The sequence below is a fragment of the Actinopolyspora alba genome, from assembly GCF_900112765.1.
Lineage (GTDB): Bacteria > Actinomycetota > Actinomycetes > Mycobacteriales > Pseudonocardiaceae > Actinopolyspora > Actinopolyspora alba.
In genome coordinates, this window is the sequence record NZ_FOMZ01000009.1 from 239863 (window position 1) to 294080 (window position 54218).

The 54218-nt window shown below is 64.8% G+C and carries 34 protein-coding genes, 2 pseudogenes and 2 CRISPR repeat arrays; of the genes and pseudogenes, 13 read left to right on the forward strand and 23 right to left on the reverse strand.

Annotated elements, in window-relative coordinates; translation table 11 throughout:
• Position 1: 1 nt before the first annotated feature.
• Positions 2-824: a CRISPR direct-repeat array (repeat unit 28 nt; unit sequence GGCTCACCCCCGCTCGCGCGGGGAGATC).
• A gap of 473 nt (positions 825-1297) precedes the next feature.
• Entirely contained in the window at positions 1298-1789 is a 492-nt protein-coding gene (locus BM150_RS15595; RefSeq protein WP_092927995.1) for a GNAT family N-acetyltransferase, read from the reverse strand.
• A gap of 877 nt (positions 1790-2666) precedes the next feature.
• Positions 2667-3853: direct repeats of the CRISPR family, unit length 28 nt; unit sequence GGCTCACCCCCGCTTGCGCGGGGAATCC.
• Positions 3854-4838: 985 nt separating this feature from the next.
• On the opposite strand from BM150_RS15595, the gene BM150_RS24190 reads away from it, so the two are divergent.
• The 9 genes and pseudogenes from BM150_RS24190 to BM150_RS15635 all read left to right on the forward strand — a co-directional run bounded on the left by BM150_RS24190 (position 4839) and on the right by BM150_RS15635 (position 11728).
• Entirely contained in the window at positions 4839-5015 is a 177-nt protein-coding gene (locus BM150_RS24190; RefSeq protein WP_175496852.1) for a hypothetical protein, read from the forward strand.
• Between the two features lie 77 nt (positions 5016-5092).
• A complete protein-coding gene (locus BM150_RS15610; protein ID WP_342752587.1) occupies positions 5093-6064 on the forward strand; it encodes a tyrosine-type recombinase/integrase in 972 nt (323 codons plus the stop codon).
• Positions 6065-6464: 400 nt separating this feature from the next.
• Positions 6465-6665 carry a hypothetical protein gene (locus tag BM150_RS15615; protein WP_217641671.1) on the forward strand — a complete coding sequence of 67 codons (201 nt, stop codon included), beginning with the start codon at positions 6465-6467 and terminating at the stop codon, positions 6663-6665.
• Between the two features lie 6 nt (positions 6666-6671).
• Positions 6672-6860 (forward strand): hypothetical protein, encoded by a 189-nt coding sequence (locus BM150_RS23810; RefSeq protein ID WP_139219556.1) that lies wholly within the window; start codon positions 6672-6674, stop codon positions 6858-6860.
• Positions 6861-6875: 15 nt separating this feature from the next.
• Positions 6876-7982 (forward strand): C40 family peptidase, encoded by a 1107-nt coding sequence (locus BM150_RS15620; RefSeq protein ID WP_092928000.1) that lies wholly within the window; start codon positions 6876-6878, stop codon positions 7980-7982.
• A gap of 390 nt (positions 7983-8372) precedes the next feature.
• Positions 8373-8765 carry an NUDIX domain-containing protein gene (locus tag BM150_RS15625; RefSeq protein ID WP_281243712.1) on the forward strand — a complete coding sequence of 131 codons (393 nt, stop codon included), beginning with the start codon at positions 8373-8375 and terminating at the stop codon, positions 8763-8765.
• A gap of 336 nt (positions 8766-9101) precedes the next feature.
• Positions 9102-9230, forward strand: a pseudogene (locus BM150_RS25115) (creatininase family protein); the annotation flags it as partial.
• A 98-nt stretch (positions 9231-9328) separates the two neighbouring features.
• On the forward strand, positions 9329-9673 hold the full coding sequence (locus BM150_RS25120; RefSeq protein ID WP_342752585.1) for a creatininase family protein: 345 nt from the start codon (positions 9329-9331) through the stop codon (positions 9671-9673).
• A gap of 165 nt (positions 9674-9838) precedes the next feature.
• A complete protein-coding gene (locus BM150_RS15635) occupies positions 9839-11728 on the forward strand; it encodes an N-6 DNA methylase (protein WP_092928002.1) in 1890 nt (629 codons plus the stop codon).
• Between the two features lie 44 nt (positions 11729-11772).
• Here BM150_RS15635 and BM150_RS15640 read toward each other — a convergent pair whose 3' ends face one another.
• The 12 genes from BM150_RS15640 to BM150_RS15690 form a co-directional block, all read right to left on the reverse strand.
• Positions 11773-13893: a UvrD-helicase domain-containing protein gene (locus tag BM150_RS15640; protein ID WP_092928003.1), complete on the reverse strand. Its 2121-nt coding sequence runs from the start codon at positions 13891-13893 to the stop codon at positions 11773-11775.
• Positions 13894-13901: 8 nt separating this feature from the next.
• Positions 13902-15098 (reverse strand): McrC family protein, encoded by a 1197-nt coding sequence (locus tag BM150_RS15645; RefSeq protein WP_092928004.1) that lies wholly within the window; start codon positions 15096-15098, stop codon positions 13902-13904.
• Complete coding sequence (locus BM150_RS15650) at positions 15095-16444, reverse strand: AAA family ATPase (RefSeq protein WP_217641672.1); 1350 nt, start codon at positions 16442-16444, stop codon at positions 15095-15097. The genes BM150_RS15645 and BM150_RS15650 overlap by 4 nt, the downstream gene beginning before the upstream one ends.
• Positions 16441-16911: a DUF4357 domain-containing protein gene (locus BM150_RS24530; RefSeq protein WP_217641673.1), complete on the reverse strand. Its 471-nt coding sequence runs from the start codon at positions 16909-16911 to the stop codon at positions 16441-16443. Before BM150_RS24530 ends, BM150_RS15650 begins: the two co-directional genes overlap by 4 nt.
• Positions 16912-17053: 142 nt before the next feature.
• On the reverse strand, positions 17054-18592 hold the full coding sequence (locus BM150_RS15655; RefSeq protein ID WP_092928005.1) for a DUF6119 family protein: 1539 nt from the start codon (positions 18590-18592) through the stop codon (positions 17054-17056).
• Positions 18593-18693: 101 nt separating this feature from the next.
• On the reverse strand, positions 18694-22842 hold the full coding sequence (locus tag BM150_RS15660) for an Eco57I restriction-modification methylase domain-containing protein (RefSeq protein WP_092928006.1): 4149 nt from the start codon (positions 22840-22842) through the stop codon (positions 18694-18696).
• Positions 22842-25739, reverse strand: a complete 2898-nt coding sequence (locus BM150_RS15665) for a DEAD/DEAH box helicase (RefSeq protein WP_092928007.1) — start codon at positions 25737-25739, stop codon at positions 22842-22844. The genes BM150_RS15660 and BM150_RS15665 overlap by 1 nt, the downstream gene beginning before the upstream one ends.
• Before the next feature lie 32 nt (positions 25740-25771).
• Positions 25772-31915, reverse strand: a complete 6144-nt coding sequence (locus BM150_RS15670) for a protein kinase domain-containing protein (RefSeq protein ID WP_217641674.1) — start codon at positions 31913-31915, stop codon at positions 25772-25774.
• Between the two features lie 864 nt (positions 31916-32779).
• Positions 32780-34774, reverse strand: a complete 1995-nt coding sequence (locus tag BM150_RS15675; protein WP_092928009.1) for a hypothetical protein — start codon at positions 34772-34774, stop codon at positions 32780-32782.
• Entirely contained in the window at positions 34771-35919 is a 1149-nt protein-coding gene (locus BM150_RS15680; protein WP_092928010.1) for a 5'-methylthioadenosine/S-adenosylhomocysteine nucleosidase family protein, read from the reverse strand. The genes BM150_RS15675 and BM150_RS15680 overlap by 4 nt, the downstream gene beginning before the upstream one ends.
• On the reverse strand, positions 35916-36644 hold the full coding sequence (locus tag BM150_RS15685) for an NUDIX hydrolase (protein ID WP_092928011.1): 729 nt from the start codon (positions 36642-36644) through the stop codon (positions 35916-35918). The genes BM150_RS15680 and BM150_RS15685 overlap by 4 nt, the downstream gene beginning before the upstream one ends.
• Positions 36645-37075: 431 nt before the next feature.
• The gene (locus BM150_RS15690; protein ID WP_092928012.1) at positions 37076-37390 is read right to left on the reverse strand and encodes a hypothetical protein; all 315 of its coding nucleotides are present in this window, start codon (positions 37388-37390) and stop codon (positions 37076-37078) included.
• A gap of 561 nt (positions 37391-37951) precedes the next feature.
• Here BM150_RS15690 and BM150_RS15695 point away from each other — a divergent pair.
• The 3 genes and pseudogenes from BM150_RS15695 to BM150_RS15705 form a co-directional block, all read left to right on the forward strand.
• Positions 37952-38413, forward strand: coding sequence for a glycoside hydrolase family 16 protein (locus BM150_RS15695; protein WP_092928013.1), 462 nt, complete (start codon positions 37952-37954; stop codon positions 38411-38413).
• Positions 38414-38559: 146 nt separating this feature from the next.
• The gene (locus BM150_RS15700) at positions 38560-40359 is read left to right on the forward strand and encodes a coagulation factor 5/8 type domain-containing protein (RefSeq protein ID WP_092928014.1); all 1800 of its coding nucleotides are present in this window, start codon (positions 38560-38562) and stop codon (positions 40357-40359) included.
• A gap of 530 nt (positions 40360-40889) precedes the next feature.
• Positions 40890-41551 (forward strand): annotated as a pseudogene (locus BM150_RS15705) (transposase family protein); the annotation flags it as partial.
• On the opposite strand, the gene BM150_RS25275 reads toward BM150_RS15705, so the two are convergent.
• The 10 genes from BM150_RS25275 to BM150_RS15755 form a co-directional block, all read right to left on the reverse strand.
• Entirely contained in the window at positions 41548-42240 is a 693-nt protein-coding gene (locus BM150_RS25275; protein WP_092928015.1) for a nitroreductase family protein, read from the reverse strand. The pseudogene BM150_RS15705 and the gene BM150_RS25275 sit on opposite strands and share 4 nt — an antisense overlap.
• 71 nt (positions 42241-42311) lie before the next feature.
• Positions 42312-44033, reverse strand: a complete 1722-nt coding sequence (locus BM150_RS15715; RefSeq protein WP_092928016.1) for a DUF885 domain-containing protein — start codon at positions 44031-44033, stop codon at positions 42312-42314.
• Positions 44030-45274 carry an ATP-grasp domain-containing protein gene (locus tag BM150_RS15720; protein ID WP_092928017.1) on the reverse strand — a complete coding sequence of 415 codons (1245 nt, stop codon included), beginning with the start codon at positions 45272-45274 and terminating at the stop codon, positions 44030-44032. Before BM150_RS15720 ends, BM150_RS15715 begins: the two co-directional genes overlap by 4 nt.
• Positions 45271-46599 carry an ATP-grasp domain-containing protein gene (locus tag BM150_RS15725; RefSeq protein ID WP_092928062.1) on the reverse strand — a complete coding sequence of 443 codons (1329 nt, stop codon included), beginning with the start codon at positions 46597-46599 and terminating at the stop codon, positions 45271-45273. The genes BM150_RS15720 and BM150_RS15725 overlap by 4 nt, the downstream gene beginning before the upstream one ends.
• Complete coding sequence (locus BM150_RS15730; RefSeq protein ID WP_092928018.1) at positions 46599-48011, reverse strand: ATP-grasp domain-containing protein; 1413 nt, start codon at positions 48009-48011, stop codon at positions 46599-46601. The genes BM150_RS15725 and BM150_RS15730 overlap by 1 nt, the downstream gene beginning before the upstream one ends.
• A 69-nt stretch (positions 48012-48080) precedes the next feature.
• A complete protein-coding gene (locus BM150_RS15735; RefSeq protein WP_092928063.1) occupies positions 48081-48842 on the reverse strand; it encodes a hypothetical protein in 762 nt (253 codons plus the stop codon).
• A 47-nt stretch (positions 48843-48889) separates the two neighbouring features.
• Positions 48890-49189 (reverse strand): 2Fe-2S iron-sulfur cluster-binding protein, encoded by a 300-nt coding sequence (locus tag BM150_RS15740; RefSeq protein WP_092928019.1) that lies wholly within the window; start codon positions 49187-49189, stop codon positions 48890-48892.
• Positions 49186-50169, reverse strand: coding sequence for an NAD(P)/FAD-dependent oxidoreductase (locus BM150_RS15745; protein ID WP_092928064.1), 984 nt, complete (start codon positions 50167-50169; stop codon positions 49186-49188). Before BM150_RS15745 ends, BM150_RS15740 begins: the two co-directional genes overlap by 4 nt.
• 168 nt (positions 50170-50337) lie before the next feature.
• Complete coding sequence (locus tag BM150_RS15750) at positions 50338-51627, reverse strand: aminotransferase class V-fold PLP-dependent enzyme (protein WP_092928020.1); 1290 nt, start codon at positions 51625-51627, stop codon at positions 50338-50340.
• 525 nt (positions 51628-52152) lie between these two features.
• Complete coding sequence (locus BM150_RS15755) at positions 52153-53193, reverse strand: ParB/RepB/Spo0J family partition protein (protein ID WP_092928021.1); 1041 nt, start codon at positions 53191-53193, stop codon at positions 52153-52155.
• A gap of 547 nt (positions 53194-53740) precedes the next feature.
• Between BM150_RS15755 and BM150_RS15760 the strand changes: the two genes are divergently transcribed.
• The coding region (locus BM150_RS15760) for a winged helix-turn-helix transcriptional regulator (RefSeq protein ID WP_092928065.1) at positions 53741-54218 on the forward strand (478 nt) is incomplete at its 3' end.

The window sequence follows — 54218 nt, forward strand, 5'->3', positions numbered from 1 at the left end:
GGGCTCACCCCCGCTCGCGCGGGGAGATCGGCGCTGTCGAGTGCGCGGATCACTGACCCCAGGGCTCACCCCCGCTCGCGCGGGGAGATCGAAGTCGTCGGAATTGACGGCCTCGACGGCGGAGGCTCACCCCCGCTCGCGCGGGGAGATCGCCCGGTATGGACATGGAGGTCGTCGGCAAGGACGGCTCACCCCCGCTCGCGCGGGGAGATCGTCCTCCTCCTGGGAGGCGTCGGGGTCGAGGGCGGCTCACCCCCGCTCGCGCGGGGAGATCTACGGGACGGACGTATCACATCACCAAGGAGCGGGCTCACCCCCGCTCGCGCGGGGAGATCGCCAACGCCCGGTCAGACGGCGGGGAATCGTCGGGCTCACCCCCGCTCGCGCGGGGAGATCTCCTCTTCGCCGAGCGCGGCGGTCTCCCGGCTCGGCTCACCCCCGCTCGCGCGGGGAGATCGCGCTGGTCGCCACGGTTGCGCTGGCATTGAACGGCTCACCCCCGCTCGCGCGGGGAGATCCATGTGCGTAGCCGTGTCCAGACTGCGAGTGAGGGCTCACCCCCGCTCGCGCGGGGAGATCGTAACCCTGTCTCGCGAACTCTCAGCTATCCTAGGCTCACCCCCGCTCGCGCGGGGAGATCCCAGGAGGGCGAGCACGCCGAGGGGCCGGCGGAGGCTCACCCCCGCTCGCGCGGGGAGATCCTCACCGAACCGGCGCAGTGCCTTCGCAGTGCTCGGCTCACCCCCGCTCGCGCGGGGAGATCCGACGGGGAACAGGCCGTAGTCGGCGGCGTCGGGGCTCACCCCCGCTCGCGCGGGGAGATCCCTTTTTGTGCTGGGAAATTCAGAGTGGGTTATCGTTTTGTGATCTTGTGGGGTGTTCACTTGCCGGGGTGTCGGAAGGTGTGGGGAGGGGCATTGATGATCAGTCTGCCATCGATAGCGTGGTTGGTGTAGCAGTATGGTGGTGCTGGTTTCGTAGCAGCGTGTGGACACTGGTTGCTACGCGGTCTCGTGGTCGGATGACTCGGTGAGATTGCACCTCCATCGCGCCGTGGTCGTCAGGTACGACAGACTCGCCGTCTGCCACGAAGGCACCGCGACCATCGTTGCCATCAACGACTGGTTCCACCTTCGTAAACAGACCCAGTGGTCGGCAGAGATCAACCAGAGCTCTGAGAAGCAACCAGCCAGGCATGCCGATTCCTTTGGCATTTTTCAGTATCGGCTATGCGTTTCGCTTCACTTCTGGTCAGGTGGCCCCGTTGGGATTGGGCTGACGTTCCAATGCTCATTGGTCAATTCACAGCGGTGCTGTGTAGCCGCAGTTCGTATACGGCTCGGTGCTTGCCTGCTCCCTTGTAGTCGGAGATGATTTCGACACCGTTGACGGTGTGGTCGCCGGGAACGTTGACGAAGCCCATGTGAATCCATGTGTCGTGTGCGGCGGTGTTGTCGGGCTCCGATGTCAGGTAGAGACGTTGGCACCCGAATCGGCGGCCGGTGTCTCGCACTGCTTGGAGCAGCGCTGTGGAGATGCCCTGTCGGCGGTGATCTGGGGCGGTGATCACGTCTTGGATGTACAGGTTCTCCGGGTGGTCCTGGCTACGGAAAGCGATGACCGCGCCGAGGAGTTGGCCGTTGTCGTCGGCCACGGGGCAGGTTGTGGAAAAGAGATTGGCGTAAAGCCAGTAGTCGGACGAGGTGCGAGCCCGCACGTAGGGCGCCCCGAGTTCCATGAGCTCGAGGATCGCCGGGATGTCGTCTTGGTGGATGGGCCGTATCTTCATGAGTGCCTTTCGGTGGAGTGGGCGAGTTCGAGGATGCGCGCGGCTGCGCCGGCCGGGACAGTAACGTCGGCGATACTCCGCCCGGCGGTGAGGATGTCCCAGTCGGGGCTGGTGAACGCGCTGTCGTCTGTTGCGCTGAAACCGCCGCTGACGGCCACGGGAAGCTGGGTCCACGATCGTACGTGCGTGCGGCGTCGAGTGCGGTGGTATTGCCGATCCCGAGGTCGATGTTGGTGGTGATGGTGAAGCCGTCTACGCCGACACGTTCCATGTCGGTGACCCACCGTTGGCTGGTGGTCACAGGCGTGTCGAGGAGGATGGGCACGCTGGACATGGCGTTGGAGTGTCTGGCCGAATCCGCCATCGATGCCTTGCGCCTCGAAAACTGGTGGGGGAACGCGCCATGACGAACTCGAGGGGTACAGGTCTTCGGATCGGATACAGCTTCTGGGGCTTCCTCGATTCCGGGGTCACCGACACTCCGAACGGTGACCGCAGCCATGGGCACACTCGTCGACACGTTTATCGCGGCTGGACACAGGGTTGTTTCCTGCTGGTCAACCGACATCTTGCCGCACCAGCCGCCGCGTAGCGCGCCGCTATGTCGAGACCATGTCGGTCCACCCGGAAACGTCATGACCGTGCCCAACTTCTTTATGGACGAGGAGCAGCGACCTGTTCTCTACGATGCTGCTCGTCGGCTGACGAGCACACCACCGCGCTCGACGTCACCAAAGTCAGTGGAGCATCGGACTGTTGGGCTCATCCCCACGTGAACGGGGAACCGCGATGATCCGATGATCGTCGGTGCTGACACTGGGTTCAACTAGCTTTTGGTGAAAGGTCCGCTAAAGCTTCAATATGGATTGAAAAACATAGCGCACCCCCGCTTGTGCGGGGAATCCGCCCAGGAGGACGAACGCGCCGCGATCGAGGCGGGCTCACCCCCGCTTGCGCGGGGAATCCTACGGGGCCGACCCCGCCCTCGGTCTGGTCCTGGGCTCACCCCCGCTTGCGCGGGGAATCCTGCACGCGGCATCCCGGACACTGCTCACGCTCGGGCTCACCCCCGCTTGCGCGGGGAATCCGAGCAGAATCTGACCTCATCACTCGGAGTGGTGGGCTCACCCCCGCTTGCGCGGGGAATCCTCCCGCTGCGCCCCGAAAACGTGGGATTCCTATGGCTCACCCCCGCTTGCGCGGGGAATCCACCTGCGCGAGGTTCTCCGTGCGCAGCTCGCGAGGCTCACCCCCGCTTGCGCGGGGAATCCTGAGACCGAACATGGTGTTCCCCTTTCGGGTGTGGCTCACCCCCGCTTGCGCGGGGAATCCGGTGGGGCGGCCGTTGTCATCCGTTCCCGAAACGGCTCACCCCCGCTTGCGCGGGGAATCCGGTGGGGCGGCCGTTGTCATCCGTTCCCGAAACGGCTCACCCCCGCTTGCGCGGGGAATCCTCGAATTCGAGGGATTGACCGCCAATCCCTATGGGCTCACCCCCGCTTGCGCGGGGAATCCTTTGTTCTTGTGTTCGCGGGAGATGCGGGCGAAGGCTCACCCCCGCTTGCGCGGGGAATCCAACAGCTCCAGCGACGCGGTGTGCGGGTGCAGAGGCTCACCCCCGCTTGCGCGGGGAATCCGTTCAGGTTGCCCCCACCCGTTTGGGTGGGGGTGGCTCACCCCCGCTTGCGCGGGGAATCCGTTCATCGGGCTGGACCAGTCCAGCGGCACGACGGCTCACCCCCGCTTGCGCGGGGAATCCTCACGCTGCTGACTCTGCTCGCGACGCTAGCGAGGCTCACCCCCGCTTGCGCGGGGAATCCGCCAGTACCACTCAGGCAGGTACAGCAGCGGAGGGCTCACCCCCGCTTGCGCGGGGAATCCCGCGTCCCCCGCTGGGACAGCCCGGCCGACATTGGCTCACCCCCGCTTGCGCGGGGAATCCCGAGCAGTATCGCCAGGAGCGCGACGCGGCGCAGGCTCACCCCCGCTTGCGCGGGGAATCCATCGGGGCCGATCGCTGCCCACTGGGTGCCGACGGCTCACCCCCGCTTGCGCGGGGAATCCACTTTTTGTGCTGGGAAAATCAGATTGGGTTATTGTTTTGTGATCTTGTGGAGTGCTTACTTGTCGCGACGTCGGAAGATACGGGGAGGGGCATCGACGATCAGTCTGTCATCGAAGGCGTAGTTCGTGTAGCCGCATGGTCGTGTTGGCCTCGAGCAGCGTGTGAACTCTGGTTGCTACGAGGTCTGGTGGCAGGGCTGGAAGCGTCGTCAATAAGCATCCTTGTCAAGGAAACACTGACGTCGTTGCAGATCAGGTGATACTTCGATCCGGCTGCGCCTCGCTTGACCGCGAAGGGAACGGTTATCGAGCTGCCCTTTCTGTGCGGAGGTGGGAAAGTCCGCGATGTCGAGAACAGCCGCCCCGCTCGGCAGGTTCAGCTCGGCCCGAACCACAGCTTCTGCACAGCTCATCTCTCTGGACGCCGGTGGATCACACGAACGGTCTCCTCGCACTCTCGAGCGAGCAACAACGGCTTCGGGTCTGTCTGCTGGCAGCGCACACCGGCAGCAGAGGCTCAAGCCGATGCTAGTGATCATCGGAGACGATCTGCGGAATTGACCGGACTCCGAAGCAAAATCGGACGTGAGCGTAGGGAGTGTGGCACGCTCGCTCGGCGCGTGATTGGTCCCGTTGCGGATGTGGTGAACCCTAGGGTGCGCGATAGCGAGTGTGCTGCGGAAGGGGGGAGGTCGTGTCGTCGAAGTCCCGAGTGGAGCGTGTTGTCGAGGGCCTCGTTCCGGTGAGAAGACCGACTGGTGGTCGGGTTCCGCGGCTTCCGGTGGCGGCGTTGTCGTCGACCGGTACGAGCTCGATGACCTATGGGATTGCGGCTGTTGATGCGAGTGGCCGGGTGAGTGAGCGTGGTGTGCTGCGGGCTTTGGGCTGGCGAACCGGTGACCGTGTTCGGGCGTGGTGCTCTGGGAACGCGGTGATCGTGCGGAGCTGTGTGGACGGTGAACTCGCGGTTGCCGAACGAGGGAGAGTGCCGATTCCGAGTTTGCTGCGTGAGCGGTGCGCGATTCGTCCCGGAGATCGTGTGATGTTGGCGGGCTCCGCCGAGTACGGAGTGCTCATCGTGCACACGATGTCGACGGTGGAGGCGATGCTCGCACAGCATCACGCAGCTCATGACGACCAGGAGCCGGGGGAGGCGTTGTGAGTTCCTACGACGCACTCAGACTAGACACCGGTCATCATCCGGCTGAGGTGGAGGCAGCGCGGCTGGTGTTGACCCGGATGGGTATTTCTCCCGAGGAACTTGTCAACACACCAGGTCATCGGAAGACGGTGCCTGTGTTCGCCGAGTACGTTCCCCGGGTGGCCGAGGCGGTTTCGGTGGGGACTTCTCGGGCGTATCGCTCGTACTGGAATCGGGTCGTACGTGAGTGGGGAGAGCGCCGGCTCGATGAGCCCACCCCCTCGGAGATTCGTCGGCTCGCCGAGCACATCCGTGGCCAGGTCGTGCACCGGCGCAACACACGTGGCGGTCGTTGCGCGGTGGAGCACCTGATCGCGGCGTTGCGGTGCATATACAGTCACGCGGTGGCCGACGGGCTGCTCGACGAGGCGGACAACCCCGCCCTGCGGGTGCGAAAGCCCCGGAGGTTGCCGAGTACGCGGCGGGGGCTATCGGACGAGAGCATGTCCGCGATCAACCGGGTGGCCGGTCAGACCGGCAATGATCCGATGCTGGACACGCTGTTGCTGCGGTTGCACACCGAGACCGCCTGCCGTAGGGGAGGGGCGTTGGCCTTAACCCTTGCCGATCTGGATGAGACGCAGTGTGTGGTTCTGCTGCGGGAGAAAAACGATACCGTGCGCTGGCAGCCGGTCTCCCCGACGCTCGCGCGCCATCTTCGTGACCACGCCGAGCAACGCGGTGCCGAGACTTCCGATGACGCCCTGCTGCGGTACCGCTCGGGAAAACCGTTGACTCGACGGCGCTACGACCATCTCTGGCACCGGCTGGGCCAGCATCTGCCGTGGGTGGCCACACAGCAGATCAGCACCCACTGGCTGCGGCACACCACGCTGACGTGGGTGGAGCGCCACTTCGGCTACGCCACCGCTCGTGCCTGGGCCGGGCACACCGACTCCAGTCATGCCAGTGCGACCACCACGTATATTCGTGCCGATCTTGCCGATATCGCCACCGCCTTGGCGGCACTCACCGGCGAGCAGCACCCTCTGGCCGAATCCCGGAAATGATCCGAGACCTTCGCAAGATTCCGCCATGGCAGCGGATACTCCATTGCCGACACCTCTACTGCTGAGCTGATGGTGTCGACGTACGAGTACACATCGTTCGCGACGTCGGAAAAGGTGCTCCTCGTGTGTGACAGGCCGATGGCCTGTTACGATCTCGGTATGATTTCCCCAAAGTGGGGAAATTTCCCTGGTCGGAGGACTCCAGTCCCCCCTCCGACACCGTGGTGTGGCAAATCTGCTACACGACCTATTAGTGCGTTTCACGTTTTCGGCGGCGGTGCACTGCAGTGCGACCGCCGCTTTGTGCTGTCCGAGCACCCCTGGAGGCGTCTGTTCGGGGTGGTGGCAGTGGCTGAGTGGTCGGTGCTGGCTGTGAGGCCCGGTGGTCGGGATGGTGCCGGTGTCGCGGTCGAGTGCGGCGCAGCTGATGCCGCTGGCCGGGGACGTCACCACCGGCTGGTGCATGGAATGCACCGGCCGCGTGCTGTGGAAGATCGAGAACAACCCCGGTTACAAGGTCCAGTCGGTGCTGTCCCGTACCGAAAAGCCCACCTTCGATACTAACGCCCAGCTCCGTCAGCGGGCTGATGCGGATCGGTAGGCGGCTATGTCTGATTCGAGCAAGAGCATTGTTCCCGCGATGGTCGCGGTCGCGCTCACCGCGTTCGTGATCATGCCCGCCGCGATGCTCGGCGTTGCGGTCCTGGCAGTCTCCTGCAGCCTCGGCCTCGCCTTCGGCGGTTACCACGCCGACAGCGGCTCCGGTGGCGGTGGCCAACAGGTCGGTGATCGCTAGTGGAGCGGTGAGCAGATGACCAACGCTCGCACCATCACCAATGTGGTCATGCGCCGCCGACTCCCACAGCGGGCAGCAATGATCGCGCTTTCGACGGCCATCGTGGAATCGCGGCTGCGCAACCTGCCCTACGGCGAGCGCGACAGCCTCGTCCTGTTCCAACAACGGCCCAGCCAGAGCTGGAACACACGCGAACAGATCCTCAACCACGTCTATGCCACCAACACCTTCCTTGACCACCTCGTGGACCTGCCCGGCTGTTATCGCATGCCGCCCGGCGTGGCCCAGCAGAAGATGCAGCGCTCGGCATTTCCTGAGCGCTACTCCCCATATGAGAAGCCGACCCGCCTGCTGATGGAGAAGCTCTGGCGTGGATCGGACGGCCCGGTACCACCCTCGACCGGGGGTCTCCCGGCCCAGCAGAGCTCCGCCGCACTGGGCTGCCCAGACCAGGGCGGGTTGGAACATGCCGCTGGACCCACAAAAGCTTTCCGGACGGTTTTACGCTGTCAGCCGACCCCCAGCCGCCGCTCGGCCGTGAAATATGCGCTGAGCAACCTCGACACGCCCTATGTGTGGGCCCCCAAAGGGCCGAACGCGTTTGACTGCTCCGGGTTGATGCAGGCCGCGTGGGCTCACGCCGGAATGGTGATCTCCGCGGGCACCAGCGGCCAGCAGCACGACGGCCACGCCGTCGGGTCCTTGGCTCAACTCCAGCCCGGCCACGGTGTCCCAGCGTTCGGCGAGTGCGGAGTCCTCGGGGCGTGGCCCCAGACCGGCGGTCCAGCTCGGCTGGTCGGCGACGACCTGGGCGCGCAGTTCCGCGTGGCGGCCGTCGATCGCGACCTCGAGCCGCTGGAGGTAGTCGCGCAGCTCCCCGCTGAGGCTGATCAGATCGGGGCGGTCCATCCATGGCAAGGCAGTCAAGTAGCCAGCACCGTTCGTGCGCTGCTCGGCCAGAGCGGCCGAGACCGCTTCGGTGGCGAAGCGGTGCGCGTCCATCGGGTCATGATCGGGCCGGTCCGCAAGCCGGTGAGCGGTTGCGGCCACTGCGGCGTCGACGTTCAGCCCCTCCGCGCGGGATCCGGTGGCCAGCGTCACCCTCCTCCACGAAGTTGTTGACCTGGCCGTGACCACTGGTGGCAGGGTGCCTGCCAACGCCTGCGACACGCACGGCAAGCTCTGCGGCGAGTCCAAGCGGAGGTGCACTTCGCCGAACTCGACGACCACTTCCACGATGTCCTGATCGGGCGCTGCCCCCGGCTCCTGTACTTACGGGCAAGACAGCGTTCGAGAACCGGGGCCTTGTCCGGCGAAAGCCATCGGAGGCCCCTTAGAGTCCCTAACACATTGGTGATCTCGGTTTGAGGTGATCGTGGCGTGCTGCTGGCCCGCACAGGCCCGGCCTTGGTTATCACCGGTTCGTACCCGCGTGGATCATCCTAGAGGGATCGACCGACACGAAGGGCACACACGAGCGCCACTACCCCCGAGGTTGTTGCCCGCACAGCTATTCGCCGTGATGGCCAGCTCCTCATGGCGCGTCAACGCACCAAGTCCTGGTCATTCCTGCCGAGTGGCCACGTCGAATCCGGTGAACGGGTCGAAGTTGTCTTGGTCCGTGAGCTGAGCGAAGAGCTCGGGATCAAAGCCAAGATCGCGGGCTTCCTCGGCGCGGTCGAGCACGGTTACATCGAAGACGGCGCCACCTATCACGAGGTCAACCTCGTGTTTGAGGTCTTCATCACCGACACGGAACCAGTCAGCCAGGAAGATCATTTCCAGTTTCACTGGCTCGGACTGGATGACCTTGCCAACGACGACGTGCGGCCTGGCGCACTCAAGCACGCCTTGGTGTCGGCCGGTGACGAACGCACGCCGTTTTGGCACGGATGGAACGGATGAGCCCTCATCCCGACACGGCCATTCTTCGGTACCTCACTTCGGCGCTTTGAGTCGCCCAGGGTTGGAGGCTTGTCGGTGTGTGAGCTCAGCAGTGGGCTGGGCGGTTTGGGGCTCGGCTGGTGGGATGTCACTGGCTTACTCGTCGAGGAAGCGCGGTAGCTGGAGCAGTCGGCTTGCGGCACGCGCTCTGTGCGTAAACCTGCGATGATCAACACCAAGGAGAACCCCGTGGAGGCTTACCACTGTGACCGCCGTCGATGAAGCCCGCCGCAATGCTCATGTGGCGTCCTCCCCGCCGAAAGCTTTGAGCAACATGGTGAGCACCTGCGGCTGGCCATCGACACTGTGATCGCTGCACGCATCGTGGAGGGCTACGACCTGTTCCTGCTTGCCCCCATCACGTTCTCGTGCTCGCACGAGCATGAAGGCATGCCCGGCTTTCCGGGCACGGTCAGCATCAGCGCCGGCACCCTGATCAGTGTCATCGACGACATCCGCGTCTCACTGGCACGTTCCGGTGTCACCAAGCTCTCGTCCTGGTCAACGGCCACGGGGACAATTACGTGCTGTCCAACATCACCCAGCACGCCAACGTGCAACAGCGCAGCGTTCTCCTGTGCCCCGGCCGCGACGATTGGAAAGCCGCCCGCGATCATGCCGGAGCCGCCACGACCGCCCACGAGGACATGCACAGCGGCGAGATGGAGACCTCGATCCTGCTGTACACCCGCCCCGAGCTTGTCGGCGGCACCTACGCCGACGCCGATCACGACGCTCTGGCCACCGGCCGCACTCGCTCGTCACTGGCATGCGGGCCTACACGGCCATGGCATCATCGGCCACCCCTCCGAAGCCACGTCAGCCAAGGGCAAGGCCGTGCTCGACAGCCTCACCACCTCGTTCGCTGACCACCTCAAGGCCCTCGCGGGATGACCAGCACGCCCGAGTCAAACGGTCCCTCCGAAAATGCCGCAGCCCTCCATCCTGGATTTAGCGTGGCATATCATGTTAGCGGGGTTAACACCTTGCACTGCCGAGTGCTAGGCTAACGCCTACTCCTGTGGGAGGTGGGCATGTCGGATGAAGCTCTGGTGACGGCAGCGGAGATCGCTCGGCTCGCGAATGTGGGGCGGGCGGCGGTCAGTAACTGGCGACGGCGGTACCCGGACTTTCCTGAGCCTGTGCTGGGTTCGGCGAACAACCCGACGTTTCCTCTTGAAGCAGTGCGTAGCTGGCTGCGGGACCAGGGCAAACTCTCGGAGTTGCCTCCGTATGACGCGTTGTGGCGCGCGCTCGATGCTGCTCGCGGCGATCGTGACGTGGTCGATCTGGTTGCACAGGTCGCTTCGCACCTGCGCGACCGGGATTCGGCGGACTTGCCGGAGACGATCAGAGCTGCGCTGGACGACGTCGGCAACGAGGATCCTAGGGAGCTGATCGAATCGCTGGCGGGAATGTTGTTCGATCGCCAGCAACGTCAGCATCTGGTGACACCACCGGAACTCGCCGAGCTGATGGTGCAACTGGCGGGGACGTCGGGAACGGTGTTCGATCCGGCATGTGGCTCTGGAAACGTGTTGCGTGCCGCCGCGGACGCCGGTGCCGCAGAGGTGGTCGGACAGGAAGTCGAGGAGCCGCTCGCAACTCTCGCTGAATCCCGGCTGGCTGACGTTACTGTCACTGTCGAAGCCGCGGACACACTGCGCTTGGACCTGTTTCCTGACCTGCGTGCTGACGCGGTTGTATGCGACCCACCGTTCGGCTACCGCGACTGGGGGCACGCTGAACTGAGCGTGGACCCACGCTGGAAGTTCGGGATTCCGCCCAAGAGCGAGCCCGAACTCGCTTGGATGCAGCACTGCCTGGCTCATGTGAAGCCCGGTGGCATGGTTGTCCTTGCCATGCCGGCAGGTGTGGCTGGTCGTCGGCCCGGGCGGTCTATCCGCCAGGAACTCGTGCGGCGTGGTGTCCTGATGGCAGTGTTCGCCCTACCTGCTGGCGTGCTGATGTCGAGCGGTATCGCGGTGCACCTCTGGGTGCTACGTGGGCCTGATACCGACGGAGCCGGGCCTGTGCTGTTGGTTGACACCGGACATCACCAACCTGCACGGCGTGGCCAGGTGGACTGGTCAGCGATCGGCTCCGAGATCCTCGACGCCTGGCGAGCGTTCCAGCAGGATGCTGATGTCGAGGACATCCCGGGGCGACGCCGCGTCATCGAGCCGATTGAATTACTTGGGGAGGACGTTGACTTCACACCGGCGCGCCATCTTCCGGTGCCACCGCGGCGGGTGGTTCTCGCCGAGGTCGAAAGCGACCAGGCGGAACTACGGCGACTGCTGAACGGGCTCACCGGTGAATGGTTCGAGCTGAGGGAAGCTGCGCCCACGCCGCGCGCGGTCACCACGATCGGTGAGCTGGCCAAGGTCGGTGCACTCGAACTCATCCGGCAGAGCAGCCCGGTCGACGCTGATGAGAACGGCACCGGGTCGTTGGTGCTGACAGGACGCGACGTCGCTGTCGGCGCGGATCCCACGCTGCGGTGTATCGGAGGCGCAGAGACGGTTCCGCTCCGTCCCGGAGACGTGGTAGTGCCGATGGTGGCTGCCGGTGAAGGGAACACAGCGCTGCGGGTGGTTGATACCGACGACTGGTCACTGGGCGCGAACCTATTCTTGATCCGAGTCGACGAGGAGCGTCTGGACCCGTGGTTTCTCGCCGGTCAGATCCGATCCGGTGATCCTGCGCCGAGCTCCACCACCGTGTCGGGCGTGCACCGCACCAATATCCGCCGCACCGAAATCCCGGTTACCGACATCGATGAGCAACGTCGACTGGGCGAGGCCTTCCGGCGCCTCGCGGAGTGGGAATCGGACCTCAACAAAGCCGTCAAGCTCGGCACGCGCCTCACCCGCGAGCTTACGAACGGTATCGCCGAGGCCACCCTGATTCCGGGGGAGTAGGACCATGTCTGAGGCATCTGCGCGGTCCCCCAGACGCGTGTCAGTCAAGCCGGCAGGAACGGGCTCGCGGTGCCGTTGCACGAGACGGACAGCTCCTCGCGCGCACGCGTGCAGGCGACGAACAGTAGGCAGCGTTGTTTGAACACATCGTTGCAGTGCTGCTGGGCGTCGATCTCGTACGGCGTGATGTCCCGGTCGAAGGGTAGGGCCTTCACTGTCGCCCCGATCACGGCGACACACCGGAATTCCAGTCCCTTCATCGCGTGCATCGTTGCCAGCCGCACCCCCTCGTCTTCGGCACTGGGTCGGTTCTTCACGCGCACGACGGGGATCCCCTCGGTCTGCAGGCGCTCCGCGGCCTTGTCCAGCAGCACGTTGAACCGCGTGCATACCGCGATCTCATTGGTCAGGACGCCCCGTTCGATCCACGAGCGAACCTGGTCAACAAGGGCGGCGACCTCTTCGCTCTGCGAAGAGTGGGTGGCCATAAGGGGAGGACGGCCGCTCAGCAGCGAGCGGTAGCCGGTCAGACTGTCCGAACCATCGCCTCCGAGGTCGTCGACCGGCTCGTTGTCGAGAACCTTCGCCGACCAGGTGAGGATCTCGGACGTGCTGCGGTAGTTCAGGCGCAGTCTGCTGCTGCGACTGGTGACGTTGATGCCCAGCGAGCGCAGTGATACCCGGTTGTCGTAGATCCGCTGGTGAGGGTCACCGGCGATGAACAGGTCGTCCGATCCGACCGGAACTGTGGCGCGCAGCACGCGCCACTGGGCCGGGTGCAGATCCTGCGCCTCGTCGACCACGACGTGGTCGAACTGCTGTTCCTTGCCGAGCACGGTTGCGGCGTGCGCGCAGACTTGTAGGTGGGTCTGGTTGCCCGCGGCTTCGAGCTCGGTGAGGAAGGCTTCGACCCCGCGCCAGACCTGCTTGCGCTGAGCAGCTCGCAGCTGGGACCCGCGGCCGCGGCGTTTGGCCGCCAGGTACTCCTCTTCGGCCCGGAGGTCCTGGGCGAGAACGACGTGGCGGTACTCCTGCGCCAGGAACTGTTCGGACCAGGCCAGGTCGAGCCTGCTCGCCACGCGTCGCCACAGTTGGCGTTCGTCGGCGTCACCGATCGGGGACGGGGCAGTGCCGGTGTGCTCCCGCACGACCCGATGGGCGAGCGAGTCGACCGTGGTGATCTCGACGCGTTCCAGCTGCGTGTCGTCCTCGAGCAGCCGCCGCAGGTTGTCGCGAAGGCTCGTGGCCAGCGCGTTGGTGAACGTCGTCAGGAGCACTCGCGCCTCGGGGTTGCGCGACAGCAGGTGTTTGGTCCGGTGCAGGGCGACGACGGTCTTACCTGTGCCGGGGCCGCCGGTGACCTGCGCGGAACCGTTGTAGGAGGCCCGGTAGGCGACGCGGCGCTGGGAGCGGTGCAGGAAGACCCGCCACGCGGCGAAGGGCTGGTTGAGGATCTCCTCCAGCTCGTCGGGGCCACTGACCAGCGTGATGCGGCCGCGCGTGTTGGTGATGGCCATCGCCAGGCTGTCGTCGGTGGATTCGGGTTCGGCCGGGCGACGTTCGGCGACGATGTCGCGGTACACCTCGTCGGCGTTGAACCCCTCGGCGAGGTATTCCAGCACCTCGAACTGGTCCTCCGGGAGCAGACCGCTGAAGGCCTCCAGCTGTTCCCGAGTTGTGATCACGCGGGCGGCGCGCAACACCTGGTCGTCGACGCCCAGGTGGCGCAGCACCGTGTCGGAGTGCTTGTCGAACAGGCGCTCCGAAGCCTCGGCGGCAGCGGGCTCCAACGACGGCGTGATCTCCTCGAGGGCGACGACGTTGCGGACCTCGAGTCCGCGCGTGGCGGTGTTGACGGTGAAGAGGCGCTTCACGGCCCAGGCGTAAGCCTCGTCGTGGGTGTCCACGGCCAGCAGCAGGAACATCTCGCTGCCGTCGTCCGGTGCGAGCACCACGCCGCGGTAGGACTGGGTGATGCGGATGGTTCGCACCCGCTTGTCGCGCGCGTTCTCGATCGCTTCCAGGTGCAGCCCCTTATCCGCGTAGAGCTCGGCGATGGGCAGCTGCTGAAACTTCGCCATCGCCTTGCGGACTCCGGCCTTGACCGGCTTCTCCAGCCGGTCGTAGGTCTCCCAGAAGCTGGAAGCGAAGGCGAGCTGGGCCATGGGTGGAATCAGCTCCTTTCGATGAGCCGTCGAGCGAGCACACCGATATCCTCCAGCAACTGAGGCGGCGGTTGGTCGAGTTCCAGAGCATGTTGGTGGATCGTGATGCCGGCTCCTCGGACGCGATGCGTGCCGTGTGTCGCGTTTCCCGCGGCATACACGAGATGCCCTGCAGGTAGGCCGAGTGCGACGCAGTAGGCCAGCATTTGGTAGACGTCCGCATTCGGGTAGCCGGACGGGCGCTCGGCCTTGTATTTGGCATCGGCGACCGTGCTGGGTTTGCCCTCCGGGTCGTAGTGCACGAAGTCCGGGGCCAGCGAGATCGTGTTGCCCTCGTCGAGGTGGCAGGGGTCCTGCAGAACGCTGTGACCGGGGTAGTCGGCAAGAGCGTCCCGCAGAGCGATGGTGACGAAGTCTTCGAAGAGCTTCGCGGTGTCGACGAGGAAGCCGTGGGCGGTGAGATCACCCGGTCGGTGCTCGATGGAGGCCCCGCGGAGGACGAGTTCGGCCAGCCGAAGTGCGTGGTGGTAGCGGGCGTTGAGTCGGGTGGGTTGCCAGGCGGGCAGCCGGCAGCCCCGGGGAAGCGGAGTGATCTCGGCGAAGCGCCGCTGCAGACGGCGGAGTCGGACGCGAACGTCCTCAGGGAGTTCGGCGGGGATTCGGAGTAGGGCGTGCGCTGCGCTCGCCAGCAGGCGGTTCTCGGTGATGTCGGGGGTGTACTCGTCGTGGGTGACTTCCAGCGGCAGCGGTCTGCCGTGGTGCAGGCGGAGTTGGTCGCTGTGCCGCAGACGGCCGCGCATGACGTGTGTGGCCTCGTCGGCCTCCCGATAACCGTGCATGAGGCCCTGCTGCACGGCGTGCTCGGCCTGCGCGGCATAGAGCCGGGCCACCGCGGGCACCAGTTCGCGTTCGTCGGTGACGGGCACGGGATCGTCGAGCAAGATTCTGGAGCTGCGCCGGTAACCGAGGAGGAACAGAACCCGGGCGATCGGGACTTTCGGAGTGATGCGCACGACGATCGCATCGTCACCGGTGCTGATGCGGGCGGCACCGATGGTGCCGTTGGCCCGCACTTGCCAGCAGCCGGCGCGGTCGGGATGCGGGGACGCGTCGACGACACCGCTGTGGGCCAGGGCGCGCCCGGCCACATCGGGCAGCGGCACGGTTCGCGCCGGGGCGTTTTCGGTCAGCGACAGGTTGATCATGATGTCGTGTCGCTGCCGAGCGCGGCGCGCAGGGGAGCAAGACCGTAACGGTGCTCGACGTCGATTCCCTCGCCGTAGTGGTGTTCCTCCAGCAGGGGGAGGATCTTGGTGCGCCACGTGCGTTCCAGCCCGCCTTGCCGGTAGACGCTCTTGTTCATGAGGTAGGACGGGCCGATGTGGAAGTCCGAGTCCGGGATCCGGCGGTTGAGTTCGTCGAGCAGGTCGGCCGGTTCGGGGGCGTGTCCCTGCTCGGCGAGCCACCGGCGCAGCAAACCGCGCGTGGGTTCGATGCCCGGGGAGAGCTCGACGAATGAGAACCGCCGCCGCATCGCCGCGTCGACCAGCGCGATCGAACGGTCGGCGGTGTTCATGGTGCCGATGAGGAACAGGTTCGGCGGCAGTGCGAAGTCATCCCCCGAGTAGGTCAACCGCACCGAGCGGTTGCGGTACTCGAGCAGGAAGTACAGCTCGCCGAACACCTTGGCCAGGTTCGCACGGTTAATCTCGTCGATCACCAGGAAGTGCGGCAGGTGCCGATTGCCCTCCAGCGAGGCGTGGTCGGCGAGCTCGCGCAGCGGACCGTCCTGGAGCCGGAATGCCACCTCCCGGCTTCCCGGGTCTTCCCGTGGCCGGAATCCCTCGAAGAAGTCCTCGTACGAGTACGACGGGTGGAACTGCACGAGCGAGACCTGTTCGGGACCACCGCCGAGGAATTCGGCGAGTTTGAGCGCGAGGTAGGTCTTGCCGGTGCCGGGCGGACCGTGGAAGACGAGCTGCTTGTCGTCCCACAGCAGTTCGCGGGCCTCCCGCAGCCATGCGATGTCGTGCACAAGGAGCTCGTTGGCAAGCTCGGCTGTCGGCTCGGGCAGTTCGAGTTCGCGTCGTACCATCAGGGCCGCGGTGCCCGCCTCGGAGTCGGCGCCGTTGCTGTCGGCGGCGAGCTCCTCATCGCTGCGACCGATCCCGTCGATGTAGGCCTTCACCGGGGTGAGGTCGACGACATCGAGCTGGATGGACAACTTCTGCTGCAACGCCTCCGGCAGTTCCTCGTAGGGAAAGCCGGAGTCGTTCCAGGTCACCGGGCGCCGCAGGTTCGACCGGTTGCCCTCGGAGTGCACCCGATCGGTGTCCCCGGTGATCTCACCGAGATACAGCTCCCCCTCGGAGACCGTGCACACCATGTCGCCCGGCTTCATCTTGGCCAGGAAGAAGTGCAGCTCCTCGATCATCCGTTGGCGCTGGTTGTATGTGAGAACACCCTCGTAGTCCTCGTCCACGATGGCGCGCAGCTCTTCCTTGCTGACGAGCTGGTCGACCTCACGCAGGTGGGTAGCTGCCAGGCTCACGACTCCCTCCCGCAGCCAGAGACGCTGAACCAGGTTCTGCCCGAAGACGTTCGAGCCGCGCACCAGCCACGCGCGCTGGGCCCCCAGGGCGGCACTGCGAGGAAGTCACCGAGCGGGCGTTCCTCGGCGGTCTGCCACGACGTGTAGCCGTTCACCGAGCTACCGAGGATGACGCCCGCAGCTGCGGAGGGGGAACCGAAAGTGTAATCCTGGCTGAACTCGAGGTGGTCGGGGTGCTTCGTTGAGGCGTTGATCATGCCGTCGGCGATCAGTTGCTCGCGTAGGCGGTGCGAGGCATGGAAGTGGGAGGCGAACGACGGCACGACCTCCGACCGCACCGGCGAACTCGCGAGCACAACGAACTGTTGACTCCCGTTGGTGCCCTTCTCCGGCAACAACCGTCCGGTGGCCAGCGGTCCATCGTAAGGTAACTTCAGGTGGAACTCGGGGTAGTCGTCCTGCGTCATGAGGGCAGGCTATCGTCGTAATCACGAGGCTGGGGAGATTTGGTGATATTCGCCGTTGGGCTCTTGCCGAGGTTGACTGAGCAGCATTGGGTAGAGCGGGAGCGGTGCGATCGGCTAACGCCGCCGATTCCAGCGGCCGTCATCACGAGTCATCCGACGATTCGGTGTTCTTTACTCTCGACTTCGGGCGTGGATCCTTCCTGCTCAGTTTGATGACGGGCGTGATACCGAGGTTTTTCGCTGCGCGAGCCCACGCCTCGATCTTTTGCTTGAGGATGATCGATCTGGACTGTTCGATGCTGGTGAGTCCGAGCTTCGACTCGTAACCGAGCCAGAGACAGTACCGGTCGAAGTCCGGGATCGTGTCGCGGTTCGCTCTGTTGCCCAGGAGGTTTACGATGTTCATCGCCTGGTCACAGACGTAGCTGAGCTTCTGTGCCGAGCCGAACTTCACTGCATAGACAGTGGAGTCTCGTTTGAGATCCCACGCTTCAACTGAGGTAGAGCTGCGCGTTCTGAAGATCTCGAAATCCTTGTCCGCGAGTTCGTACCCCCATTTGTTTGCGCACATCTTCGTGAACTCGTCTTCACGGCCTTTGACCTCGCTGAAATCCTCTTCTGTTGGCTCGACTTCAATGTTGGCGACAAAGCTGTCGAGAAAGTCCAGGTAATCTTGATTGAATCGAACCCACCGGCCGTTGTTGAGGGCCACCCGGTCGTCGTCATCTGCCACAAATTCGAGGTCGCGCTTCAGCTCGTTGGTGTAGGCAGGGTTTCCGTCGCGTTCATGTACGATCCTGATGGAGAAGATCTGATCTCGGTGGATCGAGTTTCTTCGGATGAAATCTTGCAAATTTTCTAGCGCAAGCTCTTGAACAGGCTGAGTCTTCGATTTGTGCTTGATCGTGTAGCTTCCGATGCCGGCGAATACGAAGTCGACGCCGTAGAGATCGTAGGAGTTTTCGGCGAATTCTGTGCCGGATGATTTTCCCTCGAGTGCATCCAGGAGTTTCTCTTCGAACTTCTCGATCTCGTCTGCCTCGGTGAGGCGTGTGGTACGTGGAAGCTTGAACTTTTCTGACTCAGTGAGGACATGCTCGATGTCGTTCAGGAGGGTTCCGATTTCGTCTGGGCCAATCTCCACCGTGAGTTGTGCAGAGGACCCGAACTGGCCCATTTTTCCGAAGCGGGTGATGTGCTCGTTGAGGATGCCTGCTCGAATGTAGTCGACCGACTCGCCGCTCTCCACGGAGAGTTGGGTTTCTTCGGAAAAACTCCTGATGGACTTCCTCTGGCGCCCGGTGAAGCGTTGCGAAGAGGTCTGTCTGATATCGTCCTCCCTGGCTATTCGTTTGGCGAGGTCGATCCCGAAGTCATAGTCGCATAGCGGGCGAATATAGAAATGAGACTTACCATAACTGATAGCGAAACACTTGTCCGCCTTGGTGAAGAGGAAAACAGCGAACGGGCTCTTGGATTCGGGTATGACGGTGCTCTCGAAATACTTTTCCAGGTGCTTGACCCATGGGACTTGGCGGCCGCTTTCTCCGGGTGAGTAGTAGAGTTGGTACTCCCAGCCATCCTGACTTCCGCTCGCAATGACGGACATCTCGACTGATTCCAGTTTGTCTCGTAGTCTAGCGATTTCTTCGGGTAGTACTGAGAAAATGTTGAGCTTCATGGTAGTATTCCACTCGATGGTGTTTTCGTACAGTGAGAAATGACCTCCAATGGCTGAGTTGAGCGCTAGGAAATGGGTGGTGTGAGATTCGGTAGAGATGCTTATGGCCTAGCTTCTCGTGCCGGGTGTCGGGGGCCTTGGCCCGGGGGTGGGTTGAGAGTGGAGGCGTAGTTGTCGCCGTCGACCAGTGGGGTGTCAAGGGAGACTCCCGCGGTGGCCATGCGGTCGTACTCGGCAAGGATGAGGTCTTTGGTGCGGTAGGTGCCGTACTTCTTGATGTCGCTGTTCTTGAGGCCACCCGTGTCGGACTGGAAGGTCTCCAGTATGTAGTCGACATCGGTCCGCTCGATGCCGTAGAGGTGGAAGAAGTACGCGTCCAGTTCGGCGCGAATGAATGAGCGGCGTTCTTCGTCCCACCGGAATGGTGCTCCGGAGTCGTCAAGGTCCTTGGCCAGCCCCGACATGTCGTGCGCGGTGTAGGTCAGTTCCAGAACACGCGGGATGACGAACGGGGTGTGCGGTTTCATCGTCTGTGGGGTTGGGACGGGGAGCTGCTTCCACGTCATAAGGGCCATGTGATTGCTGTTGACCTTCTGTCGACTAACGAAGTCGAAGACCAGCGAGCTCTGAGTCGTGATCAACGCGGCAACCAAGTCGGGCGAAACATGCGGAAACATTAGCGGAAAGGTATGCCCGACCGCGGTGCGTGGGATGAAGGTCGGTATAGCAGTGCGTTCATTGGTTGGCGAGGTGACGTCGCTCCAACCACAGAGCCAATCACGTTCCCACCCCACCTCTTCAAGTCGAATCTGGACTCCGGGAACTTTGACATCCTTGTTTTTGCGTCGTGTTTGGATAAGGCCGGATTCGGCGATCCAGTTGAGCGGCATAGCGAGACGGTTAGGATCCTGCAGCTCGCCGGTGGTGAGGTAACGTGGCTGATTTTGCCGATTTACGGCAGTTTTGCTCTTGACTACATCGGCTGCGCGGTGGTTGAAGAAATCGACCATTTTCGCCTCGTAAAGCGGTAACATCCGCTCCTCGCCGCGTACGAAGACGTTGCCGTCCAGTTCCCAACCTTCGCGTTCGAGTTGTTCGCGGGTGCGGAAAAGGTCGGAGTCATCGGTCATGTTGAACAGGTTCTTGAAGACGATTCCCCAGCGGTTTCCGGATTTGGTCGTCTCGTCCCACAGGACGGGTATCCGTCGGTAGATGGCTGCGGTGAGCTCTGCGTCGCGGCGGTCGCGGAAGATGGGCAGGTTCCCCGTGTTCGGGTTGATGAGTGCGATCTCTTCGGGCGCGAGAGTGAAGGTTCGGGTGGGGTCGTCGAGCTCGACGACATCGAGCAGAAAGAAGGCGAACTTGGACTCGGGCTCGTGTAGTCCGTGGCCTCCGAACGAGAACAGACAGAACTTGTAGCTGCGGTGAATGTCAAAGAGCTTGTTCCGGTTCTCGAAGTCGTACAGCATCCGGATCGAGCCGCGCCGGGTGAAGTCGGAGAACAAGTACTGCGCTCCTGCACCCGTGGCGATGGATGACTGGATGATGCATCCCGCTCGACCGGTGGCCGCGACGACCGTCGAGAAGAGCTCGGTGAAGAGCTGATCCGTCAGCAGGGAATTGACTCCCTTGATACTGAGCCCATGAGCACACAGCGGGAAGAGTCCGGAGCTCCCCGCAAAATGGAAAGTCGACTTCTGTTTGCGGCGTGCGAGGTAGTAGCGCCGCCCCTCCTCGGGGTGCTCGGCGGCCCACTCTGCGATGTGGTCACGGCGCGTCACGCCCGAGATCTCGGCGATGCTCGACTCGACGGCGCTGAAGTACTTCTTGTCCTCGAAATCGACCTTGTCCCACGGTGGATTTCCGAGTAGGCAGTCGAATCCGCCGGACCACCCCGCCTCTCTGTCGCTGCCAGTGTCGTTCGCATCGACGGTGAACACGTCGGGGAACGCCAGGTGCCAGTGGAAGAACTGGTAGCGCTCGCTGAGGACGGCGATCTCTTCGTGGACGCGAGGATCGACGGAGGAGCCGGCCCGGATGTTCTGGAAGACGTCATGGGTGATCGCTGGTGGCGCGTCGGTAGTCTTGTACCACATGAACGCGGCACACCAGGCGTCCGCGACGTGCCGGGCGTGCTGGTACTCGTCGGCGTTCTGCCAGGCTTCGTACTGCTTTTCCTTTCGACGAACCGCCGTGAGTGTGCCGGACGGTCCTTCGATGATCTCGCGCAGGTTTGCACCGAACTCGCGGTTCGCGACCGGTACGTTCTCTTCGGCCTCGAACAGGCCGAACTGCCCGGTGCGCTGCTGGAGGTTCTCGTCCTGCAGTTTGCGGGCGATCTTCTCGTCGTCACCTTCGGTCGGCTTGAACGCCTTGTCCGGGATCCCTTCGCGGATCAGCGACGGCGTGGCACCGATGAGCGCGTTGCCGACCTTGACGTGAGCGTCGAGGAAGCTCAGCGGCTTGCCCGGCTCCATGGCCTCCAACCACAGCGAAACCTTGACGAGCTCCACCGCTATCGGATTGAGGTCTACGCCGTAGATGCAGCGTGCGATGACCTCGTGCAGGGCTTGGCGTACCGCATCGACGGTCGGCTCGGGGTTGCGTTCCCGGACCGAGGCGACCCGCTTGGCGATGCGACGTGCCGCGGCAAGCAGGAAGTGCCCGGATCCGCATGCCGGATCGCACACCGTCAACGACAGCAGTTCCTCCACGATGGAATCGGACGGGTCGGTGTTTCCGGCTTGGGTGGCGCGCTGTTCCCCACGCTTGACCGCATCGTCGAGGACTGGGTCGAGGCTCGAATCGAGCAGACACTCGATCAGCGAAGCGGGCGTGTAGTACGAGCCGGTGGTCTTGCGCTCGTTACCGGCCAGCGCGACCAGGGTGAACTCCCGATCGACCGTGCTGTGCTTGGGTACCCGTTCCAGCAGCGACTCGTAGATCGAGCCGAGTTCCTCGGCATCCAGGTGCCGGTAATCGACCGTGCGCAGCCGCTTCGACGCGGGGTCGCGTACCTGGGACAGGTGCCGGACCGCGCCCAACAGGTATTCGTTGGACAGCGACAGACCTTCGAGTGGCGCGTCGGCCTCGGTGCGGTCGAAGATGCCGCCGAGTCCGGGCAGTGCGAGTTCGGGGCGGCCGTTCTCCTCGCCGAGCGCGTCGAGAACCAGCCGCAACGCGCGATACAGATCGTCGTGCGTGCTACCGCGACGCCGGCGTGCGTGCGCGCGCAGCTTCGCCGTCGAGAAGTACGCGGCATAGCGTTCGCGTGCCAGCTCCTCGGCGTGTTTGCCCTCTTCGGTGGCAGCTGTGCGGCGCGGGTGCAGCACCTCGCGGTCTTCGACGACGAACACGAACAGTAGCCGGTATACCAGGCGCAGCAAGGCCCGGTGCAACTCCTGCGGGTCCACGTTCTCCCGGAGCGCGGTGTTCGCGGGATGACGCAGGAAACCGGTACCGAGCGTGGTGATGGCGTTTTCCACGCCCTCGCGCAGCTGGTCCAGGGCGCGTGTTCCGGAGCTGATGGCATCCAGGCGCCAGCGCTCCAGCCAGCAGGTGGCAGGTCCGGCGCCGTCGGCGACGGCGAACCGGGAGACGTGCAGCATCCGGTAGAGCAGCACGAACTCGCTGAACAGTTCACCGTCGAAGATGGCCTCGAGGTCGAATTCGACGTAGGAGGCAGTGGACAGCGCGTTGGAATCCCGCAGCAGCCGCACCTGCCTGCCGTTGGTGACCACACCCCACAGGTGCGCGTCGGTGCGGTTGAGCAGCTCCTGCAGCAGCGACTGCGGTGGCACACTGCCGGCCCCACTCGGACGCTTGTCCAGCTCGGAGTTCCAGGGGGTGACGTGGATCGGGACGTGGTTCCAGAGGTACGCGACCGGGAATGTCTTGTCGCCGCTCTCCGCGAGGATGCCGTCGGCTAGCGGTGTGAGCTCACCGAAACCGAGCTCGGTGAACAGCGGCATTAACCATTGCGGGACGGCCAGCCCGGTCGGATCAGCCGGAGCGTCGTCCTGCGGCGCGGCGGGCAGCTTCATCCGCAGATCTGCCCACACCGAACGCAGGAACTCCCAGTGCCGCTCGGCCTCGTCGCGTACCGAGCGGGAACCGACCACGCGGTAGTCGGACGGGGTGCTGCCCGAGATGTCTTTGCCCTCGGCGACGCGGAGCAGCAGGTCGACGGGCAGCAGGTTGCCGATGGTGTGGACGGCGGAGAACACCTGGTTGCGAGTGATCGAGGACATCAGGCGGCCCCTCCCGAGACAGGCAGGTACACGTAGGTGCCGAGGACATCGGCGGGCTTCTGGGCGGAGACGCGGACACCGCGTACGATCTCTCCCGACGCCTGGCGCACGCGGCGGTGCGAGGTCAGCAGCTCGTCGGCGAGCTCGTCGCCGTGGGAGTCAAGGTGCGGTTGCACGCTCGGCAGGTCGTTGAGTATGCGGCGCATGGTGTTCTGCGCGAAGGACGGATCGGTGTTCTCGTCGGGCTCGACATCGAGCAGCTCCGCGGCCTGCTCCGGCGTCAGCCAGGTCGCGTTCGCCGGGGATCCGCTGAACGCCAGCACCCGGACGTCTTCGGCGACGATCTGTCGTTCACGCCCACGGGTCGGCAACGAGAGGTGGAAGCGGTAGCGCACCAGCAGGGCGGTGGTGCGAATCGACACCCCTCGCGTGCGGATCACGGCGCAGCGCCGTGCCGGTCGTGCGCCTTCGGCCTGCGGATCCAACGCCGAGTTGAGCACGTATCCGGCCACGGCGCCGACGGTCGGGTCGGTCCGCACCAGGGCGGCCTCCCCGCGAGCGACGGCGGCGGTGTCGCGGAACGGCACGGGCTTGTTGCGCTCGATCGCGTCACTGCCGAGGACTGGGGCGACGGCGTCGCGCAACCCGGCTGGGGTGGAGCCGAGATCCGCGTTGAAACCGTCCTCGGCATTCTCCCACAGTACGCCATCCATCGCGCGCAGGCTGCGTCGAACGAAGGAGCGGACCTCGTCGGAGCGGCCGAGCGTGTCGCGGATCGCCGCGACCTCCTGGGCAACCTCGTCGATGCGGATGCTGTTCTGCGCATACCGGGAGCGGGAGGTCTTCTCCTTCTCCGCGGCGGACCTCCAGTCGGCCTCCACCTCGTTGACGGTGTGCTCGAGCGTATCGAGCTCGAACAGGCCTGCCTGGTCCGGGTTCTGGCTGCGCATCAGAACCCACTCGACGATCGCGTCGGTGACCTTCGACGACGTGGCGTCCGGCACCGACACCGAGATGCCGAGGGTTTTCTGGATCTGCCGGTGCTTGGTGATCAGCACCTCGAGGACCTTGCCGTCGATGCCGTTGTCCGCACCGTAGAGCGTGACGACCTTGACCTCGTCGCGCTTCTGACCGAACCGGTCGACACGGCCTTCCCGCTGGTCGTGCCGGGTCGGGTTCCATGCCAGGTCGTAGTGCACCACCGCGTCGAAGTGGTGCTGCAGGTTGACGCCCTCGGACAGGCAGTCGGTGGCGACCAGGACCCGGCGGGCCGCCAGATCGTCCCCGGATTCCTCCGCCAGGTCTTCGATGCGCTGTGCACGCTGTTGCGGCGAGAGAGTACCGGTGACCGAGCGCACGACCGTCTTCTTGCCGAGCTTTCCGTCCAGGTGCTCGGCAACGTATTCCGCCGTGGGAATGTAGCGGCAGAAAACGATCGGGTTGTAGCCCTCGGCGATCAGCGCCTTGAGGTGCTTGATCAGCGCCGCGAGCTTCTTGTCCTCGGTGGTGCCCTCCAACTTGGTGGCACGTTCGGCCAGCTCACGCAGCCGGGCATCGGTTACGTCCGTGTCGGCGCCAGGGACGACATCGGTACCTTCGAGATTGTCGTTGTCCACCGAGTCCTTCGTGGGTGGAGCACCGATTCGGTCGGCTTCCTCAGCGGAAGTGGCGTTGGCCGCACCGGACCGGGTGAGCAGTGTCTGGGTCGCCGCCCGCGGTGAGGAAACGATCGAGCGCAATAGTGCGATCGCCGACCACCAGGCGATGCGCGCCTCTCTGCGGTTCCCGTCGCCGGATGCTCGCACGCGTTCGCTGGCATAGGCGATGGCGTCGTCCAGCAGGTCGCGGTAGGTGGGGGAGAGCTTGTAGGTCTCGTCCTTGAAGTAGCGGTCCGACGGGAACGACGTGGTCTCCTGCAGCTCGTTGTCGCAGAGACCGTCGTCGGTGGTGAGGAAGTGGCGGACGTCGGCACGTTTGCGCTGCACGAAGTGGCGCGCCAGCAGCTGTCTGCCCTTCTCGGTCTCGAAGTCCGCGGTCGCCAGCTCGGGGCGCACCAGCCCCAGCAGCGCTCGGAAGGCGCTCTCCTTGCCGCTGTGCGGGGTCGCGGTGACCAGCAGCAGGTGGCGCTGCTCGTCGGTGGCGATGCGCTGCAGCAGCTCTTCGCGCAGCTGGTTCTGCGTCGTGGTGGCTTCGTCGGCGGTCACGCACGTGTGGGCCTCATCGACGATGACCAGGTCCGGGCAGTGCTTGACGAAGTCGTCCCGGTGGCGGGTGGACTTGATGAAATCGGTGGAGACGACGACGTGCGGGTGCTTGTCGAACAGCGACTGCCCGAGCTCCAGCTGTCGCTCCAGTTTGGAGACCGTGGAGGCCAGCACCAGCTCGGCGTCGATCCCGAACTTGGTGCGCAGCTCCTCCTGCCACTGCTCGGCCAGCGCCGGTGAGCACAGCACCGCCAGCCGTTGCGCCGTCCCCTGCGCGAGCAGTTCGCCGGCGATGAGGCCGGCCTCGATGGTCTTGCCGATACCGACGTCATCGGCGATGAGCATCCGCGCCGTCGGCTGCCGCAGGGCCATCATCAACGGCACGAGCTGGTAGGCGCGCGGTTCGACCGCGATACCGGCGAGGGAACGGAACGGGCCCGCGCCGGACCGGAAACCGATGCGCAGCGCGGAGCGCAGCAGTCCGGCGGCCTGCGAGTCACCGAGATCGTCGGACGAGGGCGGCGGGAACTCCGCGCCGCGAACCTCCTCGAGTTCGGGGAAGACGGCGGTGACGTCGTCGTCGCTGCCGCCGAGCGGGCGCAGCACCAGCATGTCAGCTGCGCTTTCCGGCAGCACGACCCAGTCTCTGCCGCGGGTGGCAACCAGCGAGCCGGGGGTGAATGTCGTGGTCATCAGTGGCGTCTCGTTTCGGTACGCGAGGTGGGTCAGCCGCGGGGTCCGGCCCCGAAGTAGTTCGGGTGCTTCTCGACGATCGCGAACCAGTCGGCATCGGCCGGGAAGCGAAGTACGTCCCAGCCGAGGTCGATGAGCCGGTCCTCGGCTTCTCGATCACGCTGCGACACGTTCTCGTACTCGTGCACCGGACCGTCGACGAACACGGCCAGGCTCACGTTCTGCCTCTTGTAGACGAAGTCCGGCTTGGCCAAGGCATCGGTGATCATCTTCTGGGTGTCGTCGGGCAGCCGGAGCCCGTTCTCCTTCAGGAAGGCCATGAAGCGGGCCTCGAGGTTCGTCTCGGTCTGCTCGGACAGCCGCTCGAGTTGGTCGGTGCGGCTCTCACCGGCCCCGGTCTCGAGCGTGGTGGCCGAAGCGAGTCGCACCAGCACCGCGGCGATCGTGTGGCGGTCGAGCTTGCCGTGGACGATCTGGTTGCTGTACGAGAGCAGGCAGTCGTAGCAGCCCTTCCCGCAGGGCCGGTCCGCATCCGGACCACCGAGATCGTTGCCGTGCTCGTCGAAGTGGCAGAGCTGCAGAGCGGTCTTGGCCGCCGTGGCCAGAGCGTCACGGTCGGCCTGCATCCGCCGGAGCACACCCGCACCGCCCTCGGCGGCTTCGGTGAACAGCATCCGATCGCGCGGCCCCTCGTCGGGCGGCAGTAGTTCGCTGGTGAGCTCGTTGTCCTCGAGCTCGAAGGCAGCGGCGATGCCCCGTTCCAGGGCGTACATCAACGACAGCGCCACCGGCTCCTCCAGCGGCCTGTCGAGTTTGAACACCATGATGTTGCGGCGGTCCTCGACGTACGGGATGACGCGCTTCCTGCGGCGCCTCTCGTGACCCTCCTCGTCGACCACGCGCATCTCGCCGGAATCCCCGGACGCCTCGTCGGCCTGGCGCTCGTTCAGCCAACGACCGTCATCCGGGTCCAGCCAGAACCCGTCCGGCTCGTTCTCCTTGGCGCGCAACCGGCCGACGTTGGTGATCCGCACAGTCGCCGAGTCCCCGTAGCTCAGCGTCGCCAGCCGGCCGGAATCGTCCGAGACGATCGCATCCCGTCGACCGGGGCGATCCCCGTGATCCTGGAAGCGGTAGGAGGTCACCAGGCGGAAACCGGCGCGGCGGCGCTCCTCCTCGTCCGACGAGATGCGCTCGCGACGCTTCGTGTACACCGTGTGCAAGCGAAGAAGCCCTTCGGTCCGCTCCGCCAACCGCTCGCCGCACAGTTCACACTTCTCCGCCTGCTCGCGGGCGTCGTGGAAGTAGCCGCAGGAGCCGCAACGCCGCGCGGCGCTCGTCTCGACGTCACCACTGGAGTCGGCGGGCAGTTGGATCCGGGTGACCTGGTAGCGCGCCCCCTCGTGGTAGACCAGCGCGCCCGGGCCGAACTCGCGGATCGCCAGGAACCGCGGCCGCTGCAGGTAGTCGCCGTCGTTGAAGCGCCGTGCGTTGTGGGGAATGTAGGCGGCCAGCGGCAACCGGGGGAACGAATAGCCGGGCAGGAATCCTTCACCGGCCAGGTAGCGGTAGGGGTTGAAGTCCGACAGGACCGACCTGCTCTCCGCGCTCTCGTTCTTGAGCAGGTTCAGCTGGGTCTCGGCCTCCCGCCGCCTCGTCGTGGCGGTCTTGCGGTCCTTCTCCGACAGGGTGTGGTCGAGTACTCGGCGGTTCTGCTCGGCCTGATCTTGCACGGCCGCCTGGTACAGCTCCCGCCACCGCCCGAAGGCCCGATCGAAGTTGTCCGGGGCGGTGCGCACGGTCGTCTCGATCCACTGGGGATCCCACCAGGTCGTGCCGGTGAACCGCTCGATCAGCTGCCCGAACACCTCGCGCGCCGCCTCGAGCGCCCTGCGCTGGGCATCGTGATCGCGGATCGCGTTGGCGACCTCCTCGTGCAACTCCAGACTCGGGTCCGGACGCCCGGACTCCTCGCTGTCCGAGATGTCGATGATGCGCGGAATCGCCGCACCGAGTTTCACACCGGTCTCAGCCAGCCAGATCGCCTGCACGTGAGAGCGAACCAGATCCTCGTTGGCGAGATCCAACCGTGGCGCGGCCACGGTTCCGGAGACCATCCGATCCGAGTGGCGGAAGTAGTACTGGTCGTGGCTGTTGCCGGTGGCGCAGTAGGTCGTGACCAACGCCGGCTGCCCGGAACGGCCCGCGCGGCCACTGCGCTGCGCGTAGTTGGCCGGTGTGGGCGGCACGTTGCGCATGAGCACGGCGTTGAGCTGCGCGATGTCGACCCCGAGCTCCATCGTGGGGGAGCAGTAGAGCAGCTTGAGATCGCCGTTGCGGAAATCGCCCTCGCGGTTCTCCCGCTCGACGGGATCGATCTGGGCGGTGTGCTCCTTGGCCATCATGCCCGCGAGGTCCTGCGCGGTCTTGCAGTAGAGATCGCGGAAGAACGTGTTCACCTTCGGCCCGTCGCCGCTGGCGTACGTGCGGCTCAGCGGGTCGTGCACACCGGTCGTGCCCGAACCGGCCTGCCAGACGAGCGCGCGGGCGGAGATGCGGTAGCCGGTGGCGGTCGTCGCACGCTTGCGATACCGGCGGGCGTACTCGGGTCGAGTGGCGACCTTGACCAGGATCTCCGCGCCGGTCAGTGTTTCCAGCAGGTCGGTGATGATCTGCTGGGTCTCGTCGACGGAAGCGCCCTTGAAGTGAGCCCGCCGCAGATACTTGCCGAACTTGGCGCGGCCGGACAGGAACAGGCCCGCGCGGTCCATCCCCGGGGCAGAGCTGCGCGGATAGGCGGTGCCGATCGCCGGACGGTCGTTGTTCGACAGCACCCACGGCGGGACGAGTCGCTCCTCACTGGCGCGCTGCAGGTTCTCGAACTCGTCCCGGAACACCTGCACGTCGATGGCCAGCTCGCGCCGCATGTGGTCCAGCAGCACGCGCATGATCTCTTTGCGCTGCTGCGGGTCCGCGTAGCGCAGGCGGTCGTGCGTTCCGCTCCACCGGGAATCCTGCTCGGCCAGCCAGTCGAGGTCCTCGTAGTCGATCCGTAGCAGCCCGGTCTGCTCCAGGTTCGGCATCGTCACGCGCCAGCCGCGCTGCAGGTCGATGTAGAGCCGGAAGGCGATGACATCGCGCAGCGTCTTCGCGGCGTTGCGCGCCAGCGACGGCGGCATGTCGCTCGTGCCGGTGTAGTCGGCGACGTCCAGTCCCATGGCGTTCGTGACCCGCGCGGCCAGTTCCTCGTGGCGGAGACCTTCCGCGCCGGCATCCCGCACGGCCCGGTACAGCGCGCCGCGCAGCTGGGTCACCTGAACGAAGTCGTTGAAGTGACCGGACTGAAGAGCGGCGTCCTGCCGGTTGTCGATGAACGTCAGCAGCTTGCGTGCTTCGCGATCGAGAGCGTGCGCCTGTTGCAGCGACCGGACGATCGCGGCCGACACGAGCGAGGTCGCCGAGGAACGCCCCTCCTGGGCGAGAGTGGCGAGCTTGGCAAAGTCCTGCCCCCGCACCTGCTCGTAGGTGACACCGCAGTGCAAGCAGAAGCCGAACGGTGCCGGGATGAACGTGGCATCGAGTTCCCCGTGCCCCTCGTTGCCGAGCGCGTCGACCGTGACGGCCTTGGGCAGGCGCTTGCGGTACGAGTCGCGAACGGTCGAATAGCCGTGCTGGTCCTGGTCCAGCCACGAGTCGGGCAGACGCTTGTCGTCGACGGCCTCCTGGATCGTGCTCGGCCATTTCCCGATGTAGAGGTATCCCTCCTGGGACTGTCCTCCGGAGATCGTGGCATCCAGGCGAGGTTCATAGACGATGCTTCCTTCGGTCTCCGGTTTGCGCCACACGGTGAGGTATTCCTGCCCGCACTCGCGGCAGAACGCGGTCGGCAGCAGGATCTTGCCGTTCGATCCCGGCAGAACCCGCTGATAGTCGCGGGTGTGGTAGCGCTCGCTCGGCTCTTCGAGGGTGACGTAGACGGTGTCGCCCTTGGACAGGAACTGGTGCAGCCGGAAGGCGAACAGCGGTCGTCCGGTTACGGGATGCGAGGCTTGGGACCCGGCTTCGAGGGTGCGGCGGATCGCGCTCGTGCACTCCTGCTCGGACAGGCCGCTGGAGACGGCCAGCTCCTTGGCGGTGTCCTCGATCCGCGACGGTCGCTGTCGCACGACGCGGCCGGAACTGTCCGTGGTGAGGCCGAAGCGGGTCTCGATCCAGCGGGCGAGCGGGTCTTTGACGAGTTCCGAATAGGCCAGCGGGGGTGCGGACTCGAGACGAGCGGCCGGTGGCTCCTCGGGGGGTTCCTCGGTAGCGCGCTGGAGAGTCTCGCCGATGACGTTGTCCGGACTGACCTCGGTGCCGAAGATGGTCGTCGCCACGTTCGCGACCAGCTTCCGCTGGTCGGCGAAGGTGCCCTCGGTCGACATCGTCGCCGACGTCCCCACACACTGCATGAGGTCGCTGCCGCAGGCCTCGCGGAGACGACGGATCAGCAGCGAGACGTCGGCTCCTTGCCGACCGCGATAGGTGTGCAGCTCGTCGAAGACGAGGAAGTCCAGCCCCTTGGCCATCCTGATCAACGACTTGCGGTCGTCGGGCCGAGTGAGCATCAGCTCGAGCATCACGTAGTTGGTCAGCAGGATGTCTGGCGGGTTCTTCCGGATCTCCTCGCGGGTCTCCTCGCTCTCCTGTCCGGTGTACCGCGCGAAGGTGACCGGTTCGTGGCCGTTGCCGTAGCCGTGGCGCAGGAACTTCTCGAGTTCGTTGAGCTGGCTGTTGGCCAGCGCGTTCATCGGATACACGATGATCGCGCGGACCCGCTTGTGGCCGTTCGCGGACTCGCGTTGCCGATCCCGCAGCACCTTGTCCACGATCGGCACGATGTACGCGAGGGACTTGCCGGACCCCGTCCCTGTCGTGAGCACATACGAGGCGCCGGTCCGCGCCGCCTCGATCGCGTCGCGCTGGTGCTGATGCAGGGTGATCGGCTTTCCGTTGCAGGTCGTGCTGTCCTCGGATTTTCCGGACCGGAAGATGCGCGTGCACTCTTCGTGCAGGACTCCGGCCTGTGCCAGCTCGAGAACGGTCCCGCCGGAGGCGAAGAACGGGTTCAGCGACACCCACGGGTCGGGCCACTGCTTCTTGGAATCGAGCTCCTCGTCGACGAATTCGGCGATGCGTTCGTCCCGGATGACCGTGCCGCTCTTGGTGAACTCGCGGTACTCCCTGATGAGGTCATCGTGGATGCCGAAGACATCCATCACCGAACTCGACGCAGGTCGGCCCGTGTGCTCGCCGTCACCCGTGGACGTCGCCGTGACGGCAGGAGCGGGGTGATGGCGTGGCGCGAACTCGTCCCATCCCGGCAGTGCCGGGTCCGTACCGGTCCAGGTCAGCAGGTCGTCGCGAACCGCAGTGGCGTCGATCGGGCGATTCGCGGGGTCCTTCTCCAGCAGGTGCTCGATCAGGCGCGGCAACCCCGCGGGGAGGTCAGAGCGCTGGGGAGCGAGTGGAGGTACCTCGTCGTTCTTGTGCTTCTCTCCGAGTTCCTGGGCATTGTTGCTGTAGAACGGCGGAACCCCGACCAGGAGCTCGTACAGGACGCAGCCGAGGGCGTAGAGATCCGCGGCCGGTAACACCTTGGACGAGCTGAACTGCTCGGGCGCCATGTAGCGCGCGGTGCCGATCGTGACTCCAGTGCTGGTGATCCTGTCCTGGTCCGCGGTGTCGAAGATCCGACCGACGCCGAAGTCCAGGACCTTGACCTGGCCGCCGCGGAGGAGCATCAGGTTTGACGGCTTGAGGTCGCGGTGCACGATCTCCTTGTCGTGTGCGGCCGCCAGTCCGTCGGCGATCTGTGCTCCGATCGCGGCCACCCACGGGACCGGCACCTGCGGATGATCGTCGATGAGATCGCGCAGCGCGCGTCCCTCCAGGTACTCCATGGCGAGGTAGGGCAGGTCGGTGTCGTCGACGCCGCCCGCGACGATCCGTGCGAGGCTGGGATGGGCACCCAGCTGGTTCATGATCGTGATCTCGCGCTTGAATCGTTTGACCAGTGACGCGTCCGTGCCGGCGGCGTTGCTCAAGCGGTGCTGCAGGATCAGCTTGAGCGCGACAGTCCTGTCGGGGGAGTCGGGCGCCGCCTCAAGGTCCTCCGCGCGGTGCACTTCGCCCATGTTTCCTCGGCCGATCGGCCCGAGGATGCGGAATCGTCCCGCCACGGTTTCCGGCGTTGGTGGCACGCTAACCCTCCAGCGTCATGATCGCCCAAACCTTCCCACGCTTCGTGCAGCGGGACCGTACGGTGGGTGATGATAGTTGACGCAGACAGGTTAACGGTAGGTCTGTTTGTTAACGAAGTCAACACAAACTTGTGTAGCGGGGATATGAGTGTGATTCCACGGAGTGGCTTCCACCCGCAGCACTACCGGTACTCGGACCACGACATGACCAGGTGATCTGACTCGGCTTCGGCCAGCTGTGGAGATTCCAAATCCGGACACGGTCGGATGTGCCGTGCCACTCTCGCTTGCCCTTCGCCTTCCGAAGCGGGGGAGCGGCTGCGGGGGCGACAGGTTGCTCCGCGCGCAGGCGTGATCCATGCAGGGGGGGCGTGGGTGATGGATGAGTTGTCGCGTCGGTTGGTGCTGGACGAGTGGTTATGGCGTTGTTCGAGCCGTTGATGCCGCAGGTGGGGGTGCGCCCGCAGGGTGGTGAGCCGGGACCTGGCGGAGGTGCGGGCGGTGTTGGCTGCGATCGTGGAGGCGGCCAGCGTCCGTGAGCGAAGAGGGGCTGGCTGGCCGGGCCGAGTACCACTGAGCACGGAAAACCCGGCAGCACGATCCACATCCCCATGGAACAGGGTGGCACTCCTGTGTTGGTGGGGGTTCTCGGCGGCCACTTCACCACGACAGCTACGCGTTGACCCCCTCTCGGGTAATGCCGGTGGGCCCGTCGCACGCTACGGCGACCACGTCGCCCTCTTCCGCGCCCTCGCTGCCGCACTGACCTGCTGGAGAACTCACCAAATGAGACACGGTCTAAGCGGCGGACTCGATGCCGAAGGGAACCGGGTTGCTCCGCTGCGTCGCGGCGGTGTCGCGTTGGATCCATGCTTTGCCCTCGGCGGAGATTCCTTCCAGGACGTGGAGGGCGTGCGTGAATCCGGTGGCGTCGAGGCTGATCCGGGACAGGCCCGGTTCGTCAGGACTGGCCGGTTCGAAGTTCCGCTCGGGTTCGGTGACTTCGATGGTGCGGGAGGGACCGTTGCTCAGGGTCAGCTCCAGCGTGTACTTGTAGTCGCCGGATTCGACCACGCGGAGCGATGAGACGGCGTCGAAGCGGAAGTGCCCGCGTTCGTTGCCGTGGAAGGTTCCGTGCTCGACGTCGAGCTGCTTGGCCAGCTCCCGCACCCCTTCAGCGGTGATCAGGAACAGTTGGAGGTCGTACTTCGAGTAGCGCCACGGACCGCCGTTGACGCGTGCTCGCTTGCAGCTCTTCGCCGGGGTTTGCACGATCGTGTGAGCGGTGATGTCGCGCCAGGCGAGGCGGTAGTGGCGCAGCGCCTCGTCGACGAGTAGGGCTCGATCGCATTCCAGCCAGGTCTCCATCTCCTCATCAGTGGGGCAGGTGGCGGCCAGCTTGTCTTTCCACCGCTGGTACGCGGTTTGGCGAGCTTCCAGCGTGCGTTCGTGCTCTTGATCCTCCTCGGCGAATCGTCGGCGTTCACCGAGGATGTAGCACCAGCGAAACGTGGCGACGCGGCCGCTTATCACCGCGATGAGCACGCCGGCCAGCGCCGACAACGGGGCCGTCCGTACGGCCGCATCGACGACGGCACAAGCCGCGAGGACACCGACCACGAGTGCGGACAGGCACCAAGCTCGTGTGGACAGGGGCGTCCGGTACTGCTGCCGGTAGGAGAACAGGGTGTTCTCACACCACTGTTTCCGAACATCGAGGATCAGGTGCCGGATGAGCCACCTGACCCGGCCGACCTGGATTCTGCTTTCGCGGTACAGCTCGACGACTTCGTTGCGCAGCGTGGTGCGGATGCCCCTGGTCTCGGCCAGCCAGCCCGAGCGGTCCACGCCCCTGGGCGCGTACTTGTGGGCGTAGTACTGGAAGGCGTGATCGACCTGGTTGGCGAACCCCGAACCGGGTGCCGCGTGGGCGGCGACTTCGCCCGCGTGCTCGCGTTCCTTGGCGCGGAGGCGTTGTGTGCGGTATCGCCACTCGAATCCCGTCCTGGCCGCGAGCGCTCCGACCGCCAACGTCATCGAGTAAGCGATTACTGATATCGCTGTCGGGCGTTGCAGCAGAATCCAACCGAGACTTCCCAGGGCTCCGGCGAGCAGTGCGCTCGCGAGGACGGCGCGAAGCCAGTGCTGGGGAGTGGCACCGTTCGGGTCAGGAGACTGGGCCCGCGGTGGGATCGGCTCGGGCTGAAAGTAGGCCCACACGCGGTTCTCGCGATTTCCGGCGTGCTGTCGCCGCTCGGCGGTGCGTCGGGTCTCCGCCCAGAGGCTGTCCTTCACCCCGCTGGTCAGGACGAGATCGCAGTGGCGCACGATCTGCTCGCGTTGTCGGGCGGGAAGGGACCGCAACTTTTCCAACGCCGGCGTGGGATCGCGGTCGGGGACGTCGAGATGGCCGAGTAGCTCGCACAGCGCTTCGAGCGCGCGTGTCCATTCGCTGTCCGGATACGTGGCGATGTGGTCGGGCAGCTCACCGAGCAGCCCTCGCTCCTCGGTGCTCAGTTCGCGGTACGAGCGCTTGCTGAGCAGGGCCAGGGCCCAGTAGAAGCGCACTGCGGCGCCGTCGTAGTCGCGGGCGATGGCTGCGTCGATCCACTCGCGGGCCCGCGATGGCACCCCGTTGTCCAGGTAGTTGACGCCGACCCGGTACTTCTGTTCGGGCGGGTCGTCGGAGGACACCATGTACACGTTGGAGTTGTGTACCCATTCGGCCTGGATCCCCACGCTGGAGCCGGATCCGGCGGTGTTGGTCGTGGTGGTGGTCTCGTTCCCCCTCATGACAGACCGTTCACCGCTGTGATCAACATCGCGACCTTGGAGGCCACCTCGGCAGCCTCGTCGGTCAGCCCGCCCAGACGCTTGAGCGCTCGTACGGACCTGCTCTTGCCATCGGACGTGTCCTCCTTCAACGCCTCGCTGGCGAGGGCGAGCTCATGCTGCGCGTCTTCGTAAGTGGGGGAGTCGAGCGTGCCGATCGAACGGGCACGTTCGAGCTCGTCGCGGAGGGAGGCAAGCTTGGCCGCGAGATCGTCAGGTGTCGCGGCCGGTTGTGCCGGGCCGATCGTGACGGTGCTGTTGGTGACGTCTCTGGCCTGGATTCCGACTGTGCTGCCGTGCGCGATGTGGGTGACATCGCCGCTGCTGGGCTTGTTCCGATGCCGCATCGGGCTGTTCCCCTGTTCAGTGATGAGTTCTTCGGCGAGTCGAGTGGCGAATGCCGCGGCGTTGTCGGCGGCCCGCGGTTGCCAGGTGCCGTCACCGGCGGTGTTCTTGGTCCCGTCGGCCTTGTCGCTGATTCCGCGCACGACGGCCACCGGGGAGCCGTTGAGGTGGCCGGCTTGAGCGACACCGGCTGATTCCATCTCGATGGCCAGCGCGTCGTTGTAGTGCTGGCGGATCCATGCCGCCTCGTAAGAGATCCGGGAGTTGTGCACGATCTCTCCGGCAGCGATCGCTCCGAAGTGGACGTTGTGGTGGTGTCGGCCGGAACCCGCGTGGCCGGTCCAGCCGTCGGTGCGGGCCACGTGCGAGGCGAGCTGGCTGATCCCGTGTTCGGCTTCCCACACCCGAGGTCTGGCTTTGAGTCCGTCGTCCTCGCTGGTGCCGCCGTGGTAGGCGTAGACGTGCGTGGCCACCACGACGTCGCCCAGCGGCGTGGCATCCCACAACGCACCGGCCACGCCGACGAACAGCACGGCCGCCGGATCGAACTCGTGGATCGCGCGCTCGGCCAAGACCGCCGCGGAGTGATTTCCTTTGCTGGTCAAGGCAAGTGCTACCTGACAGCCCGTATCGCGCAGGGAACCGACCTCGAACCGGGTGCCTCGTTCATGCAGCTGAAGCTGCGGGGCGACCAGTCTGCGCCGCACGGCGTCGTACTCGAGATTCAAGGCGGTGAGCACCACCACCATGTTCTCCGTCATCTCGCTCCTTCGGAGTCGATGGATTCAGGTCTCACCAGCGGTGGATGCAGCACAGCCGTCGACCCGGCCTTGAACAACCGCGCAGGACGCCCCTTCGTGGCCCTGCGTTCCTGTCCGGCCGGCTCGATGAACCCGGGGACCTTCTGCACCTTCCGGTAGAAGTTCCGCGGATCCAGCCGCACCCCCCACACGGCCTCGTAGACCTGCTGCAGTTCGGCGATCGTGAAGGTCTCCCGGCAGAAAGCGGTCGCCAACGCCGAATGCTCCAGCTTGCTCCGCGCCCGCTCGATGCCATCGGTCACGATCCGGAGGTGGTCGAAGGCCAACTTCGTCCGGCCGAACAGCACGTCCGGCACCGATTCCCACCCGGCGTCCGCCGCGTCGGTACCGGCCACGGGGTCCGGAAGTTCGGGCGCGATCGCCAGGTAGGCCACCGAGATGACCCGTCCCCGCGGATCGCGACCAGGAGCCCCGTAGGTGCCCAGCTGCTCCAAGTGCAGCCGCGCCACGTCCAAGTCCGCCTCTTCCCGCAACTCCCGATGGGCGGCATCGAGGATGTCCTCACCGGCATGGTTCAAGAATCCACCGGGTAACGCCCGCGCACCCCGATACGGGTCCACACCACGTTCGACCAGCAGCACGCGAAGCTCCTGCTCCCGCAGGGTGAAGATCACCAGGTCCACAGTGACCAGAACTTCCGGCGGCGACCACGACTCTTCGATCACGACGACTACATTAGCTTAATGTCATTTTGACAGAAAGGGGGGTCGGTTCAGTGCTGCTGGAGTGAACCGGGTTCCCGCCTCGATGCTCGGAAAGGGGCCGTGTCGGCTGCTCTCGGAGCCGGGAGCGGATTCGGACATGCCTGCCACCACCAGGTGGCGAAGTCGGTGGTGGCAGGTTTGCTGGTCCGGTAACGGGACGGACACCGGCGAGCACGCGGGCTGACTCAACCGCTTTGGCGCGTTGAATTGCATATACGTAGGCCAAAATCCCCCGGTGGGGCACCCTGTCGGGGGATTGTCGGTGCTGTGCCGGTCGAGCTACAGCGCCAGGGCGGCCCGTAGGGCCTCGTCGACGCGGCGCATCGTCTCCCGGGGCGGCGCGCCGTAGATCCGCCCACGGGTGATCGTCGGAGTCCCTGCGTGGCCGCGGGTCATTCGGCGTCCTCGGCCCGCGTGCGGCGACGGCGGGACATCGTGATCGCGCGGTCGTCGGCGGACTCCTCGGTGGTGCTCTGCTCAGCGAGCTGCCGGTAGCCCTCGTCCATGGCGATCTCGGTGATGCGGTCCGTGCCGATGCGGAAGGCGGCCCGCGGGACAGTGGACTTCGACGCGTCGGGCTCGATGCCGGTCACGGACTCCAGTGCCCAACGTTCGAGGCTGGTCGGGTCCATCAGCCTGTCGACGAGGCGAGCGTCGGCGGTGGCGAGCGCGAGGGTTTCGCGGCGCTCGGTTGGTTCAACAATCATGCCCCAGTACGATGCATCCTCGTGCCTGACTCCAGTGATGTGTATCGACGCATTGCTCGGCGATGCGTTTGCTGCGAGGCTCTGGGATTACTGCGCTGCTCATGAGGTGGTTGGGATTGTGGGCGGCCTGCGATCACCGCGGTAGGCCTTTCGGGGAGAGTACGACGGGTGTTGTCGCCGAGGGTGTTTCGCCGTTGAGGTGTCCGCGGTTGGCTGAGGCGCCTCGGCCTCGGGTGGCTGAGTTGCTGGAGTAGTGGTCTCTCCAGGCCCAGGTGGCGCGGTGCGCGCGGAACCTGGGGCGCAGCCCGCGGTAGCGGATTCGCACCGCGATTCCTTCCCCTTCGGTGGTCGATCGCGGTGACGAGGACCAAGCGATTCCGTCGGGGGGAGTACGAACGCGACTCCGTGGGCGCCAATCTGCGAGTTCGTGAATCGATTCAGAAAACATGGGCCCTTTACCGGCTGGTGGTCTAGACGTTTCCCTCTTTATGCATTGAGAGCGCTCTCCTTCGGTTGCCCGGTGGGCCGGAGCGGTCCGCCCCTCCAGGAATGAGGAGTTCCATGTCCACGCGAAATCGTTTCGCGATCGTGGTGGCGACAGCCCTGCCGCCGTTGTCGGCAGCTCCGGTGGCCGTGGCCGAGCAGGAGGGTTCCTTCGACGACTTCTCCGGTTCGACGATCGACCGATCGAAGTGGACGGTCGAGGCCACCGGGGAGAACTTCGGGACGGTCAACTCCGAACAGCAGGATTGGGTCGATTCTCCGGAGACGCGCTACATCGGCCAGGACGCCGCTGATTCCCGGAACGGAGCCCTGGCCATTCATCCGCGTTACGGGCCTGGCTGTCAGGCTCCGGACGGCAACGCCTACGATTTCGTCGCCGGGCGGTCGCAGAGCCGGGGCAGGACGAAGTTCACCCACGGCACCTACTCGGTCCGGCTCGAACTCCCCGAAGGCGCGAGCGCGCCCGGGAAGTCGGGCGATGTCCGCTACCTCGTCGACCGGGTCCGCGTCGACCCCTGATAACCCCCGCTTTCTCGGGGATCGTGTCGTCCCGATCGAAACCCGAGAGCGGCGAGAGAAATCGTGTTTCCGCGGTGTTCCCGTTTTTCGCAAACGGGAATTCCCGAACACCGTGACCGATCACCTTCGTATTTGGAGGATTTTTCGTGTCCACCTCTTCACCCGAGGACCAGGAATCCGGCGGCACCACGTTCTCCCGTCGAAGCGCCCTCGGCGCGATGGCCGCCGCCGTGGCGACTCCGGCCGTGCTGGCCGGTTCGTCGCAGCGCTCCGCGCAGGCCGCCACGACGACCTCGTCATCGAGCGCCGACGTCGACCTCGGACCGAACGTACTGGTTTTCGACCCCAGCACCCCCGACATCCAGGCTCGCCTGGACCAGATCTTCGCCGAGCAGGAGTCGTCCCAGTTCGGCACGGGCCGCTACCAGCTGTTCTTCAAGCCGGGCACGTACGACGGGCTCAACGCCCAGCTGGGCTTCTACACCACGATCGCGGGTCTGGGGCTGTCTCCCGATGACACGACGATCAACGGCGATGTCACCGTCGATGCAGGTTGGTTCGACGGCAACGCGACGCAGAACTTCTGGCGTTCCGCGGAGAATCTCGCGCTGCGACCGGTGAGTGGAACGGACCGCTGGGCGGTCGCCCAGGCCGCGCCGTTCCGGCGGATGCACGTCAAGGGCGGGCTCAATCTGGCACCGAGCGGGTACGGCTGGGCCAGCGGTGGCTACATCGCCGACAGCCGTATCGACGGCACGGTGTCTCCGTACTCGCAGCAGCAGTGGTACACCCGCGACAGTGCTGTGGGCGGTTGGCGCAACGGCGTGTGGAACATGGTCTTCTCCGGTGTCGCGGGTGCTCCGGCGCAGAGCTTCCCCGAACCGCCGTACACGACGCTGGCGACCACCCCGATCTCGCGGGAGAAGCCGTTCGTGTATCTCGACGGCAGCGAGTTCAGGGTCTTCCTGCCCGCGCTGCGCACCGGAGCCAGCGGCACCACGTGGGAGGGCGGCGCGCCGGCGGGCGAGTCGCTGTCGCTGTCGCGGTTCCACATCGTCAGGCCAGGAGAGAGCGCGGCCACGATCAACGCCGCCCTCGATCAGGGCAAGCACCTGCTGGTCACGCCCGGCATCTACCACCTCGACCAGCCGATCCGGGTCAACCGGGCCAACACCGTGGTCCTCGGGCTCGGCTATGCCACGCTCATCCCGGACAACGGGGTCACGGCCCTGCGGATAGCCGACGTGGACGGGGTGCGGATCGCCGGACTCCTCGTCGACGCCGGAACCGTCAACTCGGAGCCCCTGGTGGAGGTCGGTCCCGAAGGCTCCTCCGCCGACCACGCGGCCAATCCGATCTCGCTGCAGGACCTGTTCGTCCGCATCGGCGGGGCAGGGGCCGGTAAGGCCACCACCAGCGTGGTGGTCAACGCCCACGACACGCTCATCGATCACACCTGGCTCTGGCGCGCCGACCACGGCAGCGGCGTCGGCTGGGAAACCAACCGCGCCGACTACGGCCTGATCGTCAACGGTGACAACGTGCTGGCCACCGGCCTGTTCGCCGAGCACTTCAACAAGTACGACGTGCAGTGGTACGGAGAGCACGGCCGTACCGTGTTCTTCCAGAACGAGAAGGCCTACGACGCCCCCGACCAGGCAGCGATCAACCACGACGGGATCCGCGGCTACGCCGCCTACAAGGTCGGCGACTCCGTGACGACCCACGAGGGTTGGGGCATGGGCAGCTACTGCAACTACACCACGGACCCGACCATCCGCCAGGGGCGCGGCTTCACCGCACCGAACACGCCGGGCGTGGTCTTCCACGACCTGCTCGTCGTCTCGCTCGGCGGCAAGGGGCAATACGACCACGTCATCAACGACACCGGAGCCGCCACCTCCGGATCGGACACCGTGCCCTCCACCGTCATCTCCTACCCCTGACGGACAGGACCCCGCACAACACGGTCACCACGCCGGAACAGCGAGCGAGCGTGTTGCGAGTCATCACCTCGCGGCACGCTCGCACCTACTCGGGCAGACCCCGAGGACGTCGGGACCGGGTGATCACCCGCGAGCGGGTGGAACGGTCGATGCGGGGCACGGGTCCTCGACCGGGTTCCGCGCCGGTGGTTACGCACCACGATTTCCGGGCCGCTTGCCGAACCAGAACCTGACCTGGTCAGCAGGGTTTCCACTCCCAGCGGGCCGGAACAACGCCGGGTAGGTGACATCGCCGGGGTGATTTTCCTCAGGGCTCAAAACTGGTGTTGCGGGTGGGGAGGTTGTTGACGCTGGGGTGCTAGGGATGGCTGAGGGGACGGGTCGTGCGGCGGCAGGATGAGAACCGCCAAGTCACTCGTCCGCCGAACGGCAAGGGACCGTCCCGTGCTACACGGTAACGCCCCGCTGTCTATCGAGGACCGTCGTCGTCTCGTCGCTCGTTGCCAGTACCGTCCGATCGCCCATGTCGCCGCACCGTCACCCGCCACCTACGACGCTTGGGCCTGCAGCGTCGTAGGTTCCTCGGCTCACCGGCGCCTCGAACCGCACGCCGCGTCGGATCATTGCCTACCGGCCGGGACACATGGTCAACCTCGACGTGAACAAGGTCGGCCGCGTCCGGTGACGGCGGCTGGCGCGACCACGGCCGCGGCAGCCACCAGGCCCAGACCGTCGAACGTCGTAAGGCCGCCGGTGCTCGGGCCGGACACGGTTCCCTGCGCTCGGCCGTCGATGGCTACTCGCGGCTGACCTGAACTGAGGCGTTACCGGACGAGAAGGCGGCCACCGCGATCGCTGTCACCCACCGGGCGCGGGCGTTCTTCGCCGCGCACGGCATCACCCACATCCAGCGGATCGTGACCGATAACGGTGCGTGCTATCGCGCCGGCGACGTCGCCACCGTGCTGCGCGGTGCGCGGCACCAGCGCATCACTCCGTACACGCCCCGATACAACGGGATCCTGGCCGAGGAGTTCCGTTCCGCCCGCGCTCGGCCCAGCGAGCAGCAGCGCGCCCAGGACCTGACGGGGTGGAACATCCACGACAACTACCATCGACCGCACACTGCCGCCGGAAACCGGCCTCCCAGCTCCACACCGGCGTCACCAACCTCCAGACCTCTTACTACTAGTGGCCCCGAGCCTGAGCAAGGCATGTAGTGGGCTGGAAGTCGGATAGATGCTCGTCAAGCGAGGGCAGTTCGGCGCGTCGGGAGACAGTGGTCGGATCGGGTGTCCCGACGTAGAGCCAGCCAAGTAGCGATTCGTCTTTGTGCACATCCAGCATCGCCCTCGCCGACGGGCTACTTACATGCTTCCCTGTTTTCCAGATCGACCCGTACCCACCGTTGTGGAGTAGGAGCATGAGGTTGTTGACGACGCCAGCGGTGGCGACCAGCTGTTCCCACCCTGGAATCGTGTTTCCCCGTGGCCGGAACACGATTGTCACGAGCAGCGGTGCGCGCAGTGGGAGTTGAGCGACCTGCTCAGGTGACTTGGTGCCGGAGTCAACGGCGAAGCACTGACCGAGTGCTTCGCGGGCATGTCCTCGGACTGTGATGAACCGCCAAGGATGTAGCCGTCCATGGTCTGGGGCATGTGCGGCCGACTCGATCATGTGGCCCAACTCGCTGTGGTCCGGTGTCGGGTCCAGAAGCCGGTGTTGGCTCATGCGAGTCCTGATTGCTGCCGGGACCTCCACCTGTATCTCCTTACTTTCCTCGACGTCCTGCCATGCGCTGCGGTCCCCGGAGGTCTGATGCCGCGAAATCCCAGCGACCGGGTGGTCCAGCCGGACCTCTGGGCTGGGGCGTGAAGACATCGGGGTGGGTTGTTGGTCAGGACGAGACAGTGGCGCAAAGTGTGAGGGCGCATTTTGCTGGCTTAGTACACCTAGCGGGTGAGCTCGGTGTGCAGCAGATCCAGTCCCATCGGACCCAAGTCCAGGGCGTGGTGGTGGAAATGCTTGAGATCGAAGGCGGCGCCCTCGCGGCGGCGGACTGCCTCCCGCGCCTCCAGCCACACCTTCTCTCCCAACTTGTAGGCGATGGCCTGCCCAGGGCGTCCTAAATATCGATCGATCTCGAACTCCACGAACCCCGGCGGACCCAGCCCGCAGTGCTCGATGAGGAACTCACGGGCCAGCTGCGGCGTCCACCGCTCGCCGTCATGGAACCCAGTGCCTACGGGGATCGGGAACTGCAGATGCAGTCCGATGTCCAGCACGATCCGCGCGGCACGCAGCTGCTGCCCGCCGGCCAGCATTCCCAGCCGGTGTGCCGGGTCAGCGAAGTACCCCAGCTCGTCCATCAACCGCTCGGCGTACAGGCCCCACCCTTCACAGTGCCCCGGGTGCAGTTCACTCGACAGTCGCTGGAACCGGTTGAGGGTGGTGGTGTTCAGGGCCGTCATACCCAGCTGTAGGTGATGCCCCGGGACACCTTCGTGGAACATCGTGCTTGGCACCGTCCATGTCGGGATCGGCGCGTTCGGATCGGACAGCGTCCACCAGACAGTCCCGGGACGGGACATATCCTCGCTGGGTGCGAGATAGTAGGCGGGTCCGTTGTTGGAAGCGATCCGGCAGTCAATCCGCCGCAACGGCTCGGGGATCGTGAAGTGCATCCCGTCGAGGTCGGCAATGGCGCCATCAGCAAGCTCCTGAATCCAGTCGCGCAGGGCCTCCGCGCCCATCACCTGGTACTTGGGATCGTTGTCGAGCGCCGTCAGCACTGCCGGCACCGGTTCGCCGGGTGCGATTTGCGCCGCCGCCTCGGTCATGTCGCGCCGTACCCGGGCTAGTTCGTCCCAACCCCACGCGTAGGTCTCCGCCAGGTCCAGTCTGGTGCCGAGAAACTCCCGGACCCCCAGCTGGTAGCGATCTCCGCCCAGAGCGTCCAGCTGCGGCGCATCCGCCACAAGCTCCTCGGATAGGTACGCCGCGAACCGTGTCAACGCCTCGCTTGCGGCCGCCACAGCCTGATCCAGAACGCCGCGGAACACACCGTCGCCATGCTTGGCGGGCAACCCGGTCAGGTACTGTCGCATGTCCCGGCAATCCCCAGCGTTACGGCTGATCTGACGGACCGGTGCGACCAAGCCGTCGCGCCGGGCAGCCTCCAGGCTCTCGCGCAATCCCGTCAGCGCTCTCGGGAGGGACCGCAGTCGCGAGAGCAACGCATCCCGTGCAGTGTCACTGCCCTGGTCCAACATCTCCACCGCGAGCCGCATTCGCTGGATCGGCCCGTCGATGGTGTCCAACAACGTGCCGTACGCATCGGCGTCAGCCAGTGCCACCTCAGTGGCAAGCCGCTCACGCAGCATCGCCGCAGCGACTCGCTCCGCTTCCCCCACGACCGGTGTCTCGTCGATCGTCCTCAACGTGCGACGGGCCAACTCCGATCGCGCCTGCACCGTCTCCGGGTCGAAATCGGTCAGCTGTCCCTCCCGCCCGGAGATGCCCATCACCTCGGCTTGGCATGGATCCAACACAGCCATGTCGTCCACGTACCGGTCCACGAGATCGTTGAGGGCGGTCGTTGACGGAGGCCCACCGTGGGGGGCTGGGCGGCGGTCACAGGCCACGGTTTCCGGTGCCGCTTGATACTTCGTCATGCCGAGACCTCTTCCGGAGCCGTGGTGACGGAAAGGGCGCCGAACAAGTCGACGATCCAGTCGCGGGTCTTCTCGGGAGTGTCGCTCACAGTGATCCCGGTGAGAACCGTCTCTCCGGCCTGGTAGGTGATGTGGTCGGGCAACGGTGTGCCAGGCAGCAGTTCGTTCCAGGCGACCACGTGCGGACTATGCCGGAAAGGCTCGGTACCGTCGAGGCCCCGGAACCCCATCCCAGCCAGATGATGGCCGGGATGGACGAACCAGCCGTACCAGCTTCGATCGGTGGGTGGTTCGGGGAGCGTCCCGATGAGGGACTCGCCGAGCAGGACGCGCAGCTCGTATGACGGCAGGTGGACTCCGGTGGCCAGCTCGACGGTCGCCACCACGTCGGCACCCCCCACTCGGTTCCCGACCTCGAGAAAGACGAGTTCTCCCCCGTGGACGATCGCCTCGAGATGGAAGCTGCCGTCCTCGATCCGCACAGCGGACAGAGCGCGCGAGACCCAGTCGCGAGTCTCCTCGGAGATCTCGATCTGGAACGACCCCATCGGCATGCCCTGTGCGTATGCCAGGCAGGTGCCCACGTATTCGCTCCCACTGAGGATCAGAACCTCGCCGCCCTGCACCAGACCGTCGAAGTGCCTAATCGGGCCGGAGACGAACTCCTCAACCGCAAGCTCCTCCAGGTCACTGCCAGCGTCGACCCGGGCGACGCCGGTTCGCCCCTCGGCGATCGCCGCGGCGACTTGCCCCGGGGTATCGAATACGAGTACGTCCTCGCTGGACGCGCCACGATTCGGTTTGAGGACGGTTTGGCCGTCCCAAGGCACCTGGCCGGCGAGTTCGAGGAAACGTGGCAACGGGAGGAAGCGCGGCACACGGATACCTGCCGCTTCAACCGCCTCTTTCATCAGGGGCTTGTCACGGGCAAGGGCAACCTGTTTCACCGATGCACCCGGGATATTCAGCTGCTCACGCAGCCGAGCGGCGTCGAGCAGCTCGTACTCCGACATCGAGATGACACGATCGAAGGCGCGAGTCATCTCCGCCAGCCACTCCTGGGCCTCCTCGAACGCCGAGCGCGCCCCCGGGCGACTCACCCGTTCGCAGCGCAGGTCAGAGGGCAGGGTTGCCAGAGCCTGGTCAGTTCCAAAGTAAGTGACCTCGTGCTGGCTGTGGTCGATTCCACGATGGTATTCAATTTTGAAGTAGGGCACGCGGTGCAGGATGAGGATTTTCATAAGCCTCTCCTAACGGGAGTGGGGGCGTTGAGAGCGCGATCCAAGGCGTCAGACCATGCCTCGCGCAAGGCGTACACGACGGTGCGGATGTCGGCGCGGTCGCCGTGTAGCACAACGCAGCCCTGCGCCGCGAAATCTGCGTTGTCACGGGCTACCGCGTGCAGCTCGCGGCGCGCGGGCGATAACCAGGAGAACTCCATGATGGTCAATTCCCCCTCGCCCAGGCCAAACCATTCGGCGGTGGCCTGCACCGCCTCCGCGAATGGATTCGCTCCCACCGCGACGTCATCCGGCGAGAACGAGCGGTCGCTCCCGACGCCGAGCATGACCGTCGCCGCCGAGCAACGAGGCACCAGCTGCCCCGTGTTGGCGGCCGTACCAAATGCCGTGTCGACCCAGCGATGGTGCAAATCGATCCCGTAGACCCATCGGGCCATCGACCAGATCTTCATCCCAGCAGGTCTCCGGTTTGGCTCCACGATCGCGGCGCTCAGTCCGTCGTCGCTCAGCTTGATCTCGTTGTGGAACGGCCCGTTGCGCTGACCGACCAGCAAGTTCGCCTGCCGCCCTGTTCGTTTCAACGTCACGAGCTCGTACTCGTCCACTGCGGCGGGCAGCACCTGCGCAATCTCGACGGGATACCGTCCGCGTGCACTGATCTTCTCGGTGAGGAACTCCAGCGATCCCAGCCCATCGAAGGAGTACTCACGGCGGTACGGGATGAACTCCTCGCAGATGACCCCGCTATCCAGATAGGGGAGGACCTCGGCGAACGCCGCCGTTAGGTCGTCGCCGGGACGGACCGCGACGACGCCTCGGTTGTTTCCCTCCACGGCGGGCTTAACGACGAAGCCCTCCTCGGCATGGTCACGTGCGAACACGCTCAACTCCTCGAATGAGGAGATCTTGGCGAATGCGGGCACCATTATCCCTTGCGCGGTTAGCAGGTCGGCCACGCGCGATTCGCCAAGCCGGTAGCTGTGCTTGGAGAACGCGCCCTCGGCCAGGTGTGGCGAGTCGACCGCGACACCCAGCCGCTCGAGCAACTCGACCCCACTGCGCACGGCATTGTCGGAGAAGACAATGCCTGCCTTGATTCGCTCGCGCCGGTCGGCGAGTAGTTTCTCCCCTAACTCGGCAAAGTCGTCGCTGAGTGGATCGAGGTCGATTACCTCGTCGGCGATGGCATGATCGGTTTCAGTGGGATCAGCACGGATCAGGATCACGGTCGCGCTGTGGCGTTCGCGCGCATACTCCTGCAGGTGGCGTACCTCGTCGATCCGGCTGAGATTGTAGTCGACGATGATGAGGATCGGTCCGGTCATCATCCGCTCTCCGTCTCGTACATGATTTCGATCGCGCGCATGGAAGCGGGAAGCAGCTCAGCAAGGAGGTCATCCCGGTCGGCCAGGTCCATGCGCCAGAGCACCTGACCGAGGAAGACCTCACGCGAGGACGCCTCCACGACGTCACCGGGCTTGAGAAGGACATGCGACAGAAGCGGCTGAAACGGGAGGTCATCGTTCAGACCCACCTCACGGATGGTGCCGGGGCCAGTGAAAAAAACGCGGAAGAACGTCGCGTTCGGGCTCGGCGTGGTGCCGTCCATCCCGAACGACAGCCCCTTCAGCGTCTTCAGGAATCCACCCGGCTGGCTGGCGGTAAGCAGCAAGTCCAGCCACAAATCGAGCATCCCCGGACCGCCGGTCAGCGCCGCCACGCTGGGCGAAATCAGACTGCCGCCGACGCGCGGGTTGACCTCGATCAGATCCCAGCCGGACGAGGCGTACCGCGCTTCGACATGGAAACAGCCCCAGCGGAGATCCAGAGCGGTCAGCGCCCTCGTCGTCCACCGGATCCCGGCGGCGACTTCTTCCTGCGACAGAGTCGTCGGTGGGCTGACGCAGGCGTTCTCGAGCACGGTGCCCGTCGACTCCGTCACCTCGCACTTCTCGTGCACGGCCACCACATACGGATCACCGTCGACGACGACCACCTCGAAGCTGAACTCTTGTCCAGGCACGTAATCCTCGATGAGGAACTCCACCTCGCAGCCCACACCGGAGGGCGCGCTCACGGCCGAGTCCGCGCCGTTGTTCAGGTCCGTGCCGGATTGCGAGAACGGGCCAGCGGTGGTGGCGAAGGTGTTTGCGTAGACCGTGTCGGAACGAGCTTCCAAGGTGAGGCGTTCCAGTTCGGACCAGGTCGTCTCGGGGGTGAGCGGGAACGTTCCGAACGAGGCGATACCGCTGACCGGTTTCACGAAATAGCGGCCGCCCTCGCGTTGCCGCTCAGCGAGTGTCGTGGGGGTGAGCGCGGACGCTCGGCCCCGGGTTAAGCCGACGTCGGCGAGCCGATTCCGCAGCGTTAGCTTGTCGCGTAGTTTCAGGATTTGCTTCTCGTCCAGGTCTGGCACGCCGAGGCGAGCGTTGGCCGACGCCATCAAGTGCCGGTACCCCTCCCAGACGGTGAGACAGCACTGCACAGATGTACCCGTGGCCTCCAGCTGGTCGATATAGGCATCGACGTCCTCTGGGGTCAGCACGTGCTCGCTGGTCACGTGGAGCTCGTCGGCGAGCTCGATGAGCTGCTCAGGTCTGGATACTTGGTGCCTCGGTTCCGGCAGCGAGCTGAGCACGCAAGTTTTCACCCCTCGCGCCGTGACCGTGCCGATGAGGTCCTCCATGAACGAGAACCCGACGTGGCTGAGCAGCAGTACTCCCAAGGTGTTTTCCATGCTCAATCCGCCTCCTCACTGGCGGGCGGGGGCGCGACGCGACGCCGCGCCCCCGCACGGAGAACAGGCTCAGGCCGACTGCTTCTCGGCCTTGGCAATGGTGTCCCGATGGAGCTCCTCGAAGTACTGCCCGAGGATCGTCTGGTGCTCGCGGAGGTACCGCTTGAAGGCGGCGATGTCATCCTCGCTGCGAAGCAGGTGCCGGACGGCCTCCCACACCTCGCCGGGGTGGTCTTCGTTCACGTCGGTGTGCGAGTGGTTAATCTGACCGCCGATATTGCTCTCGCCGACTGAGCCCTTCAGCGCCTCCAGCTTCCTGGGCTCCAGCTTCACATTCACGTACTCGACCAGATAGGAGTACGCCACCACGCCGAGCGGACCCTCGTGATCCAGGAGGTAGGAGAAGTAGCCGGACAGCAGTTTGGTCGACAGATAGGGTTCGGTGGCCAGGAACTGCTCGCGTGATACACCGACCTTCTCAAGGTCGGCGATGAACAGTTCGTCGTGGAGCATCTCCTCCTGTTCGTAGTTTGCCCAGACCTGTGCCGCCTCTGGGCTTACCTTGGCTATCTCCACCAGTGCCTTCGCTTCGGCCACCCGCAGCATCCGGATGCGCCAGGCGGTTTCGATCAGATTCCGCTTGTAGTACTCAGAATCGACATTCTTGCCCTCGAGGTGCGCAGCCTCGGAGACATTGGCGTACCATTCGACGACCTGCTGGTCGAGCTGCTCGTCGATCTCGGTACGTAGCTTCGCCGAGGCGGTCGCGTTGAGGAACGGGGTGCGCTCCGGGGTGTGCTCCCCATAACCAACGTTGATCACGCGATTCATCTTTTTGTCACCTTTCTTGTGTGTGCTCGAACGTTTGCCCGAGCAGTTCATGTGTCGGCCGCGGGGCGGACCTTCGCGTTGCCGTACAGCCGGCATTGACAGGCCAAGCGGTGGTCACCGCCGGGTCGGCCGAGATCTTCGAGGAAGTCGAGCTCGTTGTCGTCAGGTTGGCCGAGGGAGTCAGATCCCTCCAGCACTTCGATCACGCATACTCCGCATGATCCGGAACGGCATCCGAATGGGATGGGCTTCTGCAAGATCTCGAACTCGATTTCAGTGAGACGAGATTTCGCGGGTAGCACGACCTTTGTTCCTGTCGGAAGGATGGTTAATGTGTACTGAGTCATAGCAGCGGAGCGGCCTCGCGGTCGGTGGAATGTTCAGGCGCGAGAGGGGAACCGGGAAGAAGTTCGACTGCCACGTGATTCGCGGCGATCGCCGCGTCGCCGAACCCCACCGAGATAAGTGGGACGCGCCCCTCGTAGGTACAGATATCGCTGACCGCGTACACCCGTGGTAAGTTCGTCCGCATCGAGCTGTCGACCGCGATCTGACGATTCTCCACACGAAGTCCCCAGTCCGCGATCGGGCCCAGGCTGGTGATGAATCCCAGTGCCGCGATGAGAACTTGTGCGGGCAGCGTCACTTCTTCTTCGCCGGTCCGGACCCGTACTTCTTCCAACCGCTCCACGCCATCACAGTTCGTCACCTGTGTATCGGTCAACACGTGAATGCCAGCCGTCGCATACATTTGTCTGACGCTGTGCTCGTGGGCACGGAAAGATGAGCGCCGATGGACGACCGTGACGGACCGTGCGATCGGAGCGAGAGCGAGAGCCCAGTCAACCGCACTGTCACTACCACCGACGATCACCACGTCGCGATCCCGGTGGTCATCGAGGTGCGGCACGTGGTATGCTACTCCACGTCCTTCGTATGGCCGTAGACAGGGCAACGTACGCGGGACGGAACGTCCGAGTCCTCCCGCGATCACGACTGCCTGCGCTCGAATCCTCCCGCCATCCTCCAGTCCGACCGACCAGCCCGACTCCTCATCCAGGGTCAGGGAGGCCGCTGTCCGGCCGAGAAGGTAGTGCGGATGAAAGGGTGCGACCTGGGCGACTAGGTTGTCGACCAGTTCTCGACCTCGCACGGCCACGTGGCCGGCAACGTCGTAGATCTTCTTTTCTGGATAGAGGGCCGCGATCTGGCCGCCCGGCTCCGGTAGCACGTCGACTATCGCGCTAGACAACCCTCGGAATCCCGCGCAGTAGGCCGCGTACAGTCCGGCTGGGCCCGCTCCGACGACAGCCACGTCCGCGCTCATCTCCGCGCCGGCCGCGACCGTGCCTCCTCGATCGCCCACTTGATTCCTCCTGAAGTTCAGGCGCTTTCAACGCTCAGCGACATCGGACTCGCAGCAGGTCCGCTAGCCGCTTGAGCAGCCGACACACCTGCACGCCATTTCAAGAATCGGGAAAACGAGCAAGACCGATTAGGCTAGTGACCGAATTACCGCCAGAGCCATCTCGACGTCCTCCGGGAAATTGACAATTCCGGCAGACAGTCGCACGCGTGGATCCGCATACGGCGTGCAACTCGCTATAACTCGATTGTTGCGGAGAATCTGAACAACGTCTCGTGGATTGTAACCATGGACATCGAAGGTAACGATACCTGCAGACAGCTCCGGGTCAAGCGGTGTATGCAGCGTGACATGTTCCATATCCGCCAGACCGTCCTTGATCAGGCTGTTCATCTCGGCGATTCGGTTCTGGACCCGCTTTCTTCCGATCTGCCAGTGGAAGTTGAACGCTTCCACCGTGGCCCACTGATGTTCGTACGCGAAGAATCCTCCGGGGCTGATCCACGAGCCTGCGTCCGGGTCAGCCGGTGGCCGGCCTTGTCGCCAGGCATTGGACGGCTCCTTGGCCATGAGGCTGGGAATCGTCGGCTGCACCAGAGCCCAATTTTCCGGCTTTGCCCAGACGATTCCAGTTCCACGCGGGCCGAGAATCCACTTGTGTGTGCCCGCAGAAAAAAAGTCGCAACCCATCTTCGCGACGTCTTCGTCTACCACGCCAAAACCATGCACCCCGTCTACTACCAGCAGGATACGATCCTCTTCGTCGCGGTTTCGATTCACCTCAGCAATAGCTTCCGCGATTGCGGCCATCGGTAGCCGCACGCCGGTGTTTGAATGGACCCAAGCGACTGCGAAGACTCGGGTATTCGAGCGCACAGCGGCGCGTACTCGCTCGACGGCCTCATCGCCAGAGAAGTGGAACGACGACTCGTAAAGTGGGATTTCGCGCATGCTCGCGCCCCATTTGTCGCTTGCCAACCGTATTGATTCGTAGTGAGGGTAGAATTCGTGCGTAGTGGTAAGAATTTCCTGGCCGGGCTTCAGGCGGAGACCGTTGTGGATCAGGGCAAGACCCGTCGTGGTGCTGCTGGTGAGAGCGATTTCGTTAGACTGCCCGCCGATGTATTCGGCTGCGGCGGCGCATACGTTCCGCCATAGCATATCCTCATCGCGGCGGAACATGTTGTCGTCGAGAAAACCGTGGGGATCCTCATCGAACGCCCTCCGGTAGCGCGTGATCGCGTCGCGAACCGGCGTTGGGTTCGAGGCGAAGTAAAAATTCGACAGATGCGCGAGTTCGGGCGACAGCAGGAACTGGTCGCGGACGGATCTCCAGTCGTAGGGATCGAAGGACTGTTGCGCGGCATCCTGTGCAACAGCATTGTCCGTGGATTCTATGGTCGTCGAGGAATCAGCCATGTCGTTACTCCTCCATGAAAGTGCAATACGGCAAGACGTCGTGCGATGGCTTGAGTGCCGTCAGATCAGTACGGAAGTAGTCGATTCGAACCAGTTCTGCTGATTACTGAAAGTGAGACTAATTCTGCTTCCTTGGGGTCGTCAAGTGAACACGCCAACCGTATAGACACAGCTTGATCGTGTTGTGGATGTCACAATTTCTGGCGGGCCCCAAGGGTCGGTCAAGCTGCCAGAGCAGATTCTGGAGGCGCGGAAGTGTTCCTTGTGCAGGATCGTCCATATGGGGGATCCATCGCGGTATGCGGTCCTGTTGGTGCGCGAGCGATCTAGTAGTGCTGTCAACGCCCATAAAAGAAGAAGAATCTGCGTCGCGAGAGTCAGTGGTCTGGCCGGAAACACCCACCGAAAAAATCCGACGACCTGAATCTAAGTTCAGATGAGGGTACTGCCGCGGATTCTGCCTCTGCCGGATCGACATCGGAGAGCCGGGCTCAAGGCATTGTCGAACCCCGCCTGGACAATCGCTCAGTCCGGGCCAGATGACGACGACCGCCGCTGGTCCAAGCGGAACGTCAGTTCTTGCCACGCATCGACGCTCGCAGCCGCGAGTTCCGCCACGGGATCGACGCAATGCTCCGGCAGATCCACGATGAGGCGCTCGTAGGCGTCGGCATCCATCGAGGCCACCGCCAGAATGCTTAGCAGCAGGCGGCCGGACTCAGTAAACCGCAGCAACGGGTCGGCGCGGAGCGCGCGCAGCACCGCCTCAGGATCGGCTGGTCTGTCGCGCCGCCGCGCCGCGACTTTCCGGTGCGGCATCTTCGTGCTCGACGCGGGAGCAGCAGAGCGGGGGTTCGGGATCTCTCGGCTGTCTTGCCGGAGTTGCTCCCGTACGGCACGTACGGTGCCCGGAGAAACTCCGGCAACCGCGCTCACCTCGCGCAAGGACGAGGTCGGGCTGTTCTCGAGGATCGACTTGGCACGCTCACGACCGGATGTCGTGCTTAGAGGCCGTTCACGGCCGTCGCGGCCGACCCTGGCCTGTATTTCAGGAAGGTTGCTCTTCTCACGCAGCCCGGCGATTGTTTTGTGCGACAGCCCAGCGACCTTCGCGATCGCCCTGTTCGACCAAGTTGGGTGCGCGTGCAGGATGTGTCCGGCGGCCTCCTTGCGCTCGGCTAATGTTAGCGGCAGCCCGTGCTTGACATTTAGGCGAACTGCCAGCACGAACGCGTTCTCATCGTCTCCGTCGAAAAAACGAGCCCGGATCGCGTGCTCCCCTCGGAGCTGTGCGGCGCGAACTCGGTACATTCCATCGACCACCCGGTTAGTACCCCGCTGGACGATGATCGGCGGCAGCTCGTCCTCCGACTCCGCCAGGGCCCGCGTGTGCTCGTTGTTCTCCCCCGCGGTCCGAGGTGACTTCGTCAGGACCAGCTCTTCGATAGGGATCCATTGGACATCGGCGCTCTTGTCGCCACACGCTTGGATATCCTCGAGCTGCAGCGGTCCGGGCTCCGCGGCCCCTCCACGAATGTGGACAGATTCGCTGTTTTCAATAGACATCCCGCTCAATTACCTCCCCAGTCGTGCTTACCCTTTCGACTGCGTGTATTAATCTTCCGAAGGATGACGATGCCACAGATTGCGCGAAGGCAAGTGTCCTTCACGTGAACTCTTTCCGAGGTGATTCTTCGGCAGTCTTGCACCTCTTTTCACGCTTCCCGATCCGCCCTTGAGTTACCAAAACGGCCCTACATGCGAAGTGCGATCGTGTCACGACCTCGTGTCGGAAGGCAGAGTGCGCTGTGACCTGTCGAAATCTACCGTCTCGGCATTGCGCTCCTGGAGATGTCCAGGAACGCAATGCCGACTCAGGTGTGGCACTCCGCCGTGCAACTGGGATTCTTCGCCAGTTGTACGGGCACCGGTGGTACCGCTGAGCCCAGGTCGCGCAGACGGCAGACTTTGATTCCAGGCGAGGAAGGGTCGACGGCGGGCAGGGCGGGCACGTCAAAGCCGACATCCATTCTCGGGCTGGTAGTAGTATGAAACCAATCGGAATGTAGTCATAAAGGTAGCAATATGCAACCGATCTGTTTGGGGGTCTGCCGTGACCACACCACCCGCCGGGTCAGGACACCCAGCCGCGCCCTCCGACGGGTGGTCCGACCCTCCCTGCGCTCTCGCGCGCGCCGTGGACCTCGTCGGGGACAGGTGGAGCCTGCTGATCCTCCGCGACGCCTTAGACGGGACCCGGGCGTTCAGCGACTTCCAGCGCAACCTCGGTGTCGCCAAGAACATCCTGAGCGACCGACTCCGCCGGCTCGTCGCCCACGGCATCCTCGACCGACAGACCGCCGCATCGGGCAAACGGCAGGAATACGTCCTCACCCACTCCGGTGAACAACTGTTCACCGCCATGGTGGCCCTACGGCAATGGGGCGAGTCACACGCTTTCAACACCGGCGAGCCTCACTCGGTACTGCTCGACGACGACACCGGCACACCGGTACCGACACTGCACCTACAACGCCCGGACGGCACCACCCTCACCGCCAACAACACCCACATCGAAAAACTCACTAACG

Excerpts from the sequence above, each read along its gene's own strand:
- BM150_RS15660 (WP_092928006.1), bottom strand. The coding sequence starts at position 22,842 with ATGTCCTCGATCACTCGCAACCAGGTGTTCTCCGCCGTCCACACCATC.
- BM150_RS15595 (WP_092927995.1), bottom strand. The coding sequence starts at position 1,789 with ATGAAGATACGGCCCATCCACCAAGACGACATCCCGGCGATCCTCGAG.
- BM150_RS15640 (WP_092928003.1), bottom strand. The coding sequence starts at position 13,893 with ATGGCCCAGCTCGCCTTCGCTTCCAGCTTCTGGGAGACCTACGACCGG.
- BM150_RS15750 (WP_092928020.1), bottom strand. The coding sequence starts at position 51,627 with ATGGCTGATTCCTCGACGACCATAGAATCCACGGACAATGCTGTTGCA.
- BM150_RS24530 (WP_217641673.1), bottom strand. The coding sequence starts at position 16,911 with ATGACGCAGGACGACTACCCCGAGTTCCACCTGAAGTTACCTTACGAT.
- BM150_RS15735 (WP_092928063.1), bottom strand. The coding sequence starts at position 48,842 with ATGAATCGCGTGATCAACGTTGGTTATGGGGAGCACACCCCGGAGCGC.
- BM150_RS15655 (WP_092928005.1), bottom strand. The coding sequence starts at position 18,592 with ATGAAGCTCAACATTTTCTCAGTACTACCCGAAGAAATCGCTAGACTA.
- BM150_RS15720 (WP_092928017.1), bottom strand. The coding sequence starts at position 45,274 with ATGAAAATCCTCATCCTGCACCGCGTGCCCTACTTCAAAATTGAATAC.
- BM150_RS15755 (WP_092928021.1), bottom strand. The coding sequence starts at position 53,193 with ATGTCTATTGAAAACAGCGAATCTGTCCACATTCGTGGAGGGGCCGCG.
- BM150_RS15690 (WP_092928012.1), bottom strand. The coding sequence starts at position 37,390 with ATGATTGTTGAACCAACCGAGCGCCGCGAAACCCTCGCGCTCGCCACC.
- BM150_RS15680 (WP_092928010.1), bottom strand. The coding sequence starts at position 35,919 with ATGACGGAGAACATGGTGGTGGTGCTCACCGCCTTGAATCTCGAGTAC.
- BM150_RS15740 (WP_092928019.1), bottom strand. The coding sequence starts at position 49,189 with ATGACTCAGTACACATTAACCATCCTTCCGACAGGAACAAAGGTCGTG.
- BM150_RS15695 (WP_092928013.1), top strand. The coding sequence starts at position 37,952 with ATGTCCACGCGAAATCGTTTCGCGATCGTGGTGGCGACAGCCCTGCCG.
- BM150_RS15675 (WP_092928009.1), bottom strand. The coding sequence starts at position 34,774 with ATGAGGGGGAACGAGACCACCACCACGACCAACACCGCCGGATCCGGC.
- BM150_RS15745 (WP_092928064.1), bottom strand. The coding sequence starts at position 50,169 with ATGAGCGCGGACGTGGCTGTCGTCGGAGCGGGCCCAGCCGGACTGTAC.
- BM150_RS15635 (WP_092928002.1), top strand. The coding sequence starts at position 9,839 with ATGTCGGATGAAGCTCTGGTGACGGCAGCGGAGATCGCTCGGCTCGCG.
- BM150_RS23810 (WP_139219556.1), top strand. The coding sequence starts at position 6,672 with ATGTCTGATTCGAGCAAGAGCATTGTTCCCGCGATGGTCGCGGTCGCG.
- BM150_RS15715 (WP_092928016.1), bottom strand. The coding sequence starts at position 44,033 with ATGACGAAGTATCAAGCGGCACCGGAAACCGTGGCCTGTGACCGCCGC.
- BM150_RS15665 (WP_092928007.1), bottom strand. The coding sequence starts at position 25,739 with ATGACCACGACATTCACCCCCGGCTCGCTGGTTGCCACCCGCGGCAGA.
- BM150_RS15645 (WP_092928004.1), bottom strand. The coding sequence starts at position 15,098 with ATGATCAACCTGTCGCTGACCGAAAACGCCCCGGCGCGAACCGTGCCG.
- BM150_RS15620 (WP_092928000.1), top strand. The coding sequence starts at position 6,876 with ATGACCAACGCTCGCACCATCACCAATGTGGTCATGCGCCGCCGACTC.
- BM150_RS15725 (WP_092928062.1), bottom strand. The coding sequence starts at position 46,599 with ATGACCGGACCGATCCTCATCATCGTCGACTACAATCTCAGCCGGATC.
- BM150_RS15610 (WP_342752587.1), top strand. The coding sequence starts at position 5,093 with ATGGGTATTTCTCCCGAGGAACTTGTCAACACACCAGGTCATCGGAAG.
- BM150_RS15670 (WP_217641674.1), bottom strand. The coding sequence starts at position 31,915 with ATGGGCGAAGTGCACCGCGCGGAGGACCTTGAGGCGGCGCCCGACTCC.
- BM150_RS15730 (WP_092928018.1), bottom strand. The coding sequence starts at position 48,011 with ATGGAAAACACCTTGGGAGTACTGCTGCTCAGCCACGTCGGGTTCTCG.
- BM150_RS25275 (WP_092928015.1), bottom strand. The coding sequence starts at position 42,240 with ATGTCTTCACGCCCCAGCCCAGAGGTCCGGCTGGACCACCCGGTCGCT.